Source organism: Paenibacillus harenae DSM 16969, assembly GCF_000422465.1.
Lineage (GTDB): Bacteria > Bacillota > Bacilli > Paenibacillales > Paenibacillaceae > Pristimantibacillus > Pristimantibacillus harenae.
In genome coordinates this window covers 830,299-887,969 of record NZ_KE383843.1, presented here as the reverse complement: position 1 = coordinate 887,969, position 57,671 = coordinate 830,299, and the positions used below count along the sequence as shown (strand labels likewise).

Below are 57,671 nucleotides of genomic sequence, written 5' to 3'. Positions count from 1 at the left end.
TGCTCGAAAATATGCGCAGGCTGTATGAGAAGCGGGAAGCGCATTTGGCTGCGGCGCTGCAGCTTCAGCAGCAGGCTGCTTCGGTCGTCGGGGGCAGCGGAATCGAGGCGTTGATACCCGTACAGACGGCTGCGATTGGGCCGGGAAATGAAACGGCCCTGCTCTTGGCAAGCGAATACCGGACATACGCGGAACAGGTTATTCATGATCAGTCCCTGCCGCCGGAAGCCTCGCCCAAATATACGGAAGAAATTGCCGCATATGAGGAGAAGGCACGGAGCATTACGCTGGAGCTGAGGCGAATAAGCGTCGATATGCTCAGGCTGCACGCGAAGCGGCTGGGGGATGCGTTAAGAGAGCTGGAGGCGGCAAGACTTCTCAATGCGGATATGCAAAGGCTGGCGCAGCAGGCAAGTCAAGCTGCGGAGGGGGCTGGATATGATGCCGTCTCCAAAAGCAAGCTGCCGGGCGACGATCAGCATCAAGTGCCGGACGGAGCGGCTTCAGAAATCGAGCAGGTAAAGCAAACCGCAGACGAGCTGGTGCTGCCGGAGAGCTGGTTCGCAGAATATAAGCGGGAGCTGGAGACCCAGGGCACTGCTGCCGTGGCGCTCGATACGGAGACCGGCGGCTTCCAGTCGAACATCTCGGCAGCGATGGCGAAGCCGATCTCTAGCTCCGACCCACAGCTATTGCTGGAGGGTGTTGCGAGTCTGCGGCTTGTGTATGGCGACTACGAGGAGAAGTATATTCGGCCGGCTTCGATCCTTATGAACCGGAAGCAGCAGCAGGACGGCGGTAATATCAAGGCTAAGCTGAAGCAGCAGGAGGAGCGGGCCTCATCCTTATGGACGCAGGCTCGCGGCATGCTTCAAGGCTTGACGGCCGTTCCCCAGACGGAGGAGCATATTGAGCTTTTTAAGCAAGTAAGGAAGCGTTTTGACGACAATCTGCTGTTCAACCAGCGCTCCGACGATGCCGCATCCGAAGGCGGAGCGGAGCAAGCGGAGGATGCGCACGAAGCGGCGGAACAGGCCGCCGCGATGATGGGCGGGCTGTTTACGGGAATGGCAGGCATGCTCGAACGTACGAGAGACACGGTCTATTTTGGCGAATACGCGGTTCACCGCTATTCGTCCTTTGCTCCGCAGAACCTGCGGGCTTTGTTTGCCGGAGGAGACCCGTCGGAGCTGGCGCATGCCGTATCCTTGAATAACCAAGAGGCGGAATACGTTATTTACGGGTTTCACGATCCGATCGGCAACATCGCCGCGGCTTATGGCGAATTATTTGCGACCCGACTAGCGGTCCGCACAATGGAGGGGCTGATCGAGAGCCGTGCGCTCGGCCATCCGCTCCTTATTTTGTCCGCTGCCATTATTTACGGGTTGGAGAAGACGATGGAGGATATGCTTGCATTTACGGAGCGGGGTACCGCGCCCTTGTCTAAATATGTGAAAGTTGAGCTTGGGTATACCGATTATTTGCGGTTATTTATGCTTATTCATGGCGTGGATGACGCCAGGGGGCTGGCCCGAATGATAGCGGTCATTGAGCAGAACAGCGGAGCCGCGCTCTCGGCTGTTCCCAGCGGAGTGACAGGGGAAGCCGGAGTCTCCATTGAGCTGTGGTTTGTTCCCGGACTCATGCGGGTATTAGGCCGGGTCGGACTATTGGAGGGAAAGGTCGTCGGCAATCGTTATGAAACAACGCAAACCATCGGATGGTCCTATTGAAAGCCCCAACCGAGTGAATGAACAAGGCTCCATCGTCGTCGAGGCCGCGCTCGTCATGCCTTTGGTGATGATTGTGCTTCTCGTGTTCATTATGCTTGTCCGTCTCTGTGCCGTGCAGATGGCGCTGCACTCGGCAGCCTCCCAGACGGTAAGGCAAATCGCCGCTCATATTCAACCGGCGGAACTGGCCTGGCAGCAGGCCAAGGCCAGTAATCCTCTGCCGGCAATGACATTGCCGGGATCCCGGCTGTCCCCGTGGAGCGACATAGCTGCGGAGGCGGCGGAATGGCTGCCGTCGCCGGCGGGACCGATCGTGTCATCGGCGCTGCGCGGCGATTTCCGTCCGCTGCAAAATATGGCCGCCACGGAAACGGGGCGGGTAGTTGTCGAGCCTCTTCTGCGGGAATTCGCCGACAAGGCGATTATTTCGCCCGAGCGTTTGAGACTGGCGTGGCTTACGCTGCCTGATTTGGATAAAAACAACGAGCCTTATTTAGCGGTGTCCGTTGAATATGAGTTTCCGTTAAAGCTGCCATTCTACCGGAAGCCGATTGTCCTAAGGGAGCAAGCCGCTGAGCGCGTGTGGACGAGCGATTCGGCCCCCGCAAGGTATGGCGCGGAGACCGGCGAATCGGCTGCCGTCCCCATTCAAATAGTGTCCATCGAACCCGCTCCGCTTCGACCGGGCAGGAAGGCGACCGTCGTCGTAAAGACGGCCCCCGGAGCGGCTATTTCGCTCGGCGTGATGTACAAGAGCGGCTCGAGCAAAGCAAAGCATTTGGGAGAAGCGGTCGCCGATGAATCCGGTTATGTGCAGTGGACGTGGCATGTGTCGGGCAATACGACGCATGGAATATGGGAGCTCACGGCAGCGGAGGTTGCGAAGCAGGACAACCGGGTCTCGATGCATTTTTCCGTTGAGAAAAGCAGTGCGGGCCAATAGCCATATAGAAACAAGGAGGCAAAGAAAATCGAAATGGAACCCATTCAGACGGCTGCAACGGCTTTATTGCTCATTTTTTCTTTTATTACGGATATTAGAACGCAGCTCATTCCGAACCGGCTGACGGCCAGCTTCTTTGCTGCCGCGTTCCTATATCATTTCGCCGTTGAAGGCTGGGATGGATTAATGACGGCTGCTGCAGGCGCTGCCGCAGGCTTTATTCCGCTTCTGCTTCTCCATTTTGCGAAAGGGATCGGCGCCGGAGACGTCAAGCTGTTTGGAGCAATCGGCGCTTGGACAGGCGCGTGGGTCGTTCTGCAATTGATGCTGTATTCGATTTTATACGCAGGCTTGATCGGCATTTGTATCTTAATTGCGATTCGACCATTGGGGAAGCGGTTTGCGGCCGAATTATCGACGTTTGCCGTCCCTGAATCCGGATGGAAAAAACGTCAATGGATGCAGTGGGCGCGATCGGGCAAAAAGTTCCCGTTCATGCTGGCGGTCGTTCCTGCCGCTGTGACGGTCTGGTTGATGGCAAATTAAGCGAGCCTATTGGAAAGGAGACTTTATAACATGCAGAGCTATCGCATAGATTTTGCCATGAATCGCGGACATGAGATGACGTTAGACCGCGAGCAAGGCATTGAGCGGAATGAACTGGACGATATCGAGCTTCATATGCTGCAAAATCAGCGCATCCCCTATTTACTGCCGGTCGATTGGCATGAAATGAATGGGAAGGTCACCTTTCGTTATTCGATTTCCGGACTGAAGATGCTTCTGCATCGTCTGCAGCAGCAACCGCTCACGATGGAGCAATACTATACTCTCATATTGGGGATAACGGATGCATTAAGCGAATGCAAACATTACATGCTGCGGCCGGACGGCTGTTTGCTTGATGAGCAATTCATCTTCATAGGCGGGCAATTGCATGATATCCGTCTGGCCTATGTACCTTTGAAGGATGGAGACCGGCCTCTAGGAGCTGGAGATCTGCTGTCTCTCATTGTGCGTTTTACTTCATATGTCGATCGGATTGACGGCGACGGCTTAAAGCGGGTATTGCACAGCATGAACGGGCAAAAATGGCCCCTCGAGCCGTTGAAATCGACGCTGCTTGACTTAATTAATATCGGCCAGCCTCAGTCCGTACTGCCGCAGCCCGTAAGGATGCCTTCCGCGCGGCCTCAGCCAATCCGGAACGATGATCCGCCATTGCAGCGTCTGGAAAACAGGCAGCCCATGCAAGCATTGCCCAAGAATGAGCCTATACAAACAGAAGAGGCAGAGAACAGGCCGGACGAGAATAAAACCGTCTTCGAGGAATATCCGTTCAGGGATGAAGATGATGATGAGAAGCGAGCGGAAGGCTCCATGCGAAAATGGATGTATACGGCAGGACTTGTTATTGCGGGCGCATGCGTGTGGCGATTTATTTATTTTGCTTCCTACTCCCGGCAAAGTTTACTTATCAGCGCGGGTCTGTCTCTTCTGCTTGTCGTCGCGCTTCTCTTTGTATGGAGAATTAACGCCGCGCGGTTCGATTCCCCGGTTGAAGCGCAGTATGAGATAAAGCCCTTCGCACCTGATTCCGGTCCGCTCGTAAAGCTGGCAAGATGGCAGGCCCTGCAAGAAAAGAACGATGCGGCGGCATTAAAGGCATTGCAAGAAGAAAGCGCGGCGGCGCTGTCATCGCCGCTTCAAACGGCAGCCTCGTATCCGTCTGTTCCGGTCACGGAACCAACGGTGCTGCTTGGCCGGGATCAGCCGAAGGAGTTGACGGGCGAGAAAGCCTTTTGGCTCTGCAGAAGCTGGGAAGGTCAAGAAACGAGGCTGGAATTGACGGAGTCCTGTTTTAAAATAGGCAGGGCGGGCGAGCAGGTAAACTACGAGGATCCTGCAACAGGCATATCCCGCATGCATTTGGAAATTGAATGCGTGAATGGGGAATGCTGCGCAAAGGATCTTGGCTCCAGAAACGGGAGCCTGTTGAACGGTCAATCGATGATTCCTTATAAGACATATAAACTGGCCATCGGCGACGTGATTCATCTAGCCGATATGACGGGACCGGCGTATGAGCTGAGACAGGGGTAACCTATGCTCAGCCGCGGCCTATCAAGTCTTGCATGGCGACGTCGATGGTTGGATAAAGAAAAGTGAAGCCGCAATCGAGCGCTTTGCGCGGAATCGCCTGCTGGCTGTCGAGCAGCAGCGAAGCCATTTCGCCAAGCGCCAGACGCATCATGAAGGCGGGAACGGGCAAATAATGGGGTCTTTCCATCGCCTTGCCGATTGCCCGGCCGAACTTGTCATTCCTGACGGGCTCGGGAGCGCAAGCGTTGACGGGACCGTCGATGTCATGGCGGTCTAGGCAAAACAGAATCAATCTGACCATATCATCGATATGAATCCACGATATCCATTGCTTCCCGCTGCCGATTCTCCCGCCGCCGAATAAACGATAAGGAAGAGCCATTAGCGGAAATGCGCCTTTCTTCTTATCAAGCACGACGCCGGTTCGGAGTATCACATGCCGGGCGATTGGAATTGCGCCGGCTGCTTGTTCCCACTGCCGTACCACCTCGGATAAGAAATCCGTTTTGTCTGTCTTGCTTGCTTCATCCAGAACAGCATCCGCAGAGCTGCCGTAGGCAGAAATACCGGATGCTTGAATGAGAAGCGAGGGTTTGTTCTCCAAAGCTGTGACGAGCTGTGCGATGCGGGCTGCCGACGATAGTCTGGAATCCAGAATGCGTTTCTTCGCGGCGCCTGTCCAGCGCTGATTAATCGTTTCACCCGATAGATTGACGATGGCGTCTACGCCGTCAAGCAGCTCGGGAGATGAAGCCAGCTCCGACCAGGTTACATGATGAAGACGGCCTCCAGCAGGCGTCTCCGGCACGCCGCGCCGTGAAATAATCCAGATCTCGTCATTTCGAAGCAGCAATTTTTTCTTCAACGAGCTTCCGATGAATCCCGATCCGCCGGCAATTGCAATCCGCATCTCTTAATCGCTCCTTAAGCAGCCTCTATTTCACTTCTTCGATAGAAACGAGCCAATTTTGCTTCAATTCCGTATCGCCGTCAACCGCTTTTTCCGTATATTCGAATTTTACATGGGCGTCATCTGGAATGCTATTCATCTTTTGCGAAAGTTCCTCCGTCAATTGCAGCGCGATTGCGCCGTCGGCTGTTTCGATTTCGATGGAGTGAGTATCCATAAGCCCGTTAAAAGTCCCTTCGCCGCTTAAGACAAGATTATTGGTTGGCGCCTTGGTTTCACTATTATTGCTCGCGCCGTTTGTCGACTCGGGCGATGAGACGTCGGGCTCAATAACGCCGCTTTGTTCCGGCAAATCCACGACGGGCCCTTCATTCACGGTATCTTGCTGATTGTCCTGGTTCGTTGTATTGCCAGTGCCGCTGCAAGCCGATGCGGCAAGCATGACAGCTAGAAGAATTGCTCCTGTTGCCGCTGCTTTTGTGCTTCTTCTTCGCTTCGATGAGTTCATCAAAAGAACCACCTCCTGCATGTAATAACGAAACGGGAGCGCCTAAGGTTACAATTTTATCGGCAAGCCGACATGCTTTCGTCCCAAAACACAAATGAGCTTAAGCCGCGTCTGGCGGCTTAAACTCATTTGTTAAGCAGATGCTTATAGGGGCCGTAGTCGATTCCTTCGCGGTCCAGGAAGGAGACTAGACTGCGGTAATCGCGTTTGGGAGTGGCGCGGATGTAGCCCTCGATGCAGTGCTCCTTGGTGACTGACGCGGCGCCGTGCTCGATGGCAACTTGTCCGATCTTGGCGGCGATGGAATGCTTTGCTATATCGCGAAAGGCGCTTGGCACCGGGGATACTAGCTGATCAAGCAGCGCCTTGGACTCATCGTTCCACATGCTGCGGCTGCGCTCTACCCAATAATTCTGCCAATCGAGCTTGGACTTGCCGTCCCGCATCGGAAGCACCTTAAGAAATTTCCGGAACATGAAAAACCCGCCGATCGACATAGCGCCAACCATCACGATCGCCCAAAAAACGATAAAATACATAAACCAATCTGGCGCGACTTTCATTCTTATCCTTCACCTCAATAATGAATTATACCGTATTCCTAGATTTATTTCGACATTCCTTGTAAAATAAGGTGTGATTAACCGAAAGGGGCGAAAAATCGATGTTGAAAATAGGTTCCCATGTATCATTTTCGGACAAAGGACTGCAAACGGCCGCTCAGGAAGCCATGTCATACGGTTCCAGCACGTTCATGATTTACACCGGCGCGCCGCAGAATACGAGACGCAAGCCGATCGATTCGTTATACATTGAAGAAGGCAAGGCGCTGATGGAGCAGGCAGGCATCAATGAAATTGTCGTACATGCTCCTTATATTATCAATTTAGGCTCTTATAAGGATGATACGTTCGAGCTTGCGGTTTCATTTCTTCAGGAAGAAATTCGCCGCACGAATCATATCGGTGTCCGCAATATCGTGCTTCATCCCGGAGCTTTTACGGACAAGGATGCTGAATTCGGCATCGCCCGCATAGCGGAAGGGCTGAACGAGGTGCTCTCCGGCACGAAGGAGACGAATGTCAATATCGCGCTCGAGACGATGGCCGGCAAAGGCACGGAAATCGGACGAAGCTTCGAGGAGCTTGCCGCCATTATCGACAAGGTGCAGGATAATGACCGGCTCACGGTATGCATGGACACCTGTCATATGCATGATGCCGGCTACGATCTGGTCAATGATTTGGACGGCGTGCTTACCCAGTTCGACAACGTGGTAGGCTTAGACCGCGTAGCGGTCGTTCACGTCAATGACAGCAAAAACCCGCGCGGCGCGGGCAAGGACCGCCATGCTCCGGTCGGTGCGGGCTGGCTCGGCCATGAGGCGATTCAATCGATTATTCATCATGAAGCGCTTAGCGGCCGTCCTTTCATTCTGGAGACGCCGTGGATCGGCAAGGAAGACAAAAAGGAACGTCCGATGTACGAGGCGGAGATCGCCCTGCTTGGCGGCACTGCGCTGGAGCGTTTTGGCGACACGTTCTTCGAGGACGTGGAGCGCCTGCATCATTTCTTCGGCAAGCAGGACATCGACCCAAGAACGTATGTGCTTTCGACCTGGGATGTGCTTAAAAATGATGCGAAAGCCAAAAAAGCCGACCCTCGCGAGCCGATGGAACGTCTATACGATCTTCTTATCGAAGGAAAACCGCTGCCGAACCCGCTCACGGAAGAGCAGATCAATCAGCGTATTATAGCCTGGTTTGCAGGCAAGCAGATGCTCGCGAACGCGTAGCATAAAGCTGGATTGTCGTACAATTTCATTTCGTCGTGAAAGGAAGTTTGAGCTTGATGTCATCTGAATTTAGCCCTTCAGCTATGAGCAAGGCACCCGGCGGACAAAGCGGCCGGGCGCGCATGCTGATCGCCTGCCCGGACCGTCCGGGCATCGTGGCGGCCGTATCGCATTTTTTGTATGAGCACGGAGCAAACATCGTCCAGTCGGATCAATATACGATGGATCCGGAGGGCGGCATGTTTTTTATCCGCTTCGAATTCGATTTGAACGATTTGGACAAGGAGCTGCCCGTGCTGGTTGAGGATTTCGCCAGAGTCGCGGACCGCTTCGATATGAAATGGCATACGTTCCGCGCGAGCCGCAAGAAGCGTCTCGCCATTTTCGTATCCAAAGAGGATCATTGCTTGCTGGAGCTGCTGTGGCAGTGGAAGGCGGGGGACCTGAATGCGGATATCTCGATGGTTATCAGCAACCATCCGGATATGCGGGAGCTTGTGGAATCGTTCGGCATCCCGTTTTATCACATTCCGGTAACGGCCGGCACGAAGGCTGAAGCGGAGCGCGAGCAAATGGAGACCGTTGCGGATAAAGCCGATCTCATTGTGCTTGCCCGCTATATGCAGATCATCTCGCCGAAATTTATAGAGCATTTCCCGAACCGCATTATCAATATTCACCACTCTTTCCTTCCGGCTTTCGTCGGCGGCAAGCCGTATGCGCAGGCCTATACCCGCGGGGTGAAAATCATCGGCGCAACGGCACATTACGTGACGGAAGAGCTTGACGGCGGACCGATTGTCGAGCAGGACGTCCAGCGCGTCAGCCATCGCGACAATGTCGACGACCTGAAGCGGATCGGACGGACAATCGAGCGTGTCGTTCTGGCCCGCGCCGTGAAATGGCATATCGAGGATCGGGTCATCGTGCATCAAAACAAAACGGTCGTCTTCAACTAACCGCATGTCTGCGCGTTGTTTCAGCTATTAAAGAATGGAAAACGCCTATGCGGAGTGATACAATATTCAAAGCTATTTCGTGCTGGTATAAGCTGAATCGTTAATGAGAAACCATATAACGAGCAAAATGAGATCAGATTAGATAATAGGAGGAAATAGAAATGACGGTTACACAAAAATCGATTGAACAGCTGTCGATCGATACGATCCGCACCCTTGCGATCGACGCTATCGAGAAAGCGAAATCAGGCCACCCGGGTATGCCGATGGGCGCAGCCCCAATGGGGTATCAGCTCTTTGCCAAAAATATGAAGCATAACCCGTCGAACCCGACTTGGATTAACCGCGACCGTTTCGTGCTTTCCGCCGGACACGGTTCGATGCTGCTGTACAGCCTGCTGCACCTTTCCGGATATGATCTTCCGCTGGAAGAGCTGCAAAATTTCCGTCAATGGGGCTCCCTGACGCCGGGCCACCCGGAGTTCGGCCACACGGCCGGCGTGGACGCGACAACCGGTCCGCTTGGACAAGGCATCGCGATGGCTGTCGGCATGGCGCTTGCGGAAGCGCAGCTCGCGGCTACATATAACAAAGAGGGCCATGAAGTGATCAACCACTTCACTTATTCGATTTGCGGCGACGGCGACCTTATGGAAGGCATCTCCCACGAGGCTGCTTCTTTCGCAGGCCACTTGGGTCTCGGCAAATTGGTCGTGCTGTATGATTCGAACGACATTTCGCTTGACGGCGAGCTGAGCCTGTCCTACTCCGAAAGCGTTCAGAAGCGTTTCGAAGGCTACGGCTGGCAGGTGCTGCGCGTAGAAGACGGCAATGATCTTACGGCATTGTCCAAAGCGATCGCAGACGCGCAAGCCGATCCGTCTAAACCGACATTGATCGAAGTGAAAACCGTGATCGGATACGGCAGCCCGAATAAAGGCGGCAAAGGAGGACATGCGGGACCTCACGGATCGCCGCTTGGCGCTGAAGAAACAAAATTGACGAAGCAAGCCTACGGCTGGAACGAAGAGCATCAATTCCATGTGCCGGACGAGGTGCGCGCTCATTTTGCAGAAGTGAAAAACAGCGGCGGGCAAGCTAACGCAGCATGGGATGCAAGCTTCGCAGCTTACAAGAAAGCTTATCCCGAGCTTGCGGCGCAATTCGAAATCGCGATCTCCGGGGCATTGCCGGATGGTTGGGACGCAGACCTTCCTTCATATACGACGGAAGACAAGCCGTTATCGACCCGCGTTGCTTCAGGAAACGCGCTTAACGGATTAGCCAAAAACGTACCTAACCTTGTGGGCGGATCGGCTGACCTTGAAAGCTCGACGATGACGCATCTGAAGGGCTTGACGCAGTTCAAGCCGGGCAGCTACGACGGCCGCAACATCTATTTCGGCGTTCGCGAGTTCGGCATGGCTGCAGCCATGAACGGTATCGCCCTTCACAGCGGCTTGAAAGTATTCGGCGGCACCTTCTTCGTCTTTACGGATTACCTGCGTCCGGCTGTTCGTCTTGCTTCATTGATGAAGCTGCCAGTCGTGTACGTGTTGACGCATGACAGCATCGCGGTTGGCGAAGACGGTCCTACCCATGAACCGATCGAGCAGCTGGCTTCGATCCGCATCATTCCTGACTTGACGGTCATTCGTCCGGCTGACGGAAACGAAACTTCCGCCGCTTGGGCTTACGCGGTCGAGAACACGGGCAACCCGGTTGCGCTTGTTCTGACTCGCCAGAACCTGCCGATCCTAGAAGGAACGGTGAACCATATTCACGAGAACCTCCGCCGCGGCGCATATGTCGTATCCGATGCCGCGAACGGCAAGCCGCAAGCGCAAATTTTGGCGACGGGCTCCGAGGTTCAATTGGCTGTAGCGGCTCAGAAAGCATTGGCGGAAGAAGGCATTCAAGTCCGCGTCATCAGCATGCCGAGCTGGGATCTGTTCGAGAAGCAATCGAAGGAATACAAAAACGCCGTCCTGCTTCCTGATGTTAAAGCCCGTCTTGCGATTGAAATGGCTCATCCGTTCGGCTGGGAGCGTTACACGGGAGATCAGGGCGATATTCTCGCCATCGACCGTTTCGGCGCATCCGCGCCTGGCGACCGCGTAATCAAAGAATACGGCTTCACGGTTGAGAACGTGGTTAGCAAAGTGAAGGCATTACTGTAGTAACGACGCTTAACCACAGCATCTGATAGATAAAGGAGATTACGCTCACCATGTCTCAATTCGAAAATGTATCGGTCGTCAAGAAGGCAAATGTCTACTTCGACGGCAAAGTAACAAGCCGCGCCGTCTTGTTCGCGGACGGAACGAAAAAAACGCTCGGCATCATGCTTCCGGGCGACTATGAGTTTGGAACGGATTGCGTTGAGATCATGGAGATTCTGGCCGGCGATCTGAAGGTTCTGCTTCCGGGCGAATCCGATTGGATCCACATTCAGGGCGAAGGCGAATTCACAGTGCCTGCCAACACAAAATTCAAGCTTCAGGTTGCTGAAGTGACAGATTACTGCTGCTCGTATATTTACGAGTAAACAGAGCGGTGTCTCAAAGTAAGGGGCTTTCCTGCACCGGCGTGTTTGCGCCTGCGGGAAGGCTTCTTCTTTTTGCACAATTTCCGCTCCCGAATGTATATTAGATGTCTCGACATAATTCGATTTTTCGTTACAAATCAGGCGCAAAACAAATTGATTTCAAGCGGGCGTTCGGATAAGGTTAGGAAGAAGGCGCTGTACGCGCTTGATCAGTCCGATGCGTACATAATCAGGAGGTTATCCGCTTGAAAGAAAAAAACTATACGCCGCTTATTGCCGTATTAACGCTTGCGCTTGTCGGGATTATTGCCGTTTTGTTTTTCTTGCCGGCTTATGAAGGGGAGATTCACTTTGACGTAACGATTCTGCCTTTGCTGAATGCGATTTTTAATTGCTTCACCTTCCTTGCGCTGTGCATAGCGCTGGCCGCCATCCGGAGAAAAAATGTGCGCATGCACCGTGCGTTTATCGGCGCGGCCTTCACCTCGACGACGCTGTTTCTCGTATCTTATGTCACGTATCACTACTTGACGGAGTCGACCAAATACGGTGGAGAAGGTATCCTTCGGCCGATCTATTTCTTTATTCTGCTGACGCACATCCTGCTGGCAATCGTGGTTGTGCCGCTTGCGCTCTTGTCGGTCGTTCGCGGGCTGCAAATGAAGGTAGAGAAGCATCGCAAAATCGCAAGGTGGACAATGCCGATCTGGCTGTATGTTAGCCTTACAGGCGTCGTTGTCTACCTGATGATATCGCCTTATTATTAAGGGGCCAGTTATAGCCGCACATGCTTTCAATGTGCGGTCGACATACCAAAAGCCGGATTAACGAGGGCGCTCTGAATGCAGATCGATCTGCATTCAGGGCGTCTCTTGTCTTACACCAAACTACTCAAGCTGCAGGTTCCGCGTCTGCGGCAAACGCCGGCCGTTTGCGATGCACGAGCCGAGAGAGAAAGACGCTGATCTCAAAGAGCGCGGAAAGCGGGATGAGAATAATGAAAGCGGAGATAAAATCCGGAGGCGACAGCAGGTTGGCCGCAATGACCAGGATCAAGTAAGCGTAACGGCGCGATTTGTGCAGCAGCTGCGGGGTTAAAAGCCCGATTTTGGTCAGAAACATGACGATAATCGGCAGCTCGAAGGCTGCGGCCACCGGTAGAATAATATGGATCATAAAGCTAAAGTACTGGGTGATTCCGTAGGTTTCGACAAGATTCATCTTCTCCGATATGGCAGAGATGAAGGAGAAGCTTGTCGGCAGTACGACATAATAGCCGAAGCCAATTCCGAGCAGCAGGCAGAGCACGCTGTATGGAATATAACGGAGCGCTGCCGCTCTCTCATGCCGATGCAGTCCCTTCTTGACGAAGCTCCATAATAGGAAGAGAGCTATGGGAAGCGTTAAGGTTAAGGCGCAGATCATCGCGATGCTCATATACATCCGAATGCCGTCGAATGGCGAGAACACATTCCACTCGAGCCCGGAAGCCGGAGGCGTATTTTTTATATAATCGAAAATGTATGGCGAAACGGCAAGACCGGCCGCCGTACTGACAATAAATATGGCAAAAATGGCAATAAGCTGCTTTCGCAGCTCGATGATATGCCCCATTAACGGCATGATCGTTTGTTTGATCATGAAGCAGCGCCCCTTTCCCGCACGTTAGGTACGCGCTTGATGGCTGAAGCAGGATTTGCGCAATTCGAACGTATGGAAGCCGTCTTTCATTTTTTGCTGAATTTCTTTCAAATGCTCGACATCTTCAAATGAGAACTTCCTTGCTCCCCCGGGCGACCTTGCAGGGAAGATGAGCCGCTTATCCTCGTAATAACGAATCTGGCGTTCCGTAAGGCCTGTCATTTCTCGAACCATCCCGATACTGATTACCTTTTTACTCATAGCTTCGCCTCCTAGTGGATAATGGGTTTCAAAGTTTCCATAAACAATACGCATTTAGTCAACTAACTTAACATAAATTTGTCTTTTGATGTGATTTTAGCAAGTGTTTTAAATAATGACAATGGTCTTCATGAACTACTCGCGCTTTTATCTACTTCATATTCCAGCGATTTTTCTGGGTTTTTACGACTATATTCATGATATTTATCGCATGAGATCAAATGACCAAAAATAATCTATGTTAGATTATCTAACACAATAATAGAACTCCCCTCTTTTTCCGTGTTATCTTCTCGTTGGGTTACACAACGAAGCTGACGAATGGGAGTGAGCAGGATGGAGTCCACGAAAACGCCAGGCGAAATGTCAAGGCGGCAGTTTTTGAGCACGGTAGGAAAGCTTGGAGGAGGGGCCGCGGTATTCAGCGTTATGGGGACGCTCGGACTGCTGTCTCCGGAAACCTTGAAGGCGGCCGACTTTGTACCGCCGGATAAAAACGACCTGTCGATGGGCAAGCGCGGAGGCAAAAAAATTGTGATTCTTGGCGCCGGTATTGCGGGCATGACCGCTGCGTACGAGCTCGGACAAGCCGGCTACGATTGCACGATACTCGAAGCGCGGGCCCGTTCGGGCGGCCGCATCTGGTCCGTCCGCCGCGGCACGACGGTCGCCGAGACCGGGTCTCCGAAGCAGGTGGCCCGCTTCGCCGACGGCTTATATTTTAATGCCGGTCCGATGCGGATTCCCCAGTTCCACGTAACGATGGAGTATATCCGGAAGTTCGGCATTCCGATCGAACCCTTCAACAATGTGAACGATCATGCTTATTACTATAACGAGAACGCAGGCGAACTGTCGGGCAAGAAGATCCGGAAACGCGAGGCGAAGGCGGACGTGCGCGGCTACGTCACCGAGCTTATGGCCAAGGCGGTGAACCAGCCGGCGCTCGATTTGCCCCTTACGGCCGATGAGAAAGAAAAGCTGGTTGCCTACCTGCGTACGGAAGGCGGACTCGATGCGGATTTATTCTACAAGGGCACTTCCCGCGGCGGCTACAAGGACGAGCCGGGGGCCAAGCTCGATGCGGGCGTTATCCGCGATCCATTCAGCTTGAATGCGATCCTTAATTCCGGGTTCGGCAATTATCTCAGCAGCGAGTACAGCTATGATCAGCAAATGATGATGTTCCATCCGGTTGGAGGCATCGATGCCATTCCGGACGCGTTCGAGAAACGTCTCAAAGGTAAAATCCAATTTCATTCCGAGGTTACGGAAATTAAGCAAAGCGAAAACGGCGTTACGGTGCTGTATAAACATTTGGGTACCGGCGAGGCGCTTAAGGTTGAAGCAGATTACTGCATTTGCACGATTCCGCTGTCCGTGCTGAAATCCATTAAAGCCGACTTCTCGCCGGAGATGAAAAAAGCGATCGACAGCATCGGCTATGCCTCTGCGGGCAAAATCGGCCTGCAGTTCAAACGCCGGTTCTGGGAAGAGGATGAGCAAATCTACGGCGGCAATACGTTGACGAATATGGATATCTCCTCCATTTATTATCCGCCTACCGGCTATATGCAGAAGAAAGGGCTGCTGCTGGGCTATTACGCCTTCGGAGGGAATGCGGACAACATCGGTGCGATGTCCTACCAGGAACGCGAGGCTCATGCGCTGAGACAGGGAGCTAAGATCCATCCGCAGTATCACCAGGAATTCGAAGCCTCCTTCTCCGTCGACTGGAAAAAAATCAAGTATAACCTCGGAGGCTGGGTATCGTATACCGGCGATCAACGCAAGACCGTCTATCCGACATTGTGCAAGCCCGACCGGAGAGTGTATCTGGCCGGGGAGCATATGAGCTACATTACGGCCTGGATGGCTGGCGGCATTGAGTCGGCCCGGGCAGTCGTTACCGAGATCCATGAGCGGGTGATGAAAGAATAGCAGAGGCGCAGAATGAAAAAATAAGGAGGAATGCAGATCATGGCAATGAAACAAAATATGAAAATACTCATCGGAGCGGCCGTTGTTTCTTGTTTTCTTGGAGCCACCGTCTATGCAAACGCGCTGACACCTAATAAAAAGCCGCTGACGCCGATTCATGAGCCCGAATTCTACGGCAGCGCAAGCTCTTCCATCTCCAGCAGCGTCGCTGTACCCGCAGGGACGGCGACCTTCTCGACCAGCGGTACGGTTCCGCCGCTTCTGAATAAAGACGGGAAGACGGTATACGAGCGGTACGGCAATACCGAGAAGCAAGGGGAAGGCATTCTGCTGAATATCGAGAAGCAGCTGACGGAGCAGGGACTGACGATGAAGGATGTCGTCTATCTCAGGGTATACGTTACGCCGGATGCAAGCCTGGAGGGAAAGTTCGACTTTCAGGGCTGGTTCAGCGCGTATGCGAAATTTTTCAACACGGAAGAAAATCCGGTCAAGCCGGCCAGGTCGACTGTCGGCGTCGCAGCTCTCGTCCATGCCGATTGGCTGATCGAAATCGAGGCGGTGGCCGTCTATCCGAAGGGGCATAACCAGAATTAGAGGCAACGGCAGAGGCATTTATCCATCATTCGTATAAAAAATAAGGAGCTGACGCGCTTATGCTGCAAAATATTGGTTTTCCCGGATTGCTCATGATATTGGTTGTTGTTCTCATCATATTCGGCCCGTCCAAGCTGCCGGAGCTTGGAAGAGCGGTCGGGCGTACGCTGCATGAATTTAAAGCATCCGCGAAGGAGCTTGTTTCCGAGAACAAGGACGACGTAATCGAAGGAGAGAAGCTTGAGAAAACGGAGCTGACGAGGACATAGGTTGGAGCAGAATGGAAAAACGAACCGGCGAGAGAAGCGCTCTCTGCCGGTTCGTTTTTTTGTATGCGGAATCGTCTTACGCCTTATCCCCGCCGAACCTTCGGCCGATCCACCGCTCATAGGTTTGGCCTACGCTGCACATATCAAGCTCGCCGAACCCCATGGCATCGCCAATCTGGAATTGGCTCTTCGCGGCTTCCAGAAGGGGCGTCGGGATCCTCAGGCTGTCCGACAAGACGGAGCTCAGCTTCAAATCCTTCAGCATCAGTTCAAGCGAGAATTGAACGCCATAGTCGCCTTCCAGCAGCTTGGGGCCCTTCATCTCGGCAGCCTTGCTGGCAGCGCCGCCTGACTGGACAAGCTCCAGAAATGCGCTGCCGTCGATTCCGCCGCCGGCGGCAATGGCCATCCCTTCGGCCAGGGCGACGACATTGATGCCGACGATCGTGTTATGCGCCAGCTTGGCGGTCGAGCCGCTCCCGTTCGGGCCCATTGGAATGACCTTGCGTCCCATAGCCAGCAGCACATTCTCGGCTTCTTCGATCGTTTTGGCCGCGCCGCCTGCCATGAACACGAGCGTACCGCCTTCCGCGGCAGGCTTGCTGCCCGTTACCGGGGCATCGAGGAATGAAGCGCCGATCGCTTCGGCCGCGGCCGCCAGTTCCTTCGCAAGCAGCGGAGAAATCGTGCTGCAGTCTATAAGCGTGCTGCCGCTGCGAGCGCCGGCGAAGACGCCGCTCTCGCCCCAATATACTTCGCGGACCGCCGCATCGTTGCTGATCATCGTGATGACGACATCGGAAGCTCCCGCTACATCGGCAGCGCTCTCCAGTTCGACGGCGCCTAACGCTGTCAACGATCCCGCTTTGCCCGGCGTCCGGTTATAAACGGCTACCTCAAATCCCTTGCTCAATAAATTCGCGGCCATTCCCATGCCCATGACACCCAATCCGATAAATCCGATTTTTTTCATAGCGGTTCCTCCATCCTAAACGGTCTTTTGGATTGATTATACAGGCTTTTCGTCAATAATTCACCGTTTCGAAGCTTGTTTTTATAAGTTAAATCCGATATTGTAGATGCTAAGTTGACAAGCGTTATCACTGTTCACCAGTTGATGCGGCATAACATTTAGGAGGTCTAATTTACGATGAGTAAAACAGTTAAGTTTGACTACAGCAAGGCGCTGGCTTTCGTAGGCCAGCACGAGATCGATTATATGGCGGATTCGGTTCGCCTTGCACATGAACAATTACATAACGGAACAGGCGCCGGCTCGGATTACCTGGGCTGGATCGACCTGCCGGCCAATTACGATAAAGAGGAATTTGCCCGCATTCAGAAGGCTGCCGGCAAAATCAAATCGGACTCCGAAGTGCTGATCGTCATCGGCATCGGCGGATCCTACCTCGGCGCACGCGCCGCGATCGAAATGCTGTCGCACTCTTTTTATAATATATTACCGAAGGAAGAACGCAAGACGCCTCAAGTTCTCTTCGCGGGCAATAACATCAGCTCGACGTACGTTACGCATCTCCTTCAATTAGTAGAAGGCCGCGACTGGTCGATCAACGTAATCTCGAAATCCGGCACAACGACCGAGCCGGCGATCGCATTCCGCGTATTTCGCGCGGCGCTCGAGAAGAAGTACGGCAAGGAAGAAGCGCGCAAACGGATTTACGCAACGACGGATAGAGAGAAGGGCGCTTTGAAGAAGCTTTCTAAGGAAGAAGGCTACGAGTCGTTCGTGATTCCCGACGATGTGGGCGGACGTTATTCCGTGCTGACGGCGGTAGGCTTGCTGCCGATCGCAGCCGCAGGCATCGACATTGAAGCGATGATGAAAGGCGCGGCTGACGCATCGAAGGAATACAGCAACCCTGACCTGGCCGAGAACGAAGCTTATCAATACGCCGCAGCGCGCAACGCCTTGTACCGCAAAGGCAAGGCAACCGAAATTCTCGTCAATTACGAGCCTTCCCTGCACTTTGTATCCGAATGGTGGAAGCAGCTCTTCGGCGAAAGCGAAGGCAAGGACTTTAAGGGCATTTTCCCCGCAGCGGTCGATTTCTCGACGGATTTGCATTCGATGGGCCAGTTTATCCAGGAGGGCAACCGCAATATTTTCGAAACGGTCATCCAGGTGAATGAAGTGGCGGAGCAGATCGCGATCGAGCACGACGCGGCCGATTTGGACGGGCTGAACTTCCTTACCGGCAAGACGATGGATTTCGTCAACAAGAAAGCGTTCGAAGGCACGCTTCTTGCGCATACGGACGGCCAAGTGCCTAATTTTATCGTCAATATCGCGGACATGTCGCCTTACTCCTTCGGCTATCTCGTTTATTTCTTCGAGAAAGCGTGCGGCATCAGCGGCTACCTGATGGGCGTTAATCCGTTCGATCAGCCGGGCGTTGAGGCGTACAAGAAGAACATGTTCGCGCTGCTTGGCAAGCCTGGCTTCGAGAAGGAAAAAGCCGAGCTGGAAGCACGGCTGTAATCGGCCCGCTACGCCGGTATACAGGAGTCGAAGCCGATGCTCGCTAAGTATTCGACGGTCAGACAACAAGCCAGCGCAGAGATCGTCATTAAGAAGTCCCGATTCATCGGTTACGCGAAGCCGGTGGAAACGGAGGAGGAAGCCGTCGCCTTCATTAATGAGATCAAGCAGCTTCACAAGCAGGCGACGCATAACTGTTCGGCCTACGTCGCAGGGGAACGGGATCAGTTCCAGAAGGCGTCCGATGACGGGGAGCCCAGCGGTACGGCGGGCAAGCCGATTCTTGAGGTCATCAAGCACAAGGGGCTGAAAAATGTCGCCGTCGTGGTGACCCGGTATTTCGGCGGCATTATGCTGGGAGCGGGCGGACTTGTCCGCGCGTATACGGACGGAGCGGTCGCAGGCATTGAGGCGGCGGGGAAAATCGTTAACGTGCTGCATCGCGAAATACTCGTCGATGTAGACTATGCATGGTACGGCAAGCTGGAGAATGAGCTCCACGGCAGGGGGACGCGCATCGGCGGCATCGAATTTACGGATCGCGTCGTCGTCCGCTGCTTGCCCGAAGAGCATGAGGCCGAAGCTTTCGCCGCATGGATCACCGACCTGACCGGGGGGCAAGCCGTCCTTACGACAGGCGAATGCCGCTATTATATTGAAGGTGAATAATACGATGAGGAGAGTCGGCAGCAAGCCGATCTCCTCATTTTTTTCTCTAGGCGCATCATCGGCAAAACGTTCATAAGATAAAGCTATAGGTTTAATCAGTTAATCTAAATTAAGCATTGACGAAATGCCGGTCATGATGCTACATTATCAATACCACGTAATACCGAGTAAGTTAATAGGAATTGTTTTTTTTATTCTGTTTGCTACACCTGCGGCACAAGCCGATGGTCTGGAGGTTAAGTCACATTGAATGCAATGTTTCGCGGAAAAGGATGGAGCTTCGGCTTTCGCACGACGATTATGCTTTATTTTATCATCCTTATCGTACTGCCTATTATCGGCATTTATACGCAATCCTTCTCGCTGGGATGGACGCCGTTCTGGGAGAGCGTCTCTGATCCGCTGGCATGGAAATCCGTGCTGCTCACGGTGAAATTAGCTCTTATCGCAACGATTCTGAACATGCTGCTTGGAACGATGATCGGCTGGGTGCTGATCCGCTACCGTTTCCCCGGCCGCAGATTGCTTAACAGTCTCGTCGACCTGCCTTTTGCGCTTCCGACGGCGGTGGGCGGATTGATGATCCTGCTGCTTCTGGGACCTAACAGCCTGGTGGGCGGCCTGGCGGGGAAAGCCGGCATCGAAATCGTATTTCATGAACCGGCAATCGTAATCGCCATGCTGTTCGTTACCTTCCCGTTCGTCATTCGGGCGATTCAGCCGCTGCTGGAGGAGATGGATAAATCGGAAGAGGAAGCAGCCTATACGCTGGGCGCAACGCGCGCCAAAACCTTCTTCAGCGTCATCTTCCCAACGATGCTGCCGGGCATTTTGAGCGGCGCGATGCTTGCCTTCTCCCGCGGACTCGCGGAGTTCGGGGCAGTCGTGCTCGTTGCCGGCAATATTCCGGGCAAGACCTTAATCGCATCCGTCTATATATTCGGAGAGATCGAGAGCAATAACCCGCAAGGAGCCGCCGCCGTCTCGGTGCTGCTGCTGACGCTGTCCTTCCTCATCCTGTGGACCGTTAACCTCATTCAAGCGAGGAGGAACGGCCAATGATGAGACGATTATGGATTACGCTAACGTATATCGTATTTGCTCTGCTGCTCGTAGCGCCGCTCGTCAAGATTTTTACGGGCTCATGGGCGGACGGCTGGAGCGGCTTCGCGGAAGGCATCACGCGTCCGGAGTCGCTGCATGCGTTAATGATGACGGGAATCATCGTCGTCGTAGTGACCGCTTTGAATACGGTGTTCGGCATTATGCTTGCCCTCTATCTTGTTCGCGCGGAATGGATCGGGCGGCGGTTGAAACGCCTGCTGAACAGTCTGGTCGATTTGCCGTTCGCGGTTTCGCCTGTCATCGGCGGTCTGATGATCGTCCTGATTCTTGGACCGAATACGGTGATCGGAACGCTGTTCGAGGACGCGGGCTTCAAAATCGTTTATGCGCTGCCGGGCATGATTCTCGCCACCTTATTCGTTACCTTCCCGCTTATGGTGCGCGAAGTAATGCCGGTGCTTCAGGAGATCGGCGCGCAGCAGGAGGAAGCGGCCTCTACGCTCGGCGCTTACTCCTGGTATACCTTCTGGAAAGTAACATGGCCGTCGATTCGCTGGGGCGTCATTTACGGCGTCGTGCTGACGGTGGCGCGGTCGCTCGGCGAATTCGGAGCCGTGCTCGTCGTTTCCGGCAATATCATGAACAAGACACAAACCGCGACAACGCTCGTTTATCAGGATGTGGAGAATTTCAACGTCGTCGCCGCCAACGGAATAGCACTTGTTCTTGCGGCTTTCTCCGTGGGACTGCTGCTCCTCATGGAATGGGCAAAAAAACGAAAGGAAGTGCATTAAGCCATGCATATTGAAGTACGGAACTTAGACAAAAGCTTTGGCGATTTTCACGCGGTGAAGGATGTCAGCTTTGAAATTGAAAAAGGCCACTTGATCGGCTTGCTCGGACCGAGCGGCGGCGGCAAAACGTCCATACTTCGTATGCTGGCTGGGCTTGAAACCCCAACCTCCGGCGATATTTTGTTCCACGGCAAGAGGGTGAATGACCTGCCGCCGCAGGAGCGCGGAATCGGCTTTGTCTTTCAAAACTATGCTTTGTTCAAGCATATGACGGTATACGAGAACATCGCTTTCGGCCTTAAGGTGAAGAAGCATTCGAAGGAGCAAATCCGCGAACGAGTCATGTATTTGGTGGAGCTGACCGGCCTGAAAGGCTTCGAACACCGCTATGCGCACCAGCTTTCCGGCGGGCAGCGCCAACGGGTAGCCTTCGCCAGAGCGCTTGCTCCCGAGCCGCAGCTGCTGCTGCTCGATGAGCCGTTCGCGGCGATAGACGCGAAGATCCGCACCGAGCTGCGCACATGGCTCAAGGAAATGATCGAGCGCGTAGGCATTACCTCGATTTTCGTTACGCATGATCAGGACGAAGCGATCGAAGTGGCCGATGAGATTATGATTATCAGCAAGGGCAAGCTGGAGCAGAAGGGCAGCCCGTGGGATATTTACAAAAATCCGCAGACGCCGTTCGTCGCCAGCTTTATCGGTGAATCGACGATCGTAGAGAGTATTGCGGAGCTTAAAGGCTTCGAGAACGCTGCGGCTGCCCCGGGCACCAAGGCGCTCATCCGCCCCGAGTATATTGAAATCGGCAAACCGGGCGAGATTAAGCTGGCTTCCGCCGCGCTGTCCGGCAAGGTGAAGCATCTGCATTTCCGCGGGAGCGAGTGGATGGTAGAGCTGCAAGTCGGCGAGACGAAGCTGATCACCTACCGTTCCCTTGAGAAGGAAGTGCTGCATCCCGGCGACCAGGTCAGCGTGCTTGTGCACCGGGCGTATCTCTTCAATGATAATAAAAGCTGGATTGCGGAGAATGCGTTAAAAGAAGATCCGATGCCGATCCATATTTAACTGACATTTACGTGGAAAGAGTTGTATGCGAATATGATTATTAATCGAGCAACAAGCCGGCGCCTGCTCACGCTGCTGCTGGTCTCGGTCCTGCTGCTTGCCGCGGCGGGCTGCGGCAACGGTTCGCAGACGGAAGGCTTCGGCGCTGATTCTTCCGTACAAGACGGCGATGTCACGCTTGTGATCGGCGCCTATTCGGTCGTAAAAGATGCATTCGCCGATCTGCTGCCGCAATTCCAATCCTACTGGTATGAGAAAACAGGGCAGAAGGTGACGTTCCAGGAATCGTACGAGGCGTCCGGGACGCAAGCGCGGGCCATTGCCGGCGGCTTCGAGGCGGACGTCGCAATTCTCGCGATGGAAGGCGACCTGGACAAAATAGCGGAAGCCGGCTTCATCACGCATGACTGGAAAGCTCAACCGAACAATGGAATGATTACGAACTCCATTGTCGTACTGGGAACCCGCGCCGGCAATCCGCTGGGGATTAAGGATTGGAAGGACCTGACGCGGGATGGCGTGAAGGTGCTGTATCCGAATCCGAAGACGTCCGGCGGCGCCCAGTGGGATATAAACGCGATATATGGAGCGGGATTAAAGCTGTCCGAGCAGAAGAACGGGAGCAAGGATCCGGCCTACGCCAAGAGCTTCCTGAAGGCGGTGCATGCGAACGTGGAATCGCTTGATAAAAGCGGACGCGCATCCATGGCGGCCTTCGAATACGGCGTTGGCGATGTTATCGTTACTTACGAGAATGAACTGCTCGCCCGCGTGAAGAAGGGCGTCGCTTATGAAATTATCGTACCTAATAGCACCATATTGATCGAGAATCCGGCTGCCGTCGTCGATAAAAACGTCGACAAGCATGGCACGCGCAAGGTCGCGGAGGCTTTCATCGCTTACCTGCAAAGCGAGGAAGCGCAGCGATTGTTCGTCGATCACGGCTTCCGTCCGGTAGAGGAGAAGGTTGCGATGGAAACGGCAAATCGCTTTGAGCTGCCGGAGGATTTATTCGACATTTCCTACTTGGGCGGCTGGGCGGAGGTAAGGGATAGCCTGTATTCGAAGAAAGGCATCTGGTACCAGGTGCTGGCCGGTTTATAATTGAAGAAAGCTCTGTTTGTAGCGGCTCCGGGATTCGGAGACGCTACAGACAGAGCTTTTTACTTGGAAGTTTGGATTATTGATTGGATATGATCCCCTTCAACAAGACATACTAATTAAGGTTTGCAACCAAAATAACCATTTCAGGGGGTAATTACATGACAGCACATCTGGGTGCGCATGAAACGATGGAACTGCATGAAGTACTGAATGCGTCCATCGACCGCATCAATCTGTTTCAATTGTATCGCCCGTACGTTAAGGATCAGAGGCTTCTTCAAATTGTCGATCGCCAGCTGCAGTTTACGATGAACGAGTACAATCAGACCGTCCAATCGTTGAATCATCAGGGCAGAGGCCAAGCGGTGCCTTACCGTTCCCCGATGAATACGGCGCCGATATACGGTTTGGACAACCCGGCTCGACAAACCCCGAACTTATCGGTCAATCAAATGGATGATCGCGATGTGGCTTGCGGCATTCTCGGCTGTCATAAATCATCCGCTCTGATGACGATGATTGCAGCTCTTGAGTGCGCGGATCCGCAGCTGCGCCGGATGATGCAGCAAAGCGCCGTGAATTGCTCCGAGCAAGCCTATGAGATCTGGCAGTATATGAACCAAGCCGGATACTATCAGGTGCCGACGATGAAAGAGATGACGACGAACACGGTGTTGAACAGCTATGAAACGGCTGGAAATACGATGAACAGCATGGATATGCTGCAAGCTCAAGCGCAGCAGCCAATGGCGGGTCCAAATACGCCTTACAATATGCAACAGTAGGACCGTCCAGCTCCGCTTATACAGCGGGGCTTTTTTTTAGCCCGTACAGAGGCGGATTACATGAGAAGCCGGTCTAATCCAATCGCGCTAATGAGCATCCTTTCCTTCTTGTTCCCCAGCATTTGTTGGGACCAATCGACGAAACCGCCGTCTCCGATCATAAATTCACGTCCATTAATTGTTGTCTGGATCGTAAATTGCAGCCCCTTATAATATGGATTATTCAGGTTAGGCTCTTTGACGGATGTTTTAACCGAACGCTGCTCCCCGTCCTGCAGAATTCTCTCCACCAGCCCTTCGGCATCCTTGTACCCGTCACGAATGCTCAGAACAATCTCAAGCTCCGAATGGAACAAGGTTTGGAATATGTCCTGGTAGACCGATATGTGCTCCCGGAAGGCTTGCTTCTCAAAGCTGTAGGAACCCCGGTCTATGCCGGACGTAACCATGCAGAACAAGTGAAAATGAGGAAGCATTCCGGGAGCGCTGCCGAAATATTGCGCCCTCACATGTCTATGCGTTGTGCTGAATCGGATAAAATCATCCCGGTTGCTCCGTATGCGAGACTTCATTAAATCGCATATATGCAAAGCTAATAGATTCGTAGCGTCCGACACCACCTCGGTTCCTCTGAGCGCGGAGATCACTTTATTCTGATCCACCGTCGCGATTGCCGAGCAGGCTCCAAGCGGAGCAACGGGAGATAGCTGGACGGGGGTGGCGGAGCGGCTGTCCGCGATTCGCAATACATCAAGCTCCAGCTGTTTCAGCTCGAGTGGATTAACGCTTGCGGGCTGCACGAAACGGTTGGCCTGGTATTTTTTTAATAACTCGCTGGCAGTTGACCGAGGGGCTCTGCTCTTAAACACTTCAAGCAGCAGAGTATTTAAACCCGCCCCCGATATCCGTTCGCTAAGCATTTCAATGATCGCTTCGATACCGGGCTCCCGAGTTATTCGTTCATCGTGATTCGGCCTGTCGTTCGACACTGATTTCTCCTCCTTATCCTAAGGAACAATCCGGAAAACACCCGTTAAATATGAATTAAATTACCTGGGATTATATGCTGATCCGACTGGATGTGTCAAGCTGAAACGGGTCGGCCTATCTGCTGTTCTAATCCTCCATCCTTTGCATATAGTGAGTAACGAAGCCCGAAGGTTTGCAAGTCTTGCATTACCGCTCGCAATCAATAGAATAGGGCAGCAGGAGGCACATAAGATGAATGATGCTAGGAAATCGCAACGGAAAAACGGTAGAAAGGGCTACGCAGGCAAGGACATCCTCCATAATATTGAACAAACGCTGGCGGAGCTGGAGGTTTATTTGGAGGATAATCCGGATGATGAAATCGCTCAGGTGCAGTACCGGCAATACTTAAGCAAGAAGGAGGATTACCAGCAGCTGTTGGCGGACCGTTTTGGAGATGGTTCGGACTTGGAACAGCACGCTTAATCAAATAGAATGCCCGAAGGGTGAATCCGAATGCGTATGGAACGCATGTCGGGCTCACCTTTATTTGGCGCGTAGAATTCGCTTGAACGGTTATGTCCTCAGACGGGTACGCCGACAGGTGCTTTGCGAGTGCGTACTGAAAAATACGCTCCCTTGCGAAATGTATAAGAATGAGAGAAACATGTTATCGCAGGGGAGTACGATTTATATGAAACGAACCGTTAGATTGAGAACCATAAATGCGAAGAAATTGGCGATCGCCGCCTTGGCGGTGCTTATCGCGATCGTTGTCGGCGGGTGGGCTTCATTCCGGGTAATGGTAGAGGTACAGGACATCGATCAGCTGAGCGAGCCGCTGCCGGCGGCAACGGTTATTTATGACCAAGAGGGGAAGGAGGCAACCCGCCTTGCCTTCAATAAAATCGAGGAAATCGGATACGCCGAAATTCCCAAGCATATGGTCGATGCCGTAGTAGCCGTTGAAGACAAACGTTTTTTTGAGCATGACGGTATGGATATGCGGGCGATTACGCGCGCACTGGTGACGAACTTTTCCGCAGGGGGCACCGTTCAGGGAGGCAGCACCATTACGCAGCAGCTGGCCAAAAACGTTTTTTTGTCGCATGAGAGAACCTGGTCGAGAAAGTGGAATGAGGCGCTGCTCGCGAAAAAAATCGAGGAAAGCTACAGTAAGCAGGAAATCATGGAAATGTATTTAAACCAGATTTATTTCGGCGAGGGAGCATGGGGAATCAAACGGGCGGCGTATACGTATTTCGGCAAGCAGGTGAACGAGCTTACGGTTGCGGAGTCCGCGCTGCTTGCCGGTCTCGTCAAGGCGCCTTCCGCGCTTACGCCATATAAGCATATGGAAAAGGCGAAGGAACGGAGGGACGTCGTTCTGAAGCTGATGAGAGATCAGGGAGTTATTACGGAAGGATCGTTCCAAGCCGCGGTTAAAGAGGAAGTAACCTTGTTAAGCTCGAAGCCTAACCGCGTGGAGGACATCCTGTATACGTATTACGTGGACCAGATCATTCGCGAGGCAATGACCGTCTATGGCCTGTCGGAGAATGAAGTATTGGAAGGCGGGCTTCGAATCTATACGGAAATGGACACAGGCATGCAGGAAGCAGCGGAAAGGACATATGCGAAAGAAACGCTCTTCCCCGAAAGCGCGGCGGATCAGCTGCTGCAGAGCGGCGCCGTCTTAGTCGATCCGCGTAACGGCGGAATCCGGGCGCTCGTCGGAGGCAGAGGAGAGCAGCCGTTCCGCGGGTATAACCGCGCGGTTCAGCTTAAGCGCCAGCCGGGCTCGACTATCAAGCCCGTAGCGGTCTATACGCCAGCACTTGAGCAGGGCTACCGGCCCGGCGACAAGTTAATCGATGAACCGATCAATATCGGAGGTTACGAGCCTCGGAACGCAGACGGACGCTATCACGGAGAAGTGACGATCTATGAAGCGCTCATTCATTCCTATAATATTCCGGCCGTGAAGCTGTTGAACGAAATGGGCGTAGGGCAAGGGGCGGATGCGGCAGCCCGATTCGGCATTCCATTAACCGAAAGCGACAGGACGCTTGGCCTTGCGCTTGGGGGTCTCGAGGAAGGCGTATCGCCGCTGCAAATGGCGGAAGCATTCGGCGTATTCGCCAATGACGGTATTCGTATGAAGGCTCATGCCATAAGCCGGATTGAATCCGCCGACGGCACGGTGCTGGCTGAATTTAAGGGGACGAGGGGGGCGAAGGCGACGGATGCCGCCATTGCCAGGACGATGACAGCTATGCTGGAAGGCGTCGTTCAGGATGGAACCGGCGAGGCGGCCGCGCTTGAGGGAAGGCCTCTTGCCGGAAAGTCCGGCACGACGCAAATGCCGGGTACGTCCGGTTACGGTGCAAAGGATAATTGGTTTGTCGGCTATACGCCGCAGTTGGTCGGAGCGGTATGGTTAGGCTACGATCAAAGCGACAGTAAGCATTACTTGACGACAAGCTCCAAGGCTGCGGCTGCCGTCTTTCAAGCGCTAATGGAAGGCGCATTAAAGGATGAGCCTGTACTGTCCTTTCCAGGAGCCCCGGGTCTGATGCCCGGCAAGAAACTACAAACGGATTCGGACGATGATGACGATTCGGATAAGAAAAAAGAGAAAGACCGCGACCGCGATCGTAAGAAAGCGGAGGAAAAATGGAAGGAATGGTTAGAGAAAGAAAGAGATAAAGAGAAAGACAAAGGTAAGGGGAAGGGCAGAAACAAAGACCGCGACGATAATGACGATAATGATTAAGTCTCATCTAACGCTAGAGAAAGGAGCCCGGTCGATGCCGGGCTCCTGTTTTATGCTTCTTCGCTTTAAGTAACCTCAAAAATTATAATGTTGTCATAAATGAAGATTTATGTTATTAATAGTATTGTTAATATGTAATGAATATATTAATTTTAAGCAATTTGTAAGCGTTTTATCAGATGCCGGCAAATCTCAAAAATAGAGGAGGGGTGTTAATCAACTTCTAGAAAGAGCGGCAATATTTAAATGGATACGCTTTCAAAAAAAGGCAAGAAGAGAGAGGAGCACTGTTATGAGTAAAAGTATGGCGCGAAGAAGTACGCTTCTTTTCATAATGCTTGTCTTCCTAATACCCAATATTGTTCTTGGCGAGGGTGCGGATAAACCGGACAAACCGGAAAGTGAAGCTCCCCTATTTCAAAATGTGTCCGTTCACGACCCATCGATCGTAAAAGACGGTAATACGTATTACGTATTCGGTTCTCATATCGAAGCAGCGAAGTCAACCGATTTGATAAATTGGACGACATTCACAAATGGGTACACGACGCCCGGCAACGTATTATATGGAGATTTATCGGAGAATCTGGCAGGCTCTTTTGCTTGGGCCGGGGAGAATGATTCTGACAGCAAGGGCGGATATTCCGTATGGGCTCCTGATGTTTTCTGGAATGAAAACTATAAGAATGAGGATGGAACAACAGGCGCTTATATGATGTATTACAGCGCATCCTCAACCTATATACGTTCCGCGATCGGTTTTGCGGTATCTCAAAATATTGAAGGTCCGTATACGTACGGGGATACCATTGTATATTCCGGTTTTACCAGAGATGAAGCATATGATACCAATAGTGTAATTAATAAGAAATGGACGAATACCAATATTAATAAGCTTGTCGAGAACGGTACGTTAACGGGAGAAAGATCCGAGTGGTTTAATGCAAATGGAACTTATGCGAATGATATCTATCCAAATGCGATAGATGCTAATTTGTTTTATGACGAGAACGGCAAACTGTGGATGACGTACGGATCTTGGTCCGGCGGAATCTTTATGCTTGAAATCGATAAAGCCACAGGGAAAGCCATGTATCCAGGCCAAGATGGAACAACAGCTGACGGCAGGCTTGTTGACCGGTATTTTGGAACAAAAATTGCAGGCGGATATTTCAAGTCAGGCGAAGGACCTTATGTTGTATATGACAAGAACACAGACTATTACTACTTGTATGTAACCTATGGGTGGTTAGGCGCAGATGGCGGCTATAATATGAGACAGTTCAGGTCGGAGACACCTGACGGTCCCTATGTTGATGCGCAAGGGCAAGATGCAGTGCTGCCGGGCAACACGGATAATGCTCCCTACGGGAACAAGCTGATGGGCAACTTCTTATTTGATCGAAAAGTTGGAGACTCTGGGACGGGAATAGGCACCGGTTATGTTTCTCCAGGACATAATTCCGTTTACTATGATGATCAAACAGGAAGGCAGTTCTTGATTTTCCATTCGCGATTCCCGCAAACAGGCGAGTTTCATGAGGTTCGGGTTCACCAAATGTTTATGAATAAAGACGGTTGGCCAGTAGTTGCGCCATACCGCTATTCCGGTGAAAAGCTTGACAAAGTAAATACGCAAGACTTGATCGGCGAGTACAAATTTATTAACCATGGGAAAGATAATTCAGCAGAGATCAGAAACGCTGTATTCATTCGTTTAAACAAAGACCATACCATATCCGGAGATGTTAATGGCAGATGGAAAAAGACAAGCCATAACCAAGCGGAAATAACCGTGGATCGAGTAACCTATGAAGGAGTATTCGTGCGTCTCTGGGATCCAACGTCGGAACGTTATGTAATGACATTTACAGCAATGTCCGAAGAAGGAGTATCCGTCTGGGGAAGTAAACTGCCCGATAAAACAGATGAAGAAATTGTAGCTGATGTTTTGAATGACCTGGATCTTGGCGACACGGCGAACGTCATTTCCAATTTGACGCTTCCGGCAGAAGGTACTAGGCACACCGAAATAACATGGAAGACTTCGGATCCCAACGTGGTCACAGAGACAGGAGTTATCAACCGGCCGGAGGCTGGGTCTGATCCTGTGACGGCTACACTTACTGCAATGATTGCAAAAGGTTCAGTAAATGCGGAGAAAAGCTTTACAATTACGGTGCTTCCGTACAAAGAAGCCGGATTAGCGGCTCATTATGCGTTTGAAGACGACTTGAGCGATACGGTAGGTCATTTCGGCTCCGGTACTGTCACCGGCAATAGAATTGACAATACGGGCGGCACGATGTCATATGTTGACGGCAAGAACGGTAAAGCCCTCGTGTTTAACGGAGCGTCCGGCGTACGCTTGCCGAACGGATTAATCTCCAGTAACGAGTACACCGTATCGCTTTGGTTGAAGCCTGAGGAACTAACGATGTTTACAACGACTTTCTTCGGCGCAAGAGACAGCAGTAACTGGTTAAGCCTCGTTCCGAACGGTCCCGTGGGCGGAAACACAATGATCTGGTCCGCCAGTTCGAGCTGGTATGACGCTGTCACAGGTATGACAATCAACAGAGGGGAATGGACGCATTTGGCTTTCTCCGTTGATAACGGTACGATTCATGTTTATGTCAATGGAGCAGAGAAATTTACAGGAACGAACTTCCCTAATCTGTTTACGACTACCGATGCCGGCTTCAGCTTGGGCGTCAACTGGTGGGATACGCCATACAAAGGCTTGATGGATGAATTGCGCATTTATGAAGGTGCGCTTTCACCATCGGAAATTTTAAATTTAGCACAATAAACGGGTAACAGCTTATAAATGCTTCGAACAAAAAAATCGTACGGTTATCTGTACGGTTTTTTTTGTTCGCGATTTTGGCGGATGTTCCGTAATATTGCTCCCGACGCGATAAAGCAAGAGCCTTTTTTTATTTATCGCATACGTAAAATAACAAGGAAATATGTCCTCATGAATCGAATACCTGAAGAACGAATGGTTGTAAAATCCAGCAGAAACGGAGAGCTTGTCCTATGAAGTTCATTCAATTTCGACTAATTGCAGAAGCATTGGGAGCAGTTTTAATTATGGCTGTAGTCATCATTGCCGTACAGGTGATCATCGGAGCGGTAAACACCGCAATGTATGTGCCGGATATCATGAATAGCTATGAGAGCGTGGATGATCTGCAGCACGAGGTCTCATTCGGCAAAGTCCGAGGCGGGAATTGGATTATTGAGGGGGCCGTATGTTTGATTGCGGGTGCGGTCTATTACGGAGTAAGGCTGATAATTCGATCAAGAAGAAGATAAGCGCCGACTGGAGCCGATTTATGGTTTATGCCAACCCTCTATTTATGCTATGCTTTGTCTATTAATAGAGATATAGAGGGTGAGCAGCATGAAAGACTTTAAGGATTATATCGAGCTGCATCTCTGCTTCGACGGCGAAGGGCGAGAGGTTGAGGTGCTTGATGTGACGCAGCTGGAAGAGGATGTCTACCAAATCGAAGAGAATCCGGTTTTTACGGAAAAGGTGTCTTTCGGAGATGTCATTAAGGTCAGAAAGTCAAGGGATGTTTCCTATTACATAGATACGATCAAAAAATCAGCGTTTACAAGACATAACTGGCTGCTTAGCCGGGAGGTCATTCATTCCTTGGAGCTGAAAATCCTTAAGAATAAGATCCGCGACTGGAACGGCAATGCCGAGCAGGTATTTGGCGGCATCTTTATCGTGAATTTACCGGCACATACGTCTGTCGATATTCAAGACGAAGTGCAGAAGGTTATCAACGCGGTACAAAAATGAGTGTAATGGAACGTTTAGGCAGCGCGTCTTTGTTTGGATAAACTAAAGCAGGAGGTAATCAAGAATGGAGCTTGGATTAAACGGTAAGGTTGCCGTCGTTACGGGCGGAAGCAAAGGAATTGGATATGCCACTGCTCTATTGCTGGCTGCTGAAGGGGCTGAAGTGGCGATTGTTGCGAGAGAGCAGGAGTCACTTACAAGCGCGGCGGAGCGAATTAGGGAGCAGACGGGCAAAAGAGTGCTCGCGATCAGCGCGGACGTGTCGGTGCCCGAAGAAGCGGCCCGTGCGGTCGAGGAGACGGCGGCGCGCTTCGGCAAGGTGGATATTCTCGTCAATAATGCCGGGACATCGGCCGCCCGGCCGTTCGAGCAGGTGGACGGCGATGCCTGGGCGGCTGATCTTGATTTGAAGCTGATGGGAGCCGTCCATTTCACGAAGGCAGTGCTGCCTTACATGCGGCATGCCGGCGGAGGAGCCATCGTCAACGTAACGGCTGTCGGCGGCAAAACGCCGTCCGCCTCGTCGCTTCCTACTTCGGTTAGCCGGGCAGCCGGACTTGCGCTGACGAAAGCGATGAGCAAGGATTTGGCAGCCGACCGGATCCGGGTAAACGCGGTTTGCATCGGTTTGATCCGCAGCGCGCAGATCGAGCGGAAGTGGCAGGCTACGGCGCCGGAACTCACGTGGGATGAATTCGCGGCCGATCCCCGGCACGGCATCCCGCTTGGCCGGATCGGACAGGCCAGGGAAGCGGCTAACGTCATCGGCTTTCTTGTCTCGGATGCGGCGTCATTCGTCACCGGCACATCGGTCAATATTGACGGCGGGCTATCCGCAGTTCTATAGCCATTCATTTTTATTTGATTTATTTTAGAAACTGTACTACCATTAGATTGTAATAATTACAAAAGAAAACCTTTACATCGAACTTTTAGAAGCAGACCGATGTTTGTTACAATAAAAGGAGGAACCCGGCATGCTGAGCATCACGGCGGAAATGGACAGAATTAACCGGCATCTGATGGCGAACGGCTACAAGTTGACGACGCAGCGTGAAATTATTTTGCGGGTATTATTGGAAAATGAAAAGGATCATTTGAGCGCGGAGGGCGTGTTCATGCTGGTCAAGCAGAAGTTTTCCGATATTGGCCTGGCAACCGTATATCGTACGCTGGAGCTGCTGGCGGATCTGAATATCGTTGAGAAAATGAACTTCGGGGACGGCGTAGCGCGGTATGATCTGCGTGGAGATGAACATGAGCATATGCATCATCACCTGATCTGCGAAGAATGCGGATCGCTTCAAGAAATCAAAGAGGATTGGCTGTATGATCTCGAACAGCGTCTGGAACGCGAATACGGCTTCAAAGTAAGCGACCACCGGTTAGACTTTACGGGCACGTACAAGAATTGCACGAAAGGCGAGTGCAAGAGAGAAGGCAAAGCTGTTTCTTGACATAGATAAACAAACGGAGCTGTTCAAGGTCATTTGACCCGGCGAGACAGCTCCGTTTTTTTTTATAGTTATTCAGACTTCGCTTGCGGCTCTTTCCCGAGCGCGTTAACCGAAGGCATCAGATAGGTGCCAGCGCCGACGGCCGTAATGAGTACGCCGGAAATCGCGAACCAAGAAGCCACCCTGTCGATGAAGAGGACATATTCAATGGACCAGAAGCCGAGAATACGAATTGATTCCATCCCGCTATTCGGGTAAGTTCCTCGCTAGGAGCAAGCAGCGGAACGGAGGCTTGCATGGCTGGCATATGAAAGGCCGTCGCGACCGACCGAATGCCGAGCGCCGCGAAGATGACCCAAATAGGCGGTTCTCTAAAGAGAAGAGCAAGCGCCAAGCTGACGGCCGCAATCGAGCTGTCGGCGAGGAGCATTATTTTTTTGCGGTCAAATCGGTCGATCAGCGTACCAATGAACGTCCAAGCAGCGCCTGCGGCAGCAAGCCCGCTGCGGAGGCGTTGGACAGCATAACGGCAGAGCCAGTCGTACCGGTCAGCCACCAAATGATACTGAATTGAACCATCGAGCTGCTCAGCAGGGAGAAGGCTTGGCCTGAAAATATAATAAAAAACGTTCTACGCCAATTGGCGGGAATAGTTGTTGTTGTCATGTGCTATACTTTCCATTCGTTTATGTAGTTAAAGTAAACGAATCAGACACGCAACGCGTAGGCGGAGAACATTCATTGATGAATGTTCTTTTTTGTTTTCTGATGCGATATACCTAGAACATACCTATTAATAGTAGGGAAGGATGATTTTATTGGTGTCAAAATAACCATTATATGCTAATCTATATGAGTTGCGAATTGCCGAAAGAGTAGACAGATAGACTTTGATTCTTGCATGCGCGAAACGCGAATTTTGTAGAAATGCAGGGAGGATATTGATGAAGAAGAATGTAGCTATGCTGTTAATTACCGCGCTGGTTGTTATGCTGTTCCAACAGGCGGCTTTTGTTGAGCGGGTTAGTGCCGCGGTCCCAGAGCCCCCTATTTATCCGGTGAAGGATATGTTCAGCGATGTAAGTTTAATTGAAGACGGATATGATAATTCAAATGACACGTTCGGAAGAAGAAACTATATCGGCTTTGATACGATTTACGGTTCTCAGAAAACGTATTTACAATTCCCTCTCTCCGGCGTCAGCACCACGAAAGCGCTGGAATCGGCAACGCTTGTCATCCCCATTTCGGTTACTTATGCGGGGAAACAACACAATAATGTGAGCGATCCTCCTTATATTAAGGTGTTTAAATCCGAGAACGATGATTGGATAGAAGCAAGCTGGCCGGATCTCTCGGGTTTACCCGCATATAACGAAGCGACGGACTTTATAGGAATGCATACCTATGATACAGGCATTGCAAATGGAGACTATGTAGAATTTCGATATGATGTCACCGGTTATATGAACTCGCGACGTCAGACGCCCGGAAACGACGCAACCTTCGTGTTGACCGGAATAACCCGGGAAGAGCTTGCAGCCGATGGACTTTCCGAAGCTCAAATTAATAACGTACAAAGCTACTTTCAAATACCCGACCGATTGACTAATCATATCGCTCTCAGAAACGGCGGCATACCTTATGTTGAATATGTTTATTCCCCTAACTCTCCACCTGCCGGCACGATTAGTATAAATAACGGAGCAACTTACACGAATACGGCTAACGTGACATTGGATATGTCTTCTTCCGATCCTGACGGCGATTCTATTGAAATGCAATTTTCAAATGATAGCACAGGAACTTGGAGCACCAAAGAACCTTTTAGTAACAGCAAATCATGGGCACTTTCCACAGGCGACGGCCCAAAAACCGTTCATATGAAATTGACAGACCAAGCAGGGAATGAAGTTACTCTGAGCGATACGATCATCATGGATGCGACTCCGCCAGTTGTAACCGGCGTCACTACCGGGGAAGTTACAAATCAGGACGTGAGTGCGGTATTTACCGAGGGTCCGGCAACGCTGAACGGAAATCCGTATACGAGCGGCACTACGATAAGCGATGAGAGAATGCATAACCTTATCGTAACGGATGCGGCAGGGAACACGACAACGATTCAATTTACGATTGATAAAACCGCACCGATCGTGACAGGCGTAAGTGATGATTTAATTTCGAACCAGCCTGTAATAATATCCTTTAGTGACGGCACAGCTATGCTTAACGGGACGGCTTTCAGCAGCGGAAGCACCGTGAGCACCGAAGGCAGCTATACCCTTGTGGTGACGGATGCTGCGAGCAATGAAACGATTATTGATTTTAAAATAGACGTGACGGCACCGACCGGCTCACTTGTAATCGCGGCGGGCAATAACAAAATCAATTCTAATAATGTTGGGTTAACCATCGACTTCCAGGACACCAATCCTCCGATCCAAATGCGCTTCGGGAATACCTTAACGGATTTAAACAACGCCGCTTGGATCGCAGGGGCAACCAGCTACAGCTGGAGTCTGACGCCGGGAGATGGCGAGAGGACGGTCCACATGCAGTTAAAGGATGTAGTGGGCAACGTAAAAGACTTCGATGACTCGATCATTGTAGATACTGTACTACCAGTTGTGACCGGAGTCGAAGATGGCAAGAAGTACAAGAATGATGTGACGATATCGTTTAATGAAGGAACCGCCTTGCTAGGCGGCTCAGCGTTCACGAGTGGAAGCACCATCAGCAGCGAAGGCAGTCATACACTTGTCGTGGAGGATGAAGCGGGCAATAAAACGACAGTGAATTTCAGCATCGACATGACACCTCCGACCGTGACCGGCGTTATCAATGGCACTCTTTACAACATTAATGTAACGCCAGTCTTTACGGATGCGAATTCAGGCGTGACTGCGGTATTAATCCCAGACGGCGCCAGCTTCACCAGCGGTACAGAGATATCGGCTGATGGAGCGTATGAGCTTGTTGTGACAGATGCCTATGGGAACATCACTACGGTTGCTTTTACAATTGATAAGACGCCGCCGACGGGCAGCTTATTGATCCAGGGCGGCGCTGCGAAAACAAGCAGCCGAACGGTTACGTTAACGATTGCCGGAACGGATCAACATACGATTCAGATGGAATTTTCAAACGACAATTTAACCTGGAGCACACCGCTTGAAGACATATCTGCCACCAAGCAATGGGATTTGACAGACAACGACGGATCGAAGACGGTTTACCTGAAGCTGACCGATAAGGCGGGCAATACGGCAGAATTCTCCGATACGATCGAACTGGATACGAAGGCTCCGGTCGTAACGGGAGTTACCGACGGCGAAATCACAAATGAAGATAAAACGATCTCGTTTAACGAAGGCACGGCAACGTTGAAAGTTGAGCCGCTGGGAGCTGAGCCATTTGTTAGCAACACGACCGTGACCAAAGAGGGCGTATACGTGCTTGTTGTAACGGATGACCTCGGTCATTCGACGACAAAAACGTTCACGATCGATAAGACAAATCCAATACTAAGCGGCGTGAACGAAGGTGACAAGCTGAATGAAGATGTAACGGTTACCTTCAACGAAGGAACCGCAGTTCTTGGCAGCAATCCGTTTACATCCGGAAGCATCGTCAGCAGCGAAGGCATTCATAAACTCGTCGTTACGGATGCGGCCGGCAACGTGACGACCGTGAATTTTAGCATCGATAAAACGCTGCCGAACGTGACCGGCGTTATTAACGGCAAGTTTTACAATACGGATCAGCAGCCTTCATACTCGGATAACAACGGCGTAGCCACCGCAAAGCTGAATGCGACGGACTTCGTCAGTGGAGCGACGGTCTCCGAAGAACGCCTTCATACGCTTGTCGTAACAGATGACTACGGCAACAGTACGACCATTACATTCACGATTGATAAAACCCTACCTACAGGCAGTATTTCGATCAATAACGGCGATGTCGCAACGACATCCGGTAACGTATCGCTGACCTATATCGGAACGGATTTGAACGATGTTGTATTGCAGCTCTCCAACGACGGTACGGATTGGAAGCCGGCTGCCGAAAGCTGGCAGCTCTCGAACGGCTACGGTTCCAAAACCGTGTATCTGAAAGTAACCGACGAAGCGGGAAATTCAGCGACCTTCTCGGATGCGATCGATTACCGGTCGGTGCCGGTTGTTTCGGATAGTAGCGCTGCAGGGACGGAGGATACGGCATTAACTTTTGCAGAAACAGACTTTGGGTATAGCAATGCGGATTCCGAAGCGCTGGATACGCTGACGATTCTAACCTTGCCTGAGAACGGCAAGCTGCAATATGACGGAACGGCCGCGGCCGCGAATCAGACTATCGCCTTTGCCGACATAAGCAAGCTTCAGTTTATACCGGCAGCGAATTGGCATGGAACGACGTCCTATGAGTGGACGGCAGCGGCTGGCGGTATTGCGGCTTCCGGATCCGTCGATATGGCGATTACGGCAGCCGCCGTGAATGATGCTCCTACGGCGGAGGATCAAACGTTCAGCACGACGGCCAGCGCTAAAATCGAGAGTAAACTCGCCGCTTCGGACGTCGAGCAGGATGCGTTAACATACGCTATCGTCGATCAGCCGGTCAAAGGAACCGTAGCTCTGGATTCCGCGACGGGCGAGTTCAGCTTTGAACCGGAGTCCGGTTATTATGCCGATGTTACGTTTACCTATAAAGCCAATGACGGGCTCGCGGTTTCGAACGCGGCGACGGTTACGATCAAGAACAACAGGCCGCCAAGCGGCGGCGGCGTCCCTCCGACGATTCCTTCGGTTACGATTACGATTGAAGGAATCGGCAATCATTCCGGAATTAAGGCCGAAATCGTCACCAAAGACGGGCAAAAGGTCGTTGTCGTGTCTATCGACGGCAGTCAACTAACGGACCTCATTAACGGTTCGAACGACAAAGAAATAACGATCGATGTCGGCTCCGCGGCCGACAATGCGGAACTGGCCATGGACCGCGATTTGCTTGCCCTGCTGGAAAGCGGGAACAAAACGATCAATCTCGTCATGAATGGAACGGGCTACGGTCTATCCTCTTCGGCCATTCGCGAAGTGTTGAAGAGCTGGGATGACAGCGGCAAGACGTTAAAAATCGAGATTAAACAAGCCGATCAGGCATCTACCGATAAGCTGGAAGCACTTGCCGAGGACAAAGGCTACGAATTGCTGGTCACTCCAATGAGCTACCAATTGTATTTCCAAAATGGGGATTCGAGAATCGATCTGACCAAGATCAAAGGTTACATTACGATCGCTTACGGCGATGAGGAGCTGGAAGGGAAATCGCCAAAGACGGCCGTGCTTCTGCTGCCAAACGGCAAACTGGTGCATGTTCCGACCAAGATCGATAAGAAGGACGGAAAGTTTGAAATCAAGGTCCACAGCTTCGCGAACGGCGTATTCTCGCTTATCGATTACGAGAAATCGTTCTCGGATGTCAGCGGCTGGGCTAAGGCTTACGTCGAAGAATTAGCTTCTCGTCTAATCGTGCAAGGAACCGGAGAGGATCAATTCGAACCGAACCGGAGCGTTACCCGGGCCGAGTTTGCGGCCATTATTACCGGAGCGCTTGGGCTCTACAACGACACTGCAGGAAGCGGATTTACGGACGTAAGTCAGGAGCAATGGTTCGCGGCTTCGCTAACTTCGGCTTCCGATTTCGGACTGATCAGCGGTTACGCCGACGGATCGTTCCGTCCGGGCGGGCAAATCACGCGGGAAGAGGCGATGGTTATTTTGGCCCGCGCGCTTGAGCTGATGGAACTTGAGCCGAGCTTTACGGAAGCCGAGCTTGAAGCGGGGCTTCATGCGTTTGAGGACAGCGATAAGCTGAAGGGCTGGTCGAAATCTTCAGTTGCTCTAACGGTTCAACTGGGCATCGTAAACGGCAGCGGCAATCGGCTTAACCCTGGCGAGCCGATGACGAGAGCGCAATTGGCGGCCGTCATCGTGAAGCTCCTTGAGACGGGACAATTCATCTAGAGGAGAAACCGATCAATGAATATTCGCTTAGAGGATACGCAGCCCGAAGATCCGTTATTGTTCGAGCTCTATGCGCTAACGAGGGCCGATGAAGTGGCGGCCTGGGGATGGGGCAAAGAGGAGCAACAAGCCTTTCTTACGATGCAGTTCCGGTTCCAGCAGCAATCTTATCGAATGCAGTATCCCGAGCATCGTATTCAAATCGTGATCGCGGACGGGCAGCGAACGGGAAAATGGCTAACGGCCATACATGGGAACGAGAAGGTTTTAGTGGATATAGCGATCTTACCGGCTCAATGTAACAAGGGAATCGGAACGGCGCTCATCCGGCAGCTGCAAGAGGAGGCCCGCTTGGCGGGCCTGCCTCTAAGGCTGTCGGTACGCAGCGATAATCCTGCGAGGCGATTATATACAAGGCTCGGTTTTGAAACCGTGAGCGAGGACGAGCTTCATGTCCGGATGCGCTGGACGAGCCTAATCGACGGATGAGTACTCGATTGGCAGCAAGACCATAAGGACGAAGTTCTCGGTAACTGCTATATTCTGCCGATTGCTTATAGATGATTGTAGATACCATTTGAAAGGGGAATGCGAAGTGGATCAATATGTTGGAGAAATTCGGATGTTCGGGGGCACTTTCGCTCCGCGAGGCTGGGCGCTTTGCGACGGAAGCCTCTTGTCGATCTCCGAGAATGAAGCGTTGTTCAGCCTGCTTGGCACAACGTACGGAGGCGACGGCCAGACGACCTTCGGCGTTCCTAGCTTGGCAAGCCGCATCCCGGTCGGCCAAGGAATGAACCCGCAAACAATGACGAATTATTCGTTGGGGAAGCAAGGAGGAACGGAGACGGTTACGTTAACGCAGACCGAACTGCCTGTACATACCCATATCGCTAACGCATCATCGCAGGCTGGAACGCAGGTATCGCCTGCCGGTGCCGTCTGGGGGGCGCAAACTACGCTAAATCTATTCTCTCAGCAGCCGCCGGACGTCCAGATGAGCCCGCAGTCGCTCACTCCTGCCGGAGGCAATCAGCCTCATGATAACATGATGCCGTTTCTGGCGATTAATTTCATTATCGCGACCGAAGGCATTTATCCGTCACAAAACTAAGGAGGTATTTCGATGTCTGAAACGTTTATCGGAGACATTCGTTTATTCGGATTTGGCTTCGCGCCGCGGGGTTGGGCGCTTTGTCAAGGACAGACGTTGTCGATTCAACAGAATTCGGCCTTGTATTCCATTATTGGCACCACGTACGGAGGAGACGGGGTCACGACTTTTAAATTGCCTGATTTAAGAGGAAAGACGCCCGTACATACCGGCAACGGCGTTATGTTGGGACAAAGCGCAGGAGAAGAGAATCATACGCTTGCCGTAAACGAAATGCCTGCTCATCATCATGCTGCGATGGCCAGTGCGCAGCCCTCCACGGTTTACACTCCGGCAGGGAGTAGTTGGGCACCGCTTGCGACAGGGACGAACTCCTATTCGCAAACGCCGGATACGACAATGAGTCCGAACGCGATCGCGCAGGCAGGCGGAAGCGCGCCGCACACGAATATGCAGCCGTATTTAGCGATGAATTATTGCATTTGCATTAACGGCTATTATCCAACGCGCGACTAGAGAACTAGAGGAGGCAGAACGATGGAACCGTATATTGGCGAGATTCGCGTATTTGCAGGGAACTTTGCGCCAAAAGGCTGGGCGCTGTGCAATGGACAATTAATTCCCATTCCGTCCAATACAGCTTTATTTTCCATTCTAGGTGTTACATACGGCGGAGACGGCAAAACAACCTTCGCCCTGCCGAACATGATGGGCAAGGCTCCGATGCAGCAGGGAGCTGGGGCCGGTCTATCGCCAAGGACGCTTGGCGAAGTAGGCGGAAGTCCATCGGTCACGTTAACGACGAGCGAGATCCCGGCGCATACCCATATCCCCCAGGCCGTAGCTGCCGGCAGCACGACGTCTCCCGTAAACGGAGTATGGGCAGGGCTTGTTCAAGGTCGTGGAACCCCGACTGTATATGGGACAAGCCCAACAACAGAGATGAACCCTATTGCTATCGGCGTTGCCGGCGGAAGCCAGCCTCACAACAATATGCAGCCTTATTTAGGATTGAACTTTATCATTGCTTTGCAAGGTATTTTTCCGCCAAGGCCTTAAGCTCTTATCTATCGCTAATACAAACAGCCCTTTCGCAAGTCGCGGAAGGGCTGTTTCGCTATGTTATTCGCCGTGCGCCGTACGGTTAGACTATGCCACAGTGCATATATGGAAATCATTTACATAAATAACCCAGGGTATGAAAACAATAAATTCATCTCAAGGATAAGGAGATTTTGCCATGCTCAAAAATGGAATAAGCAAATTGTTGTTGTTCATGTGTCTGCTCGCAGCATTGTCGGGTTGTAATAATGATAATAATGCTGATAATAATGCTGAACAGGAAATGAAACAAGAAAACCGCGAAGATATGATTGATGAGCGGGAAGACGAACGGCTTAATCCCCCAGCTCAAGAGTACCGTCAAGAACAGATAGAGGACCGGATGGGCGAATAGGAAGATGAGCAATTAAGAGTGCTAACATACGAACAGCCCCTTCGCCAGTCGCGAAGGGGCTGTTTTGTCTATGATATCCGCTGGGCGCGGTCCGGTCCGGCTAAACGACGGAAGCATTCAGAACAAATTTCTCAATGACATGCCGGACGCCTTCCTCGTTGTTCGATAAGGTGACGTAATCCGCGATATCCTTCAGCGACTGAATCGCATTGCCCATGGCAACGCCGAGGCCGGCAGCGCGGATCATCTCGTTATCATTCCACGCATCGCCTAAGGCGATCGTCTGCTCCATGGCGCATCCAAGATGCTCCGCCATAAAGCGGAGCGCGTGTCCTTTCGTGCCTTCTTTATGCATAAACTCCAAGTAATGAGCCTTCGATTTCGTAATATGCACGCGATCGCCGATGAGAGGCTTCAGCTGTTCCGCAATTTCGTCGAGGCGGGCCGGATCGTCGATTATGAGCATTTTGTTCATCGGATAATCGAGTAATTTGTTAAAGTCGGGTTCTATTTTATAAGGGATATTGGAAAGCTTGGAGTAGGCTTTAATCTTGTCATTGTCTTCCGTCCCGTAGAGCTCGTCATTCACATAAAGCTGCAGATGCAGCCCATTCGCTTCCGCGAAGGCATGAAGCTCCTTAGCCGCGTCGGCAGGCACGTTTCTCTCATATAAAACCTGTCCGTCGAGCAGCGTTTTGACGAGCGCCCCCTGATACGTAATAATAGGAACATTGAGTTCAATTTGCTTCGCAATCTTCCGGGCGGACGCGAACATGCGGCCGGTCGCCAGCGTGACCGTCACGCCTTGGGCTATCGCTGCGGCCATCGCTTGCTTCGTGCCCTCTGTTACGATCAGGTCATCCGTCAGCAGGGTATCGTCAACATCGATGGCAATCAGTTTATAGTTCATTACATGAAACTCCTCTCCAGCTCTCTATATTTATGAATAGGTTGATTGTAGCGAAAATGAAAGATACATACAAGGGCGGAGCAGAAGCTTGCCCGCAAACTTTTCGAGGAGATGACAGGATGAAAATTTTTGCGTCAATGGCCGCCAAACAACGGTTTCTGACTTTCTGCATGCTGGGTGCCGTCCTATTTGCGGCAATCGGCTTTGCGTTAGCCCTCTTATGGACGGGGTATCGTTATCCGATGCTGGGCGAGCCGACCTTTCAGCAATTTACCGTTTCCTATAACAAAATCATGAATGACTATTTGGACGGGGCCGATCCCAAAAAGTTAATTAACGGCGCCGCAGAAGGCATGGTCGCATCGCTTGAGGATCCGTATTCCCGCTATTTGATCGAGGAGGAGGGTAATGCTTATACGGAATCGTATCAAGGCGAAATCTTTGGGATCGGCGCGGAAATCAGGGAAGAGGAAGGTCATTATGTTATTTCCGGACTGACAAAGAATGCTCCTGCGGAACGCGGAGGCTTGCTGCCCGGCGACATTATCGCGATGGTTGACGGTCAGAAGCTGGAGGGCAAGACGTTCCAGGACCTGCTTGGCCTCATAAGAGGCGAAGAAGGAACGAATGTAACGCTGCAAATTCAAAGGCCGGGTCAGGCGGAACCGATTGAGCTGACCTTAAAGCGCGAAGCGATTCCGATTCATACGGTTACCTCTGAGCTTCTGGAGGGAGGAATCGGCCATGTGACGATCAGCCGGTTCGCCGAGAAGACGGCCGATGAATTTGATGCGGCGCTTAAGGAGCTTCAAGAGAAGGAGCCTCTTAAAGGCTTGCTGCTCGATATGCGCTCCAACCCCGGAGGCTTGCTGCAGCCGACGATTAAGATTGCCGATACGCTTATTCCGAAGGATAAAGTGATCCTGAATGTCGTATACAAAAATGAGCGCAGGACGGTAACGTATAAATCGCAGCAGCAGAAGAAGTGGACGATTCCCGTCGCCGTACTCGTGAACGGGCAGTCCGCCAGCGCAAGCGAGGTGCTGACCGCTGCGCTCAAGGAGTCGGCAGGCGCTGCCGTCATCGGCGAGAAAACGTACGGCAAAGGCGTTGTTCAGGCTTTTAATCAATTCAAGGACGGCTCGGTGTTAAGCTTGACGGAGGCGCAGTGGAAGACGCCTGGGGGGACATGGATTAATAAACAAGGCGTTTCGCCGGACTATGCGGTGGAGCTGCCCGCTTATACGAAGCTGAGACCGCTTGCCATCGGTTCGGATTTGAAAACCGGAAGCTACGGAGAAGACGTCAAGACGCTGCAGACGATGCTCGAGGTGCTCGGCTACGGGCCGACCGGTCAAGAAGGCTTCTTCGATGAGCAGACCAAAGACGCTATTCGCAGCTTCCAGTCGGCGGAGAAGCTGGAAGCAACCGGCGAATTCAATGACAAGACCGGATACCAGCTGCTTGACCGGCTGCGCGAGAAGCTGAAGCGGGAAGACGACCAGCTGCTCAAAGGGCTTGAAGTGCTGAAAAAGGGGTAAATCAAAATCGCAGTTGACAACGGGGATGATAATCATTATCATTTATAAGAAAGCAAATCCTTTGTTGCGCTGCGGGGTGTTCGGATGAAGAAGATCAAATATTGCAAACGGAATTTGAAGAACGGTCTCAAGCCAATATATAAAGCAATGAAGGATCGTTATCCGGATATTAAGCAGAAGAAGAGCGATTGCCTCGGCAATTGCAAGACGTGTAAACATGAATGCTTCGTTGTCATTAAGTCGGAGATGGTAAGCGCGCCGTCTGCGGAGCAGCTGTACAAAAGGCTGAAGAGAATGATCGGGTAACTTTAAATATGGATATATTAACTAGGAGCGGCATTTGCCGTTCCTTATTTTTATGGTAAAATTAAGGACAAACTATGAAAGCGGAGGTGCACGAGCAATGAATGACGGATTAGCGGGAGCATTAAACGAGCAGATGAATTTTGAATTTTATTCGGCGCATGTGTATCTTGCGATGGCAGCGTATTGTTCGGGAGAAAGTCTCGACGGATTTGCCAATTTCTTTATCGTACAAGCCGAGGAAGAACGTTTTCACGCGATGAAAATATATAAGTTCCTGAATGACCGGGGCCGCCGCGCGACGCTTGCGGCACTTGGAGAGCCGAACAACGACTATAAGTCGATCCTCGACGCATTCGAGCACGGCTACAAGCATGAACAGGAGAACACGAAGCGGTTCTACAACCTCTCCGATCTTGCCATGAACGACCGCGAGCATGCGACGATCAACTTCCTGAAATGGTTCATTGACGAGCAGGTGGAGGAAGAGGCTTTGTTCGACAACATTATTCACAAGCTGAAACGGATCGATAAAGACAGCAACGCTTTCTACATGCTGGACGCGGAGTTCGCGGGCCGATCATTCACGCCTCCGGCGCTTTAATTCGGACAAGCAGCCGCAAATAGAAGAGACCGTTCCGATGCTAAGCATACAGCTGCGGGAGCGGTCTCTTTTTCTAGCTCACTTGAGAAAGGCCGTAAACTGGCTTAAATCTATTGACGTGGAGCCCGTACCATTTGGCAGGAGAACCTCGAGCGAGCCTTTCGCAAGACCCTATCAAGGCAATGCTTCGGTTTATTTCAACGACCCGGACGGCAACAGCCTGGAATTGATGTGTTTTGTTGAGGTTCCTGAAGAACTGAAAGCGATTGAAGGTCATTTATCCCTTGATGAGTGGGAGACCGCAAAGCGCCGCATTACCGGTCAAAATAATCCGAAACCGGGGGCCGCTCCATAACGAGCCGGCCTTCCCATCCTTACGAAGCGCCATTCTTTTTCTTCGGCAGCACCTTCACGCCTTGCGCCATAGGGGAATGGCATAACGGACATTCGCGCGAAAGCAGCTGCGAATCCTCGTACGTCATAATCCGCTGCCATACTTGGCAGGTATCGCTGGCGCAGAGCCAGGCCAGCGCCGTTTCCTCGTCGCCGGAAGCCGCCGGATCCGTCATAAAGGCGGAACGGATGAAACGTGACAATTCCGCCGGTTTGCCGCGATACAGGGCGGGTGAACTCACGTACAGCTCATCCTGCGCTCTTGTAACGGCGACGTAAGCGAGGCGTCGTTCCTCTTCCAACGCATCCGCGAGCGTATCCTCCCCCGTCTGAATGGAAATGCGGTCATTATGCTTATCCGCGGCAAGCGCCGAGCTGTGGGGAAGGATCCCTTCCGAGGCGCCGATGACGAAGACGACCGGAAACTCGAGACCTTTTGATTTGTGTATGGACATCAGAGATATGGCGCTGCGGCTCTGCTCGTGCTTTTGCTGCTGCCGGTGAACGGCATGTTTCTCCGCTAAAGCGTCAATATATCCGATAAAAGCGTCAATCGTATCATACGTCCGGGCGGCTGCTTCAAACTCATCGAGCATTTCCTTCAGGCCTTCCTTATGCTCGGTCATTTCATGCCGCTTGCCCGTTTCGAGAAATTGATCATAGAACGCTTGGCGAAGCTGAATAACAGCGTCTGCGGGCTTGCAATCGGCAAGCGTCTTGATAAGCTTGATCCGCTCTTTTATTTTATCCTTCTGAAATTCCTTCAGCTGCGGGTACTCAAGCAGATGAATGAGCGGCCACTTCTTCGCCTGCTGCTTGTCCTGATTCCAGATAAAAGCCATGCCCTGCTCGCGGTTGATATACAGCGTAGGCAGCAGCGTTTCCATCGCATCGAAATTCCGACGATCCATGGCGAGTCTCAAATGCGCAAGAAGCGGCTTGATCGCCCATTGATCGTAGAACAGCTGGCCGTCGCCGAAATCAAGAAACGGAATCTGCTTCGTCAGCAGAAGCTCTACGAGAGCCCGGCTGCTGCTCGCCGTACGGTATAGAATGGCCATGTCGCCAAACTCCCGCTTTCCTTCCCTGCTCAAGGCTGTAATCGTATCGACGATCAGCTGCGCCTCTTCGTTCGTCGTTTTGAGACGGGCATAGGAGGGAATTGCGCCCTTTGATTTAACGGCGAGGAGCGTCTTCGGCTTCCGCTGCTTATTAAATTGAATGATGGCATTGCCAAGCCCGACAATCGTGCGGGTCGACCGGTAATTGATGTCGAGGACAATGGTGGCCGCGCCTGGATATTGATGCTCGAAATGGAGGATATAATCGTTATTGGCGCCGTTAAACGAATAGATCGTCTGATCGTCATCGCCGACAACCATCAGATTGCGATGCTGATCGGCCAGCATTTGCACGAGCATGTATTGGACTTGATTCGTATCTTGAAATTCGTCGATCATCAAGTACTGAAAGCGCCTTTGCAGCGTTGCGAGAAGCGTTGGATCCTCCCGCAAGAGACGATAGGTCTCGAGCAGCAGGTCGTCATAATCGAGCTTGTCCGTATCCTTCTTCCACTGCTCATAACGCGTGAACAGCAGCTTAAGCTCTCTTTCTTCCACCGTCGCTTCCGGAAGAGCGTCCAGTTCGACCATCCGAAGCTTCAGGGAGGAGAGCTGGGCAAGAACCGTCTCGGGCTCATACTCGTTCTGCAGCAGCAGCTCGCGCATAAGCCTTTTAAAAAAGATATGCTTTTGACCGGTTTCACCCAGAATAGCCTGACGGTAACCGCGGCCGCGAAGCAGCTGCAGGCAGAAGGAATGGAAGGTTCGGGCTTCTACGCCGTTTGCCGCCCTCGCTTCCACGACGGGCAGCGAGCGGATTCGGCTTCTCATCTCGTCGGCTGCCTTCTTGGAGAAGGTCATCAGTAAAATATGCTGGGGCTGCACATGGCGCACGGCGATCAAATACGCAGTCCGGCATACGAGCACGGAGGTCTTGCCCGAGCCTGCGCCGGCCAGCGTCAGCGCCGCCCCTGTATGGTGGCGGACAGCCGCGATTTGCGGCCGGTTAAGCAGGATGCCGTACTGCTCCAGGGTACGGAAGAATCCGGCGTCCGTCTCGTGCCCGGCGACAAGCTGGAGGCTCGTCTCGGCCTCGGCTTTGTCAGCGCAAGGCACTTCACGATTGCGAACACCGATCGGATAGGGATAATATTGCATGCTCATTGGAATCACCTACGCAAATAATATTTATTCATTATAGCAGATCGCTAATAGAAGGAGGATGGGTCATGATTCAGCCGGCAAGGAAAGAAGACACCCATGGCGTGCTGCCGCTGCTGCTTGAAGCGATCGGCTCGATCGTAGCGGAATCGCCCGCGCAATAAGCATCAATCTTGCGCAAGACGCGCCAACTGTGCGCTCGTTGCTGCGCATCTATCCGGCTTTCTTCTCTCCCTGTCAGGAATGCCCAATTACTGGAACGCGGCTGAAGGCATCTTTTTGTTGACAGTGTTATATGAGAAAGGTTATCATTCTTAAATGATATGATAATGATTATCATTTTAATTGGAGTAGAGGAAATGAGAGGGGTCATCCAAGAATGAACGCAGGAAAGAGAAAATCAATGGTTTTACTAATCGCGGCTATCGCGCTGCTCTTGTCCGCCTCGCTTGCCGGCTGTTCCAAACCGGCGGATACGCAAGCGCAAAAGAATAATACGGAAAGCCAAACGCCGGCAGAAAAGGTCGTAACCCTATCTTGGCCGCGTGATATCGGGCCGATGAACCCGCACGTGTACAATCCGTCGCAGCTCATTGCGCAATCGATGATCTTCGAGCCATTGGTCAATTACGGAGCCGGAGGCAAGCTGGAGCCTGCATTGGCCGAGTCTTGGACGATTTCCGAGGACGGCAGGGAATATACGTTTAAAATCCGGCAGGGCGTAAAGTTCTCCGACGGTTCTGCTTTTAACGCATCGATCGTTAAGAAGAACTTCGATGCCATTATGAAGAATGTCGACAATCATAGCTGGCTTGGTTTTATCTCTCTTCTGGAGAAGACCGAGGCAGTAGACGAATTTACATTTAAGCTTAAATTGAAAGAAGCCTACTATCCGACAATACAGGAACTGTCTGTCGTTCGTCCTGTCCGCTTCCTTGGGGAGGCCGGATTTCCTGATGACGGCGATACATCGAAAGGCGTGAAGGCCTCGATCGGTACAGGCCCATGGATGCTGAACGATTACAAAACGGACGAATATGCGGCATTTACCCGTAACCCGAACTATTGGGGCGAGCAGCCGAAGGTCGACAAAATCGTCATCAAGATCATTCCGGACGGCGATACGCGCGTACTGGCTTTCGAGAAAGGCGAGCTCGACCTGATTTATGGCGAAGGGATCATTAGCCTGGATGCATACAAGCAGCTCGAGGAGTCCGGTGAGTATGAGACCAAACTCTCCGAACCTGTTGCTGCGAGACAATTGGTATTGAATACGGCTAATGCGGCGTTAGCGGAATTGAACGTGCGTCTTGCGCTGCAGGCGGGCTTTAACAAACAGGCGATGGTCGACGGCGTAACGTCGGGATTCGAAGAAAAGGCCGATAACTTGTTGTCCACTAACCTGCCATATACGAATATTTCGGTTACACCCGTCCCTTACGACATAGAGAAAGCTAAGTCATACCTGGATGAAGCGGGTTGGAAGCTGCCTGAGGGCAAAACGGTTCGCGAGAAGGACGGCAAGCCGCTTGAGCTTGAATTGATCTATGAGAAAGCCGAGCAAATTCAAAAGCCGATGGCCGAAACGCTGCAGTCCGAGTGGGCCGCGATCGGCGTTAAGCTGAACATTACCGGTCTTGATCTGACCGAGCAAATTAAAAGGTTCCGCGCAAATGATTTTGACCTGAACTTTTTCAGCAACTACGGTTCGCCGTATGATCCGCACTCCTATATTCATATTACGGCTGAGAAGGGTTTCGGCATTGCGGAAGCGCTGGCTAATCTGCCGATGAAGGCGCAGCTCGATCAGCAAATTCATGATACGCTCGTCTCGACGGATGAGAAGAAGCGCGAAGAGCTGTACGCTTCCATTCTGACGACGCTTCAAGAGCAGGCAGCGATCGTTCCGATTTCTTATGTGAAGAAAATGGTCGTTGCAGACAAGAAACTGGGCGGCGTTGAATTTCCGGCAAACCGGGATGCTAATGCATTCTCCAGTCTGCAGATTATCGAGTAATCGTCAGGGAGGCTACACATGGGCGGCTTTATCGGGAAACGGCTGCTTGCCGTCATACCACTCTTTTTCTTTGCCACGCTGCTGGCGTTTATCTTAGTCCATCTCTCGCCGGTCGATCCGGCCGAAGCCTACCTTGTAGCGGCGCACATTCATCCGACCGACGAGATTCTCGCGCAGAAAAGACATGAATTCGGCTTGGACCAGCCGCTTCCCGTTCAATACGCCCAGTTCCTGATGAAGATGTGCCGACTTGAGTTCGGCACATCTTATCTTTCGAATGAGCCTGTCTGGGAGGAAGTAGCAAAGCGAATTCCTGCCACACTTAAGCTGGCGTTCGGCAGCATCGTATTAGCCGTACTCATAAGCGTTCCAATCGGTTTCTTTTCTGCCTTGTACAAGAACGGCATTGTCGACCATACGAGCAGGCTTATTGCTTTTATAGGGGCATCGATTCCTCAGTTCTGGCTGGGGTACTTGCTCATTTTCTTTTTCTCCGTCAAGCTGGATCTTCTTCCCGTCCAGGGAGCAGATACGTGGCTGCATCTACTGCTGCCTTCGTTAACATTGGCGATGGGATTGATCGCCATTTATTCCCGTCTGCTGCGAACGACTGTTTTGGAACAATTGGAGGAGCCTTATGTGTTGTATGCGAGAACAAGAGGACTGAAAGAACGTGTCATTCTGGGCAAGCAAGTCCTAAGACTTGCGATTTCGCCGATGTTGACCGGACTCGGGATGAATATGGGCAAATTGCTCGGCGGTACGATAATCGTAGAGGAAGTGTTTTCCTGGCCGGGTTTCGGCAGGTATTTCATTGAAGCGATCTTTAACCGGGACATACCGGTTATTCAATGCTATGTGCTTCTCTCGGCCTGCTTGTTCATCGTATGCAACTTGATCGTGGACCTTCTGCAGATGGCGCTTGATCCTCGTATATCCAGGGCAGGGGGGGCTGAGCGATGATTCGGGCAATACGGGCCAACTTCGGAAGTCCCCAAATCGCAATAGCCTGCGCAGTTGTTTTGTTGGCATTGTTTCTGCTGACGGTTCTTGCGCCCTGGATCGCGCCGCATGACCCCATACAGGTGAACCTGGCACACAAGCTGAGTCCGCCATCATGGGAGTATCCGCTGGGAACCGACCATTTGGGACGCTGCATGTTGTCTCGTCTGTTATACGGAGCACGCGTTTCGCTGGGCTTTGCCTCGCTCATTTTCATTTCATCGCTTGGGATCGGACTGCTTATCGGAACCTTGTCGGGGTACATTGGCGGGTGGATGGATTATGTTCTCATGCGGTTTTGCGAAGGCGTCATGGCTTTCCCGTCGCTCGTGCTCGTGCTCGGTCTGGTCGGCGTGTTCGGTCCGGGCCTTGCGCAGGTCGTGCTTGCGATGGTGCTTGTGCAGTGGGTTTATTATGCCCGGATGTTCCGGGGGATGGTGATCAGTTTGAAGGAGCGAAACTTCATTGCCGCAGCAAGAATCAGCGGGTCCTCGCAGTGGAATATCATTCGGAGGCATATCATTCCGAACGTGCTTCCCCCGATTGTGGTTATGGGGACGCTGGAGATAGGCTGGGCCATTATGGATATTGCCGCTCTTTCCTTTCTGGGTCTTGGCATTCAGCCTCCATCGCCTGAGTGGGGCTCTATGATACATGAAGGGAAAGCATATATTCGCAGTAATCCGGAACTTATGATGTATCCGGGGTTACTCATTTTGCTTATCGTTGTCATGTTTAATCTGCTTGGTGAAGCATTATCGGAACGACTTGGCGTCAAGAAGCGTTTTGGGAAGGACGGGGAGCTTAAATGGTACAGACGGAGCCGGTATTGGAAGTAAACGGACTGAAGGTGCAGGCGAATACGCCGGACGGCATCGTTTCTCTCGTCCGCGGTATAAATTTCGAAATGCATGCCGGCAAGGTGCTTGGTCTTGTTGGCGAGAGCGGCAGCGGAAAGACGGTGACGAGTCTGGCGCTGCTTCGGCTCCTTGATCGGAAGCGGATCCTCGTTGAGGGAAGTATACGACTAATGGGAACCGAATTGACCGGCCTGAAGCTAAGCACCATGCAATCCGTTCGCGGGAAGGACATCGGGCTTATTATGCAAAATCCAATGAATGCATTCTCGCCTGTCGCAACGATTGGCTCCCAATTCGTTGAGACGATTCGAACGCATGCCCGCATGACCAGGAATGAAGCTGCCGAGCTCGCTATCGCCGCGATGGAGGATGTACGGTTGCCGAACGCCGCTGAGTTGATGCGGCGATACCCGTTTCAACTCAGCGGGGGGATGCTGCAGCGTGTGATGATTGCCATTTGCATGTGCTTGAAACCTGCGGTTATCATCGCGGACGAACCAACGACAGCGCTGGATGCGGCGAATCAGCTGCAGGTACTGAGGCAGCTTGACCGGCTGCGCGAGAACAACGGCACAGCGGTTCTATTAATCTCTCATGATTTGAGTGTTATTGCGGAGCTGGCCGACGATGTGATCGTTATGCAGCGGGGGCAGATTGTCGAAAGGTCGGATGTGTATCAACTGTTCGATCATCCGCAGCACGCGTACACGAAGCAGCTTCTCCAGGCACGGCCAACCTTGAAGGCAAGAGAGCCTGAGTCGTTAAAGGAGTATGCGCGCGCATGAACCGGCAGAATACAGCAGCAGTTACAAACGGAGGCGAGGGATCGTCCCTTCTGAACGCTGTTTTCGGTCCGTCCGCCGGTACCCTGTTTCTTAATTTCGTTGCGGATGTATATTTGTATCGTGTTATATTCGCGAGCTGTATCGGGATCGGATTAACGGCATTGCTGCTTGCTCCGCTGGCATCAAGAAGACAGGAGAGGGTTGGATGAGTCTCTTACAAGTTGAAAATATCTCTCATACGTATCGCTCATCCAATCGGCTGTGGCGGTCAGGTAGCCTTACGACCGTGCTTTCACATGTGTCGTTTGAGATTGAACGCGGTCAATGCCTGGGATTGCTCGGATCGAGCGGAGCGGGCAAGAGTACGCTGGGCAAGGTCATTCTTGGCTTGGAGCAGCCGCGACAGGGGCGGATTATCTTTCAGGGCCATGACCTCTACTATGCAGATACGCGAGCAGCCAGACAGCTTCGCAGGGATTTGCAGGTCGTATTTCAAGATTGTTATTCCTCTGTCAATCCGCGAATGTCGGCTGAACAAATCATTGCGGAGCCGCTGAATAATTACGAGAAGCTCACCCGAGATGAAGGGAAGCGACGGGTTGGAGAGCTACTTGAGGCAGTCGGGTTAAAGGCAGACGATATGCGGAAGTACCCCCATGCTTTCAGCGGCGGTCAGCTCCAGCGTATAAACATCGCGCGAGCGATCGCCTTGAAACCGAAGCTGATCGTATTGGACGAAGCCGTCAGCAGTCTGGATATGGTGAATCAAACCCGGATCCTGAGTCTGCTTAGTGAATTGAAAGCGACGTTTGGCCTTTCGTATCTTTTTATTACGCATGATATAAAGGCCGCCCATGTTATTTCGGATTCGCTGGCCGTAATGGACAAAGGACAGATTGTGGAGCATTGCCGCGATAAATCCGGGCTTGCAGACTCCGCGCATCCCGCAGTGCGCGAGTTGTTCGCTTCAGTTCTTCCGGAGCATCCTCGGGATCGCGGGTTGGGCAGAGAGAGCGCTATCAAGCAGTAAAGATGGAATGATTAGAGAAAAATGGAGGAACGTATATGACATGGATTGGCGTTTTATTGACTGCCTTGGTCGCGGTTGAGCACGTCTACATTTTGGTGCTGGAGATGTTTATGTGGAATACGCCAAGGGCGAGGAAAACTTTCGGCACGACCGAGACATTTGCGGAAAACACAAAATCGCTGGCTGCCAACCAAGGACTTTATAACGGTTTTCTGGCGGCAGGTCTAATCTGGGGACTGATTCATCCTAACGTTTCGTTCGGATATCAGATTCAATTGTTTTTTCTCGGCTGTGTAATCGTGGCAGCTGTCTACGGAGGCTTGTCGGCGAAAAGATCGATTTTGTTTACGCAAGGGCTTCCGGCTTTATTAGCCATTTTGGCTGTTCTATTCCTTTAGTAACGGGTAACCGGTTCTACTCTTTATCGATGGCTATGGTGCTTAAATTACGAATAAATACATTTTTACCCCGCCAATAATCTCAAATCCCGTTCGGCTGCTCTCCCTCATACATTTTGATGGAATAAAAAGGAATTGTGCGGTAAGATGAACATGTTGCAAGCGTTTAAGCTGTTAATCTTCATCGAGCCCAGGGGAGCGTGTTGTCCTTGTCCACTGCCAGCTTTAAATCGAAATTAGCGTACAGCTCGGGAAATTTATCCGTCAATTTAATCGCCCAGGCCTTTGCTTCCTATATCGTGTTTTATTATGTGGACGTGCTCGGCGTCAGGCCGGGCTTAATCAGCGCCGCTATGGTCATTCACGGCATCGTGAATGCCGTGCTTAATCCGTTCTTCGGGCATTTGTCCGACCGGACGAAATCGCGCTGGGGCAGGCGGATCCCGTATATGCTCTTCGGCATGGTGCCGCTCGCGGCCTTGTTTACGGCGATTTGGTTTCCCGTCGGGACCGGCGCAGCTTTGTTCTGGTATTTCCTGACGATTGTGCTCCTGTATGACGTGCTGTTTGTCATGGTTGTGCTGAATTACTCGGCGTTGTTCCCGGAAATGTTCACGACGATCCAGGAGAGGGCTTCCGTATCGTCCTGGCGCCAAATGTTCGGCATCGTCGGCATGATTATCGGCGTGGCGCTGCCGCCGCTCGTGTACGGCAATTTGGGCTGGGGGCCGATGGGCGCGATATTCGCCGGGATCGCGCTTCTTTTCTTTATCCTAATGGTCATGTCCAGCAAAGAGAAAATAGTCGTTCAACGCGAGGATATAAGCTTTCTGCAATCGTTAAAATTTACTTTTTCAAATAAAGCGTTCGTATTATTCGTGCTGGGGAGCTTTTTTGTGCAATTTACATTCGCCGTGCTGCCCGCTGCTATTCCTTTTTTCACAAAATACGTGCTTCGGGCCCCGGAGGACAGCAACTCGATTCTGCTGGGCGCGATCTTCATCGCCGCAATTCCTTGCGTGTATGTATGGGGGAGGCTTGTTCAAAAATGGGGGCCAAGGCATACGGTTATGGTTGCGGTAAGCCTCTATGCGCTGGCAATGCTGCCCTTCTTAGCGGTGACCAAGGTCGCCATAGCGGCCTTGGCAGCGGCAGGAATTGGAATCGGCCTGGCAGGCCTGCTTGTTCTGCTCGACGTGCTGCTCTCTGAAATCATTGATGAGGATGAGCGCAGGACGGGCGTGCGAAGGGAAGGCATGTATTTCGGGATGAACGGTTTTATCGTCAGGTGGGGCGTATCTCTGCAAGCCGTGGTGCTTGGCGTTATTCTGGAAGCGAGCGGCTATGTGAAGGATGCGCTCCAGAACGAGACGGCCGTTTGGGGGATCCGCTCCATGCTGAGCGTTATTCCGTTTCTGGCGCTTATCCTCGCGCTAATCTTTTTCTATTTCTACCCAATCCGTCAATCCGGTCAATCCCGTACCGGAGAAGCCTCCTAAGATCCTGATCCGACTGGCTCGCCATTTATGTAATAGCTGTCTTCGCGGTAGGCGCTGAAGACGATTTCGATTTCGCCAATACCCAGCTCTCGCAGGGACCGTGTCACGGCTTCGGCGAAACGGTTACGCACCAGCCGTCCCCGCTCGAACCAGCCGACCTCGATGAAGACGAAGGAAGTCTCTCCCTCCCCGAAGCCGAACACGTTGTCCGAATGCAGGCATGACATCGTGAAATTGTCGGTTCCGCAGCCGCAGACAGCGGCCAGCTCCTCCGCCAGAGACGCGCTCGCGCCCTTCAACCGTTCAGCTGGAATGCCTCGAAACAATAAATGGGGCATAGCTAATTCCTCCTCATGTGCTAAAATAAGTACGTTTAGTATAGCATACAGGCAAGAGCGACCGAAGGGTGAGACATACAATGGGGAGACTACATCAATTCAACACGCTTCGCAATCAAATATTTATCGGATTTTTCCTTGTTATGACGATTATTCTATTCGTAGCGGGAATCGTGACCTATGACAAAGTGGCGAAGCTGCTTGAAAATAGCGCGGAGACGCGAATTCAGCAGACCGCGGTGCAGGCGAACGGCCGGCTGGATGCGCTGCTGCAGCAGATGGACATGCTGACCGCGCAGGTTGCGACAAACAGCTATTTGCAGAAGCTGCTGGTCGCGGAGCTTGACGGCAAGAAGGCGAATTTCGACCAGCGGCAATCTCTTCAGCAGGTCGCCGAAAGCTATCAGGCCTACGTAACCGGCATACAGTCGCTGGAGCTCTATACGACGGACAACCGCAGATTATTCCCGCTGGATGAGAACCGGCTGGAGAACAGAGTGGCCCGGAATTGGATTGACAGCGCTGACATGGCGAAGGGAGGGCTCGTATGGATCGGCCCGGATCCGAACGACCGCGGCTCGGTGCTGGCCATCCGCCGCGTTTCTCTCATGGAGCGCTGGTATTCGCACGGCGGATATATCGTCGCCCGGATACAGCGGTCTTATTTCGATTTCAATGAGCCGGGAGCGAACCAGTCGGGAAACATTTTGCTGACGGACCGGGCAGGCCATCCGATTGTGTCCGACTTCGGCGATGCGGCTGCCGCGTCCGAGCTGCTCGGCCAGGAAGGCAGGGCCGTCGATTCAAGCGGCGAAGAGTACCTGGTCGTCAAACAGCATTCGGAGTCATCCGGCTGGACATTGAGCATTTTTACGCCGGTAAGCGAAATAACGGATGGCATCTCCGTGCTGCGTACCGCGATTCTTGCTTCGGGACTGATCGGGGCGCTCCTCTTCCTCATCATGTCCTTCACCTTATCGACGATGATCACGAGGCCGATCTTCAAACTGATCAAGGCGATGCGCGGCGCCCGTCTAGGCGTCCTGAGACCGAATCCGATGGTTTCTTCCACAATGGAAATCAACGAGCTGAACAATACGTATAACCAAATGGTCGATCATATGAACGAATTGATCAAGGTCGTATACGAGAAGGAAATGCTTCAGAGCAGAACGGAGCTGAAAGCGCTGCAGGCGCAAATAAATCCCCATTTCCTATTTAACACCCTTGAGGCGTTCTACTGGTCTCTTGACGAGAAGGGAGAGGACGAGCTGGCCGGGCTCGTCGTCGCGATGTCGGGGTTATTCCGGTATATTATCAGCAATCCGAACCGGGACGAGTGGGTTACCGTCGGCGAGGAGCTGGAGCATGTCGAACGATACCTGCAAATTATGAAGATGCGTCTGGGCGACAGGCTGACCTGGAACATTGTAACGACGCAAGAGCATAACGTCGTGAAGCTTCCGAAGCTTCTTGTACAACCGTTGGTGGAGAATGCGATTCTTCACGGGGTGGAGAACAAGATTGGCGAAGGCGCCGTATCCGTGAGCATCCAGCCGTCCGAGCAGCCGGGGTATATTCGCATCGCGATTAAGGATGACGGACCGGGCATGGATGAGGAGACGCTGCAAGAGCTGCGACGCGCGATGGAGGGCGGTCCGACGATTTCGTCCAAAGGGACGGGAATCGGGATCGTGAACGTCCAGCGCAGGTTGAAGCTATATTTTGACGCGGAAGCGGACAAGGCCTCGGGGCTGCGTATCGACAGCAGATCCGGATCGGGGACTACGGTCAGCTTTGAAATACCGAGCGAATCTGAAGGAGCCGTATAATGCAGAACAAGACGATACTTATCGTGGACGACGAACCGAGAACCCGGCAGGGAATCAAGAAAACGCTTGAGGCGTGGGCGGCCGGACAATATACGATCGAAACGGCTTCCAGCGCGGTCGAAG

The 57,671-nt window shown here is 52.1% G+C and carries 57 protein-coding genes and 1 pseudogene (2 of these 58 only partly in view); 46 read left to right on the top strand and 12 right to left on the bottom strand.

Annotated features, from left to right (window positions below; genetic code table 11):
• The 4 genes in view from H581_RS0123560 to H581_RS0123545 are tightly spaced (at most 33 nt apart) and all read left to right on the top strand, a layout consistent with a single transcriptional unit that may run on beyond the window.
• Positions 1–1,736: the 3' portion of a TadE/TadG family type IV pilus assembly protein gene (locus tag H581_RS0123560; RefSeq protein ID WP_028612161.1), read on the top strand. 529 nt of this gene lie to the left of the window's left edge; the window shows 1,736 of its 2,265 coding nt (coding positions 530–2,265); its start codon lies beyond the left edge, outside the window; it ends in the stop codon at positions 1,734–1,736.
• Between the two features lie 13 nt (positions 1,737–1,749).
• Positions 1,750–2,679, top strand: coding sequence for a TadE/TadG family type IV pilus assembly protein (locus H581_RS0123555; protein ID WP_211231495.1), 930 nt, complete (start codon positions 1,750–1,752; stop codon positions 2,677–2,679).
• A 33-nt stretch (positions 2,680–2,712) separates the two neighbouring features.
• The gene (locus H581_RS0123550; RefSeq protein WP_028612159.1) at positions 2,713–3,225 is read left to right on the top strand and encodes an A24 family peptidase; all 513 of its coding nucleotides are present in this window, start codon (positions 2,713–2,715) and stop codon (positions 3,223–3,225) included.
• Between the two features lie 30 nt (positions 3,226–3,255).
• The gene (locus tag H581_RS0123545) at positions 3,256–4,782 is read left to right on the top strand and encodes a DUF6382 and FHA domain-containing protein (RefSeq protein ID WP_028612158.1); all 1,527 of its coding nucleotides are present in this window, start codon (positions 3,256–3,258) and stop codon (positions 4,780–4,782) included.
• 7 nt (positions 4,783–4,789) lie between these two features.
• Here the strand turns inward: H581_RS0123545 and H581_RS0123540 are convergent, their stop codons facing one another.
• From H581_RS0123540 to H581_RS0123530, 3 genes are all read right to left on the bottom strand, one after another.
• On the bottom strand, positions 4,790–5,692 hold the full coding sequence (locus H581_RS0123540; RefSeq protein WP_028612157.1) for a TIGR01777 family oxidoreductase: 903 nt from the start codon (positions 5,690–5,692) through the stop codon (positions 4,790–4,792).
• A 25-nt stretch (positions 5,693–5,717) separates the two neighbouring features.
• Positions 5,718–6,200: a hypothetical protein gene (locus tag H581_RS35155; protein WP_036719649.1), complete on the bottom strand. Its 483-nt coding sequence runs from the start codon at positions 6,198–6,200 to the stop codon at positions 5,718–5,720.
• Between the two features lie 125 nt (positions 6,201–6,325).
• Positions 6,326–6,763 (bottom strand): DUF2621 domain-containing protein, encoded by a 438-nt coding sequence (locus H581_RS0123530; RefSeq protein WP_028612156.1) that lies wholly within the window; start codon positions 6,761–6,763, stop codon positions 6,326–6,328.
• 101 nt (positions 6,764–6,864) lie between these two features.
• Here H581_RS0123530 and H581_RS0123525 point away from each other — a divergent pair, with 101 nt between their 5' ends.
• The 5 genes from H581_RS0123525 to H581_RS0123505 all read left to right on the top strand — a co-directional run bounded on the left by H581_RS0123525 (position 6,865) and on the right by H581_RS0123505 (position 12,269).
• Positions 6,865–7,995, top strand: a complete 1,131-nt coding sequence (locus H581_RS0123525; protein WP_028612155.1) for a deoxyribonuclease IV — start codon at positions 6,865–6,867, stop codon at positions 7,993–7,995.
• A 56-nt stretch (positions 7,996–8,051) separates the two neighbouring features.
• Positions 8,052–8,954 (top strand): formyltetrahydrofolate deformylase, encoded by a 903-nt coding sequence (gene purU / locus H581_RS0123520; protein WP_245600119.1) that lies wholly within the window; start codon positions 8,052–8,054, stop codon positions 8,952–8,954.
• Between the two features lie 161 nt (positions 8,955–9,115).
• Complete coding sequence (tkt, locus tag H581_RS0123515) at positions 9,116–11,134, top strand: transketolase (protein WP_028612153.1); 2,019 nt, start codon at positions 9,116–9,118, stop codon at positions 11,132–11,134.
• A 50-nt stretch (positions 11,135–11,184) separates the two neighbouring features.
• The gene (gene ppnP, locus H581_RS0123510; RefSeq protein ID WP_028612152.1) at positions 11,185–11,502 is read left to right on the top strand and encodes a pyrimidine/purine nucleoside phosphorylase; all 318 of its coding nucleotides are present in this window, start codon (positions 11,185–11,187) and stop codon (positions 11,500–11,502) included.
• 245 nt (positions 11,503–11,747) lie between these two features.
• Positions 11,748–12,269 (top strand): DUF420 domain-containing protein, encoded by a 522-nt coding sequence (locus H581_RS0123505; RefSeq protein WP_028612151.1) that lies wholly within the window; start codon positions 11,748–11,750, stop codon positions 12,267–12,269.
• Between the two features lie 124 nt (positions 12,270–12,393).
• Here H581_RS0123505 and tatC read toward each other — a convergent pair whose 3' ends face one another.
• Together tatC and H581_RS0123495 are read right to left on the bottom strand one after the other, a co-directional pair.
• Complete coding sequence (gene tatC, locus H581_RS0123500; RefSeq protein ID WP_028612150.1) at positions 12,394–13,143, bottom strand: twin-arginine translocase subunit TatC; 750 nt, start codon at positions 13,141–13,143, stop codon at positions 12,394–12,396.
• A gap of 24 nt (positions 13,144–13,167) precedes the next feature.
• Positions 13,168–13,404 carry a MerR family transcriptional regulator gene (locus H581_RS0123495; protein ID WP_028612149.1) on the bottom strand — a complete coding sequence of 79 codons (237 nt, stop codon included), beginning with the start codon at positions 13,402–13,404 and terminating at the stop codon, positions 13,168–13,170.
• 336 nt (positions 13,405–13,740) lie between these two features.
• On the opposite strand from H581_RS0123495, the gene H581_RS0123490 reads away from it, so the two are divergent.
• Genes H581_RS0123490 through H581_RS0123480 form a run of 3 tightly spaced genes read left to right on the top strand, consistent with a single transcriptional unit; the run spans position 13,741 to position 16,211 of the window.
• Positions 13,741–15,345: a flavin monoamine oxidase family protein gene (locus tag H581_RS0123490; RefSeq protein WP_028612148.1), complete on the top strand. Its 1,605-nt coding sequence runs from the start codon at positions 13,741–13,743 to the stop codon at positions 15,343–15,345.
• Between the two features lie 39 nt (positions 15,346–15,384).
• A complete protein-coding gene (locus H581_RS0123485; protein WP_028612147.1) occupies positions 15,385–15,942 on the top strand; it encodes a Rid family hydrolase in 558 nt (185 codons plus the stop codon).
• Between the two features lie 59 nt (positions 15,943–16,001).
• On the top strand, positions 16,002–16,211 hold the full coding sequence (locus H581_RS0123480; protein ID WP_028612146.1) for a twin-arginine translocase TatA/TatE family subunit: 210 nt from the start codon (positions 16,002–16,004) through the stop codon (positions 16,209–16,211).
• Between the two features lie 76 nt (positions 16,212–16,287).
• Here the strand turns inward: H581_RS0123480 and H581_RS0123475 are convergent, their stop codons facing one another.
• Positions 16,288–17,184, bottom strand: a complete 897-nt coding sequence (locus H581_RS0123475) for an NAD(P)-dependent oxidoreductase (RefSeq protein WP_028612145.1) — start codon at positions 17,182–17,184, stop codon at positions 16,288–16,290.
• 177 nt (positions 17,185–17,361) lie between these two features.
• Between H581_RS0123475 and H581_RS0123470 the strand changes: the two genes are divergently transcribed.
• The 7 genes from H581_RS0123470 to H581_RS0123440 all read left to right on the top strand — a co-directional run bounded on the left by H581_RS0123470 (position 17,362) and on the right by H581_RS0123440 (position 24,196).
• On the top strand, positions 17,362–18,711 hold the full coding sequence (locus tag H581_RS0123470; RefSeq protein WP_028612144.1) for a glucose-6-phosphate isomerase: 1,350 nt from the start codon (positions 17,362–17,364) through the stop codon (positions 18,709–18,711).
• A 36-nt stretch (positions 18,712–18,747) separates the two neighbouring features.
• The gene (locus tag H581_RS0123465; RefSeq protein WP_028612143.1) at positions 18,748–19,380 is read left to right on the top strand and encodes a YigZ family protein; all 633 of its coding nucleotides are present in this window, start codon (positions 18,748–18,750) and stop codon (positions 19,378–19,380) included.
• A 255-nt stretch (positions 19,381–19,635) separates the two neighbouring features.
• Positions 19,636–20,442, top strand: a complete 807-nt coding sequence (gene cysT / locus H581_RS0123460) for a sulfate ABC transporter permease subunit CysT (protein WP_036719928.1) — start codon at positions 19,636–19,638, stop codon at positions 20,440–20,442.
• Positions 20,442–21,239 (top strand): sulfate ABC transporter permease, encoded by a 798-nt coding sequence (locus H581_RS0123455; protein WP_028612141.1) that lies wholly within the window; start codon positions 20,442–20,444, stop codon positions 21,237–21,239. Before cysT ends, H581_RS0123455 begins: the two co-directional genes overlap by 1 nt.
• Positions 21,240–21,242: 3 nt before the next feature.
• Positions 21,243–22,307: a sulfate/molybdate ABC transporter ATP-binding protein gene (locus H581_RS0123450; protein ID WP_028612140.1), complete on the top strand. Its 1,065-nt coding sequence runs from the start codon at positions 21,243–21,245 to the stop codon at positions 22,305–22,307.
• 33 nt (positions 22,308–22,340) lie between these two features.
• The gene (locus H581_RS0123445; RefSeq protein ID WP_051251259.1) at positions 22,341–23,411 is read left to right on the top strand and encodes a sulfate ABC transporter substrate-binding protein; all 1,071 of its coding nucleotides are present in this window, start codon (positions 22,341–22,343) and stop codon (positions 23,409–23,411) included.
• Positions 23,412–23,569: 158 nt separating this feature from the next.
• Positions 23,570–24,196, top strand: coding sequence for a spore coat protein (locus tag H581_RS0123440; protein WP_028612138.1), 627 nt, complete (start codon positions 23,570–23,572; stop codon positions 24,194–24,196).
• A gap of 56 nt (positions 24,197–24,252) precedes the next feature.
• On the opposite strand, the gene H581_RS0123435 is transcribed toward H581_RS0123440, so the two are convergent.
• On the bottom strand, positions 24,253–25,185 hold the full coding sequence (locus H581_RS0123435; RefSeq protein WP_036719645.1) for a hypothetical protein: 933 nt from the start codon (positions 25,183–25,185) through the stop codon (positions 24,253–24,255).
• 232 nt (positions 25,186–25,417) lie between these two features.
• Here H581_RS0123435 and H581_RS0123430 point away from each other — a divergent pair, with 232 nt between their 5' ends.
• The 7 genes from H581_RS0123430 to fur all read left to right on the top strand — a co-directional run bounded on the left by H581_RS0123430 (position 25,418) and on the right by fur (position 33,218).
• A complete protein-coding gene (locus H581_RS0123430; protein WP_028612136.1) occupies positions 25,418–25,651 on the top strand; it encodes a hypothetical protein in 234 nt (77 codons plus the stop codon).
• Positions 25,652–25,859: 208 nt separating this feature from the next.
• Entirely contained in the window at positions 25,860–27,941 is a 2,082-nt protein-coding gene (locus tag H581_RS0123425; protein WP_036719641.1) for a transglycosylase domain-containing protein, read from the top strand.
• 292 nt (positions 27,942–28,233) lie between these two features.
• Entirely contained in the window at positions 28,234–30,753 is a 2,520-nt protein-coding gene (locus H581_RS0123420; protein WP_028612134.1) for a LamG-like jellyroll fold domain-containing protein, read from the top strand.
• Positions 30,754–31,037: 284 nt separating this feature from the next.
• On the top strand, positions 31,038–31,262 hold the full coding sequence (locus H581_RS35150; RefSeq protein WP_156889670.1) for a hypothetical protein: 225 nt from the start codon (positions 31,038–31,040) through the stop codon (positions 31,260–31,262).
• Positions 31,263–31,350: 88 nt separating this feature from the next.
• A complete protein-coding gene (locus H581_RS0123410) occupies positions 31,351–31,761 on the top strand; it encodes a DUF4265 domain-containing protein (RefSeq protein WP_028612133.1) in 411 nt (136 codons plus the stop codon).
• A 64-nt stretch (positions 31,762–31,825) separates the two neighbouring features.
• Positions 31,826–32,608 (top strand): SDR family NAD(P)-dependent oxidoreductase, encoded by a 783-nt coding sequence (locus H581_RS0123405; protein WP_028612132.1) that lies wholly within the window; start codon positions 31,826–31,828, stop codon positions 32,606–32,608.
• 130 nt (positions 32,609–32,738) lie between these two features.
• Complete coding sequence (gene fur, locus H581_RS0123400; RefSeq protein ID WP_028612131.1) at positions 32,739–33,218, top strand: ferric iron uptake transcriptional regulator; 480 nt, start codon at positions 32,739–32,741, stop codon at positions 33,216–33,218.
• A gap of 68 nt (positions 33,219–33,286) precedes the next feature.
• Here the strand turns inward: fur and H581_RS39065 are convergent, their stop codons facing one another.
• Together H581_RS39065 and H581_RS39755 are read right to left on the bottom strand one after the other, a co-directional pair.
• Positions 33,287–33,460: a hypothetical protein gene (locus tag H581_RS39065; RefSeq protein WP_245600118.1), complete on the bottom strand. Its 174-nt coding sequence runs from the start codon at positions 33,458–33,460 to the stop codon at positions 33,287–33,289.
• A gap of 26 nt (positions 33,461–33,486) precedes the next feature.
• Positions 33,487–33,774: pseudogene (locus tag H581_RS39755) on the bottom strand (hypothetical protein); the annotation flags it as partial.
• A gap of 388 nt (positions 33,775–34,162) precedes the next feature.
• On the opposite strand from H581_RS39755, the gene H581_RS0123385 reads away from it, so the two are divergent.
• The 6 genes from H581_RS0123385 (at position 34,163) to H581_RS0123360 (ending at position 41,814) form a co-directional block, all read left to right on the top strand.
• Positions 34,163–39,244 (top strand): S-layer homology domain-containing protein, encoded by a 5,082-nt coding sequence (locus H581_RS0123385; protein ID WP_028612129.1) that lies wholly within the window; start codon positions 34,163–34,165, stop codon positions 39,242–39,244.
• A gap of 15 nt (positions 39,245–39,259) precedes the next feature.
• The gene (locus H581_RS0123380) at positions 39,260–39,733 is read left to right on the top strand and encodes a GNAT family N-acetyltransferase (protein WP_036719634.1); all 474 of its coding nucleotides are present in this window, start codon (positions 39,260–39,262) and stop codon (positions 39,731–39,733) included.
• 106 nt (positions 39,734–39,839) lie between these two features.
• Positions 39,840–40,358, top strand: coding sequence for a phage tail protein (locus H581_RS0123375; protein WP_028612127.1), 519 nt, complete (start codon positions 39,840–39,842; stop codon positions 40,356–40,358).
• Between the two features lie 12 nt (positions 40,359–40,370).
• Positions 40,371–40,874 (top strand): phage tail protein, encoded by a 504-nt coding sequence (locus H581_RS0123370; protein WP_028612126.1) that lies wholly within the window; start codon positions 40,371–40,373, stop codon positions 40,872–40,874.
• Positions 40,875–40,895: 21 nt separating this feature from the next.
• Entirely contained in the window at positions 40,896–41,417 is a 522-nt protein-coding gene (locus H581_RS0123365; protein ID WP_028612125.1) for a phage tail protein, read from the top strand.
• A 181-nt stretch (positions 41,418–41,598) separates the two neighbouring features.
• The gene (locus tag H581_RS0123360; RefSeq protein ID WP_028612124.1) at positions 41,599–41,814 is read left to right on the top strand and encodes a hypothetical protein; all 216 of its coding nucleotides are present in this window, start codon (positions 41,599–41,601) and stop codon (positions 41,812–41,814) included.
• A gap of 100 nt (positions 41,815–41,914) precedes the next feature.
• Here the strand turns inward: H581_RS0123360 and H581_RS0123355 are convergent, their stop codons facing one another.
• On the bottom strand, positions 41,915–42,724 hold the full coding sequence (locus H581_RS0123355) for a Cof-type HAD-IIB family hydrolase (protein ID WP_028612123.1): 810 nt from the start codon (positions 42,722–42,724) through the stop codon (positions 41,915–41,917).
• 119 nt (positions 42,725–42,843) lie between these two features.
• On the opposite strand from H581_RS0123355, the gene H581_RS0123350 reads away from it, so the two are divergent.
• From H581_RS0123350 to H581_RS35145, 4 genes are all read left to right on the top strand, one after another.
• Entirely contained in the window at positions 42,844–44,265 is a 1,422-nt protein-coding gene (locus H581_RS0123350; RefSeq protein ID WP_028612122.1) for a S41 family peptidase, read from the top strand.
• Between the two features lie 84 nt (positions 44,266–44,349).
• The gene (locus tag H581_RS0123345) at positions 44,350–44,571 is read left to right on the top strand and encodes a DUF1450 domain-containing protein (protein ID WP_028612121.1); all 222 of its coding nucleotides are present in this window, start codon (positions 44,350–44,352) and stop codon (positions 44,569–44,571) included.
• 97 nt (positions 44,572–44,668) lie between these two features.
• Entirely contained in the window at positions 44,669–45,172 is a 504-nt protein-coding gene (locus H581_RS0123340; RefSeq protein WP_028612120.1) for a ferritin, read from the top strand.
• A gap of 37 nt (positions 45,173–45,209) precedes the next feature.
• Positions 45,210–45,527 (top strand): hypothetical protein, encoded by a 318-nt coding sequence (locus tag H581_RS35145; RefSeq protein WP_211231493.1) that lies wholly within the window; start codon positions 45,210–45,212, stop codon positions 45,525–45,527.
• A 19-nt stretch (positions 45,528–45,546) separates the two neighbouring features.
• Here the strand turns inward: H581_RS35145 and H581_RS0123330 are convergent, their stop codons facing one another.
• A complete protein-coding gene (locus H581_RS0123330; RefSeq protein WP_028612119.1) occupies positions 45,547–47,790 on the bottom strand; it encodes a UvrD-helicase domain-containing protein in 2,244 nt (747 codons plus the stop codon).
• A 376-nt stretch (positions 47,791–48,166) separates the two neighbouring features.
• Here H581_RS0123330 and nikA point away from each other — a divergent pair, with 376 nt between their 5' ends.
• From nikA to H581_RS0123285, 8 genes are all read left to right on the top strand, one after another.
• Positions 48,167–49,804, top strand: a complete 1,638-nt coding sequence (gene nikA / locus H581_RS0123320) for a nickel ABC transporter substrate-binding protein (RefSeq protein ID WP_028612118.1) — start codon at positions 48,167–48,169, stop codon at positions 49,802–49,804.
• Between the two features lie 18 nt (positions 49,805–49,822).
• Positions 49,823–50,767 carry a nickel ABC transporter permease subunit NikB gene (gene nikB / locus H581_RS0123315; RefSeq protein ID WP_028612117.1) on the top strand — a complete coding sequence of 315 codons (945 nt, stop codon included), beginning with the start codon at positions 49,823–49,825 and terminating at the stop codon, positions 50,765–50,767.
• The gene (nikC, locus tag H581_RS35140) at positions 50,764–51,645 is read left to right on the top strand and encodes a nickel ABC transporter permease subunit NikC (protein WP_051251257.1); all 882 of its coding nucleotides are present in this window, start codon (positions 50,764–50,766) and stop codon (positions 51,643–51,645) included. The genes nikB and nikC overlap by 4 nt, the downstream gene beginning before the upstream one ends.
• The gene (locus H581_RS0123305) at positions 51,615–52,451 is read left to right on the top strand and encodes an ABC transporter ATP-binding protein (protein ID WP_028612116.1); all 837 of its coding nucleotides are present in this window, start codon (positions 51,615–51,617) and stop codon (positions 52,449–52,451) included. Before nikC ends, H581_RS0123305 begins: the two co-directional genes overlap by 31 nt.
• Positions 52,448–52,660 carry a hypothetical protein gene (locus H581_RS0123300; RefSeq protein ID WP_028612115.1) on the top strand — a complete coding sequence of 71 codons (213 nt, stop codon included), beginning with the start codon at positions 52,448–52,450 and terminating at the stop codon, positions 52,658–52,660. The genes H581_RS0123305 and H581_RS0123300 overlap by 4 nt, the downstream gene beginning before the upstream one ends.
• Positions 52,657–53,481, top strand: coding sequence for a nickel import ATP-binding protein NikE (gene nikE, locus H581_RS0123295; RefSeq protein ID WP_028612114.1), 825 nt, complete (start codon positions 52,657–52,659; stop codon positions 53,479–53,481). Before H581_RS0123300 ends, nikE begins: the two co-directional genes overlap by 4 nt.
• A gap of 35 nt (positions 53,482–53,516) precedes the next feature.
• Positions 53,517–53,879 carry a DUF1304 domain-containing protein gene (locus H581_RS0123290; protein ID WP_028612113.1) on the top strand — a complete coding sequence of 121 codons (363 nt, stop codon included), beginning with the start codon at positions 53,517–53,519 and terminating at the stop codon, positions 53,877–53,879.
• Between the two features lie 200 nt (positions 53,880–54,079).
• On the top strand, positions 54,080–55,378 hold the full coding sequence (locus H581_RS0123285; protein WP_028612112.1) for an MFS transporter: 1,299 nt from the start codon (positions 54,080–54,082) through the stop codon (positions 55,376–55,378).
• On the opposite strand, the gene H581_RS0123280 is transcribed toward H581_RS0123285, so the two are convergent.
• Positions 55,375–55,716, bottom strand: a complete 342-nt coding sequence (locus H581_RS0123280) for a DUF1904 family protein (RefSeq protein WP_028612111.1) — start codon at positions 55,714–55,716, stop codon at positions 55,375–55,377. The two genes, H581_RS0123285 and H581_RS0123280, sit on opposite strands and share 4 nt — an antisense overlap.
• A gap of 80 nt (positions 55,717–55,796) precedes the next feature.
• On the opposite strand from H581_RS0123280, the gene H581_RS0123275 reads away from it, so the two are divergent.
• On the top strand, positions 55,797–57,548 hold the full coding sequence (locus H581_RS0123275; protein WP_028612110.1) for a sensor histidine kinase: 1,752 nt from the start codon (positions 55,797–55,799) through the stop codon (positions 57,546–57,548).
• A protein-coding gene (locus H581_RS0123270; protein ID WP_036719624.1) for a response regulator transcription factor crosses the window boundary here: on the top strand, positions 57,548–57,671 show its 5' end (the start). 668 nt of this gene lie beyond the right edge of the window; only the first 124 of its 792 coding nucleotides appear in the window; it begins with the start codon at positions 57,548–57,550; its stop codon lies beyond the right edge, outside the window. The genes H581_RS0123275 and H581_RS0123270 overlap by 1 nt, the downstream gene beginning before the upstream one ends.

Coding starts and splice junctions, on each gene's coding strand:
- H581_RS0123550 (WP_028612159.1), top strand. CDS start 2,713: ATGGAACCCATTCAGACGGCTGCAACGGCTTTATTGCTCATTTTTTCT.
- H581_RS0123545 (WP_028612158.1), top strand. CDS start 3,256: ATGCAGAGCTATCGCATAGATTTTGCCATGAATCGCGGACATGAGATG.
- H581_RS0123540 (WP_028612157.1), bottom strand. CDS start 5,692: ATGCGGATTGCAATTGCCGGCGGATCGGGATTCATCGGAAGCTCGTTG.
- H581_RS35155 (WP_036719649.1), bottom strand. CDS start 6,200: ATGAACTCATCGAAGCGAAGAAGAAGCACAAAAGCAGCGGCAACAGGA.
- H581_RS0123530 (WP_028612156.1), bottom strand. CDS start 6,763: ATGAAAGTCGCGCCAGATTGGTTTATGTATTTTATCGTTTTTTGGGCG.
- H581_RS0123525 (WP_028612155.1), top strand. CDS start 6,865: ATGTTGAAAATAGGTTCCCATGTATCATTTTCGGACAAAGGACTGCAA.
- purU (WP_245600119.1), top strand. CDS start 8,052: ATGTCATCTGAATTTAGCCCTTCAGCTATGAGCAAGGCACCCGGCGGA.
- tkt (WP_028612153.1), top strand. CDS start 9,116: ATGACGGTTACACAAAAATCGATTGAACAGCTGTCGATCGATACGATC.
- ppnP (WP_028612152.1), top strand. CDS start 11,185: ATGTCTCAATTCGAAAATGTATCGGTCGTCAAGAAGGCAAATGTCTAC.
- tatC (WP_028612150.1), bottom strand. CDS start 13,143: ATGATCAAACAAACGATCATGCCGTTAATGGGGCATATCATCGAGCTG.
- H581_RS0123495 (WP_028612149.1), bottom strand. CDS start 13,404: ATGAGTAAAAAGGTAATCAGTATCGGGATGGTTCGAGAAATGACAGGC.
- H581_RS0123490 (WP_028612148.1), top strand. CDS start 13,741: ATGGAGTCCACGAAAACGCCAGGCGAAATGTCAAGGCGGCAGTTTTTG.
- H581_RS0123485 (WP_028612147.1), top strand. CDS start 15,385: ATGGCAATGAAACAAAATATGAAAATACTCATCGGAGCGGCCGTTGTT.
- H581_RS0123480 (WP_028612146.1), top strand. CDS start 16,002: ATGCTGCAAAATATTGGTTTTCCCGGATTGCTCATGATATTGGTTGTT.
- H581_RS0123475 (WP_028612145.1), bottom strand. CDS start 17,184: ATGAAAAAAATCGGATTTATCGGATTGGGTGTCATGGGCATGGGAATG.
- H581_RS0123470 (WP_028612144.1), top strand. CDS start 17,362: ATGAGTAAAACAGTTAAGTTTGACTACAGCAAGGCGCTGGCTTTCGTA.
- H581_RS0123465 (WP_028612143.1), top strand. CDS start 18,748: ATGCTCGCTAAGTATTCGACGGTCAGACAACAAGCCAGCGCAGAGATC.
- cysT (WP_036719928.1), top strand. CDS start 19,636: ATGTTTCGCGGAAAAGGATGGAGCTTCGGCTTTCGCACGACGATTATG.
- H581_RS0123455 (WP_028612141.1), top strand. CDS start 20,442: ATGAGACGATTATGGATTACGCTAACGTATATCGTATTTGCTCTGCTG.
- H581_RS0123450 (WP_028612140.1), top strand. CDS start 21,243: ATGCATATTGAAGTACGGAACTTAGACAAAAGCTTTGGCGATTTTCAC.
- H581_RS0123445 (WP_051251259.1), top strand. CDS start 22,341: ATGATTATTAATCGAGCAACAAGCCGGCGCCTGCTCACGCTGCTGCTG.
- H581_RS0123440 (WP_028612138.1), top strand. CDS start 23,570: ATGACAGCACATCTGGGTGCGCATGAAACGATGGAACTGCATGAAGTA.
- H581_RS0123430 (WP_028612136.1), top strand. CDS start 25,418: ATGAATGATGCTAGGAAATCGCAACGGAAAAACGGTAGAAAGGGCTAC.
- H581_RS0123425 (WP_036719641.1), top strand. CDS start 25,860: ATGAAACGAACCGTTAGATTGAGAACCATAAATGCGAAGAAATTGGCG.
- H581_RS0123420 (WP_028612134.1), top strand. CDS start 28,234: ATGAGTAAAAGTATGGCGCGAAGAAGTACGCTTCTTTTCATAATGCTT.
- H581_RS35150 (WP_156889670.1), top strand. CDS start 31,038: ATGGCTGTAGTCATCATTGCCGTACAGGTGATCATCGGAGCGGTAAAC.
- H581_RS0123410 (WP_028612133.1), top strand. CDS start 31,351: ATGAAAGACTTTAAGGATTATATCGAGCTGCATCTCTGCTTCGACGGC.
- H581_RS0123405 (WP_028612132.1), top strand. CDS start 31,826: ATGGAGCTTGGATTAAACGGTAAGGTTGCCGTCGTTACGGGCGGAAGC.
- fur (WP_028612131.1), top strand. CDS start 32,739: ATGCTGAGCATCACGGCGGAAATGGACAGAATTAACCGGCATCTGATG.
- H581_RS39065 (WP_245600118.1), bottom strand. CDS start 33,460: ATGGAATCAATTCGTATTCTCGGCTTCTGGTCCATTGAATATGTCCTC.
- H581_RS0123385 (WP_028612129.1), top strand. CDS start 34,163: ATGAAGAAGAATGTAGCTATGCTGTTAATTACCGCGCTGGTTGTTATG.
- H581_RS0123380 (WP_036719634.1), top strand. CDS start 39,260: ATGAATATTCGCTTAGAGGATACGCAGCCCGAAGATCCGTTATTGTTC.
- H581_RS0123370 (WP_028612126.1), top strand. CDS start 40,371: ATGTCTGAAACGTTTATCGGAGACATTCGTTTATTCGGATTTGGCTTC.
- H581_RS0123365 (WP_028612125.1), top strand. CDS start 40,896: ATGGAACCGTATATTGGCGAGATTCGCGTATTTGCAGGGAACTTTGCG.
- H581_RS0123360 (WP_028612124.1), top strand. CDS start 41,599: ATGCTCAAAAATGGAATAAGCAAATTGTTGTTGTTCATGTGTCTGCTC.
- H581_RS0123355 (WP_028612123.1), bottom strand. CDS start 42,724: ATGAACTATAAACTGATTGCCATCGATGTTGACGATACCCTGCTGACG.
- H581_RS0123350 (WP_028612122.1), top strand. CDS start 42,844: ATGAAAATTTTTGCGTCAATGGCCGCCAAACAACGGTTTCTGACTTTC.
- H581_RS0123345 (WP_028612121.1), top strand. CDS start 44,350: ATGAAGAAGATCAAATATTGCAAACGGAATTTGAAGAACGGTCTCAAG.
- H581_RS0123340 (WP_028612120.1), top strand. CDS start 44,669: ATGAATGACGGATTAGCGGGAGCATTAAACGAGCAGATGAATTTTGAA.
- H581_RS35145 (WP_211231493.1), top strand. CDS start 45,210: ATGCTAAGCATACAGCTGCGGGAGCGGTCTCTTTTTCTAGCTCACTTG.
- H581_RS0123330 (WP_028612119.1), bottom strand. CDS start 47,790: ATGAGCATGCAATATTATCCCTATCCGATCGGTGTTCGCAATCGTGAA.
- nikA (WP_028612118.1), top strand. CDS start 48,167: ATGAACGCAGGAAAGAGAAAATCAATGGTTTTACTAATCGCGGCTATC.
- nikB (WP_028612117.1), top strand. CDS start 49,823: ATGGGCGGCTTTATCGGGAAACGGCTGCTTGCCGTCATACCACTCTTT.
- nikC (WP_051251257.1), top strand. CDS start 50,764: ATGATTCGGGCAATACGGGCCAACTTCGGAAGTCCCCAAATCGCAATA.
- H581_RS0123305 (WP_028612116.1), top strand. CDS start 51,615: ATGGTACAGACGGAGCCGGTATTGGAAGTAAACGGACTGAAGGTGCAG.
- H581_RS0123300 (WP_028612115.1), top strand. CDS start 52,448: ATGAACCGGCAGAATACAGCAGCAGTTACAAACGGAGGCGAGGGATCG.
- nikE (WP_028612114.1), top strand. CDS start 52,657: ATGAGTCTCTTACAAGTTGAAAATATCTCTCATACGTATCGCTCATCC.
- H581_RS0123290 (WP_028612113.1), top strand. CDS start 53,517: ATGACATGGATTGGCGTTTTATTGACTGCCTTGGTCGCGGTTGAGCAC.
- H581_RS0123280 (WP_028612111.1), bottom strand. CDS start 55,716: ATGCCCCATTTATTGTTTCGAGGCATTCCAGCTGAACGGTTGAAGGGC.
- H581_RS0123275 (WP_028612110.1), top strand. CDS start 55,797: ATGGGGAGACTACATCAATTCAACACGCTTCGCAATCAAATATTTATC.